General features: G+C 60.8%; 56 protein-coding genes and 1 tRNA gene (1 of these 57 running past the window's edge). 41 read left to right on the plus strand and 16 right to left on the minus strand.

Annotated elements, in window-relative coordinates; genetic code table 11:
• Nucleotides 1-374: 374 nt before the first annotated feature.
• Nucleotides 375-1,487 (minus strand): porin OmpC, encoded by a 1,113-nt coding sequence (ompC, locus tag B2J69_RS10430; protein WP_081139165.1) that lies wholly within the window; start codon nt 1,485-1,487, stop codon nt 375-377.
• Nucleotides 1,488-1,740: 253 nt separating this feature from the next.
• On the opposite strand from ompC, the gene proB reads away from it, so the two are divergent.
• The 10 genes from proB to B2J69_RS10475 all read left to right on the plus strand — a co-directional run bounded on the left by proB (nt 1,741) and on the right by B2J69_RS10475 (nt 9,416).
• Entirely contained in the window at nt 1,741-2,844 is a 1,104-nt protein-coding gene (gene proB, locus B2J69_RS10435; RefSeq protein WP_081139166.1) for a glutamate 5-kinase, read from the plus strand.
• A gap of 11 nt (nt 2,845-2,855) precedes the next feature.
• Nucleotides 2,856-4,109: a glutamate-5-semialdehyde dehydrogenase gene (proA, locus tag B2J69_RS10440; protein WP_081139167.1), complete on the plus strand. Its 1,254-nt coding sequence runs from the start codon at nt 2,856-2,858 to the stop codon at nt 4,107-4,109.
• A gap of 361 nt (nt 4,110-4,470) precedes the next feature.
• The gene (locus B2J69_RS10445) at nt 4,471-5,202 is read left to right on the plus strand and encodes an XRE family transcriptional regulator (RefSeq protein WP_081139168.1); all 732 of its coding nucleotides are present in this window, start codon (nt 4,471-4,473) and stop codon (nt 5,200-5,202) included.
• 423 nt (nt 5,203-5,625) lie between these two features.
• Complete coding sequence (locus tag B2J69_RS10450) at nt 5,626-5,904, plus strand: transcriptional antitermination N peptide (protein ID WP_081139169.1); 279 nt, start codon at nt 5,626-5,628, stop codon at nt 5,902-5,904.
• 203 nt (nt 5,905-6,107) lie between these two features.
• Nucleotides 6,108-6,575: a lysozyme family protein gene (locus B2J69_RS10455; RefSeq protein WP_081139172.1), complete on the plus strand. Its 468-nt coding sequence runs from the start codon at nt 6,108-6,110 to the stop codon at nt 6,573-6,575.
• A complete protein-coding gene (locus B2J69_RS10460; protein ID WP_081139175.1) occupies nt 6,572-6,919 on the plus strand; it encodes a DUF7940 domain-containing protein in 348 nt (115 codons plus the stop codon). Before B2J69_RS10455 ends, B2J69_RS10460 begins: the two co-directional genes overlap by 4 nt.
• The gene (locus B2J69_RS10465) at nt 6,916-7,209 is read left to right on the plus strand and encodes a hypothetical protein (protein WP_081139178.1); all 294 of its coding nucleotides are present in this window, start codon (nt 6,916-6,918) and stop codon (nt 7,207-7,209) included. The genes B2J69_RS10460 and B2J69_RS10465 overlap by 4 nt, the downstream gene beginning before the upstream one ends.
• Before the next feature lie 4 nt (nt 7,210-7,213).
• Nucleotides 7,214-7,372, plus strand: coding sequence for a hypothetical protein (locus B2J69_RS24075; protein ID WP_158083428.1), 159 nt, complete (start codon nt 7,214-7,216; stop codon nt 7,370-7,372).
• Nucleotides 7,373-7,406: 34 nt separating this feature from the next.
• Nucleotides 7,407-9,155, plus strand: a complete 1,749-nt coding sequence (locus B2J69_RS10470; protein WP_081139181.1) for a glycosyl hydrolase family 28-related protein — start codon at nt 7,407-7,409, stop codon at nt 9,153-9,155.
• 188 nt (nt 9,156-9,343) lie between these two features.
• Nucleotides 9,344-9,416 (plus strand) — tRNA-Thr (locus B2J69_RS10475).
• Nucleotides 9,417-9,713: 297 nt separating this feature from the next.
• On the opposite strand, the gene mchS3 is transcribed toward B2J69_RS10475, so the two are convergent.
• Nucleotides 9,714-10,121 carry an MchS3 family protein gene (mchS3, locus tag B2J69_RS10480; protein WP_081139184.1) on the minus strand — a complete coding sequence of 136 codons (408 nt, stop codon included), beginning with the start codon at nt 10,119-10,121 and terminating at the stop codon, nt 9,714-9,716.
• A 262-nt stretch (nt 10,122-10,383) separates the two neighbouring features.
• On the opposite strand from mchS3, the gene B2J69_RS10485 reads away from it, so the two are divergent.
• The 4 genes from B2J69_RS10485 (at nt 10,384) to B2J69_RS10500 (ending at nt 14,796) form a co-directional block, all read left to right on the plus strand.
• Nucleotides 10,384-10,773 carry an acyl-CoA thioesterase gene (locus B2J69_RS10485; RefSeq protein WP_081139187.1) on the plus strand — a complete coding sequence of 130 codons (390 nt, stop codon included), beginning with the start codon at nt 10,384-10,386 and terminating at the stop codon, nt 10,771-10,773.
• Nucleotides 10,774-11,502: 729 nt separating this feature from the next.
• Nucleotides 11,503-12,498, plus strand: coding sequence for a glycosyltransferase family 2 protein (locus tag B2J69_RS10490; RefSeq protein ID WP_081139189.1), 996 nt, complete (start codon nt 11,503-11,505; stop codon nt 12,496-12,498).
• Nucleotides 12,495-13,784 carry an oligosaccharide flippase family protein gene (locus tag B2J69_RS10495; RefSeq protein WP_081139192.1) on the plus strand — a complete coding sequence of 430 codons (1,290 nt, stop codon included), beginning with the start codon at nt 12,495-12,497 and terminating at the stop codon, nt 13,782-13,784. Before B2J69_RS10490 ends, B2J69_RS10495 begins: the two co-directional genes overlap by 4 nt.
• A gap of 16 nt (nt 13,785-13,800) precedes the next feature.
• The gene (locus B2J69_RS10500) at nt 13,801-14,796 is read left to right on the plus strand and encodes a glycosyltransferase family 2 protein (RefSeq protein WP_081139195.1); all 996 of its coding nucleotides are present in this window, start codon (nt 13,801-13,803) and stop codon (nt 14,794-14,796) included.
• Between the two features lie 105 nt (nt 14,797-14,901).
• Here the strand turns inward: B2J69_RS10500 and B2J69_RS10505 are convergent, their stop codons facing one another.
• Nucleotides 14,902-16,470, minus strand: a complete 1,569-nt coding sequence (locus B2J69_RS10505) for a methyl-accepting chemotaxis protein (RefSeq protein WP_081139198.1) — start codon at nt 16,468-16,470, stop codon at nt 14,902-14,904.
• 380 nt (nt 16,471-16,850) lie between these two features.
• The gene (locus B2J69_RS10510) at nt 16,851-17,813 is read right to left on the minus strand and encodes a chemotaxis protein (RefSeq protein WP_081139200.1); all 963 of its coding nucleotides are present in this window, start codon (nt 17,811-17,813) and stop codon (nt 16,851-16,853) included.
• Between the two features lie 178 nt (nt 17,814-17,991).
• Here B2J69_RS10510 and B2J69_RS10515 point away from each other — a divergent pair, with 178 nt between their 5' ends.
• Nucleotides 17,992-18,384 (plus strand): YgiW/YdeI family stress tolerance OB fold protein, encoded by a 393-nt coding sequence (locus tag B2J69_RS10515; protein WP_081139203.1) that lies wholly within the window; start codon nt 17,992-17,994, stop codon nt 18,382-18,384.
• Nucleotides 18,385-18,466: 82 nt separating this feature from the next.
• Here B2J69_RS10515 and dbpA read toward each other — a convergent pair whose 3' ends face one another.
• Nucleotides 18,467-19,849: an ATP-dependent RNA helicase DbpA gene (gene dbpA, locus B2J69_RS10520; protein ID WP_081139416.1), complete on the minus strand. Its 1,383-nt coding sequence runs from the start codon at nt 19,847-19,849 to the stop codon at nt 18,467-18,469.
• A gap of 409 nt (nt 19,850-20,258) precedes the next feature.
• Between dbpA and B2J69_RS10525 the strand changes: the two genes are divergently transcribed.
• The 5 genes from B2J69_RS10525 (at nt 20,259) to yniD (ending at nt 23,371) form a co-directional block, all read left to right on the plus strand.
• Nucleotides 20,259-20,471, plus strand: coding sequence for a hypothetical protein (locus B2J69_RS10525; protein ID WP_081139205.1), 213 nt, complete (start codon nt 20,259-20,261; stop codon nt 20,469-20,471).
• Nucleotides 20,472-20,701: 230 nt separating this feature from the next.
• The gene (lldR, locus tag B2J69_RS10530; protein WP_081139208.1) at nt 20,702-21,469 is read left to right on the plus strand and encodes a transcriptional regulator LldR; all 768 of its coding nucleotides are present in this window, start codon (nt 20,702-20,704) and stop codon (nt 21,467-21,469) included.
• 18 nt (nt 21,470-21,487) lie between these two features.
• A complete protein-coding gene (gene lldD / locus B2J69_RS10535; RefSeq protein WP_081139210.1) occupies nt 21,488-22,675 on the plus strand; it encodes an FMN-dependent L-lactate dehydrogenase LldD in 1,188 nt (395 codons plus the stop codon).
• A 44-nt stretch (nt 22,676-22,719) separates the two neighbouring features.
• Nucleotides 22,720-23,148 carry an OsmC family protein gene (locus B2J69_RS10540; protein WP_081139213.1) on the plus strand — a complete coding sequence of 143 codons (429 nt, stop codon included), beginning with the start codon at nt 22,720-22,722 and terminating at the stop codon, nt 23,146-23,148.
• A gap of 115 nt (nt 23,149-23,263) precedes the next feature.
• Nucleotides 23,264-23,371, plus strand: coding sequence for a small membrane protein YniD (gene yniD, locus B2J69_RS24330; protein WP_094078500.1), 108 nt, complete (start codon nt 23,264-23,266; stop codon nt 23,369-23,371).
• Nucleotides 23,372-23,487: 116 nt separating this feature from the next.
• Here yniD and B2J69_RS10545 read toward each other — a convergent pair whose 3' ends face one another.
• From B2J69_RS10545 to B2J69_RS10550, 3 genes are all read right to left on the minus strand, one after another.
• Nucleotides 23,488-23,724, minus strand: coding sequence for a hypothetical protein (locus B2J69_RS10545; RefSeq protein ID WP_081139216.1), 237 nt, complete (start codon nt 23,722-23,724; stop codon nt 23,488-23,490).
• A gap of 109 nt (nt 23,725-23,833) precedes the next feature.
• Entirely contained in the window at nt 23,834-24,004 is a 171-nt protein-coding gene (locus B2J69_RS24195) for a hypothetical protein (RefSeq protein WP_094078501.1), read from the minus strand.
• Nucleotides 24,005-24,122: 118 nt separating this feature from the next.
• Nucleotides 24,123-24,770 (minus strand): CPBP family intramembrane glutamic endopeptidase, encoded by a 648-nt coding sequence (locus tag B2J69_RS10550; protein ID WP_081139219.1) that lies wholly within the window; start codon nt 24,768-24,770, stop codon nt 24,123-24,125.
• Nucleotides 24,771-24,975: 205 nt separating this feature from the next.
• On the opposite strand from B2J69_RS10550, the gene B2J69_RS10555 reads away from it, so the two are divergent.
• Both B2J69_RS10555 and B2J69_RS10560 read left to right on the plus strand, forming a co-directional pair.
• Entirely contained in the window at nt 24,976-27,579 is a 2,604-nt protein-coding gene (locus B2J69_RS10555; protein ID WP_081139222.1) for a bifunctional diguanylate cyclase/phosphodiesterase, read from the plus strand.
• Between the two features lie 267 nt (nt 27,580-27,846).
• On the plus strand, nt 27,847-28,143 hold the full coding sequence (locus B2J69_RS10560) for an I78 family peptidase inhibitor (RefSeq protein ID WP_081139225.1): 297 nt from the start codon (nt 27,847-27,849) through the stop codon (nt 28,141-28,143).
• Nucleotides 28,144-28,286: 143 nt separating this feature from the next.
• On the opposite strand, the gene B2J69_RS10565 is transcribed toward B2J69_RS10560, so the two are convergent.
• On the minus strand, nt 28,287-28,535 hold the full coding sequence (locus B2J69_RS10565) for a biofilm development regulator YmgB/AriR family protein (protein WP_081139228.1): 249 nt from the start codon (nt 28,533-28,535) through the stop codon (nt 28,287-28,289).
• A gap of 422 nt (nt 28,536-28,957) precedes the next feature.
• Here B2J69_RS10565 and B2J69_RS10570 point away from each other — a divergent pair, with 422 nt between their 5' ends.
• Nucleotides 28,958-30,229: a multidrug efflux MFS transporter gene (locus B2J69_RS10570; protein ID WP_081139417.1), complete on the plus strand. Its 1,272-nt coding sequence runs from the start codon at nt 28,958-28,960 to the stop codon at nt 30,227-30,229.
• Here the strand turns inward: B2J69_RS10570 and B2J69_RS10575 are convergent.
• Nucleotides 30,114-33,239, minus strand: a complete 3,126-nt coding sequence (locus tag B2J69_RS10575) for a beta-galactosidase (protein WP_143806273.1) — start codon at nt 33,237-33,239, stop codon at nt 30,114-30,116. The genes B2J69_RS10570 and B2J69_RS10575 overlap by 116 nt on opposite strands.
• A gap of 625 nt (nt 33,240-33,864) precedes the next feature.
• Here B2J69_RS10575 and iraP point away from each other — a divergent pair.
• The 3 genes from iraP to B2J69_RS10590 all read left to right on the plus strand — a co-directional run bounded on the left by iraP (nt 33,865) and on the right by B2J69_RS10590 (nt 36,274).
• Entirely contained in the window at nt 33,865-34,119 is a 255-nt protein-coding gene (gene iraP, locus B2J69_RS10580) for an anti-adapter protein IraP (protein ID WP_081139231.1), read from the plus strand.
• 104 nt (nt 34,120-34,223) lie between these two features.
• On the plus strand, nt 34,224-34,532 hold the full coding sequence (locus tag B2J69_RS10585) for a PsiF family protein (protein ID WP_081139418.1): 309 nt from the start codon (nt 34,224-34,226) through the stop codon (nt 34,530-34,532).
• A 215-nt stretch (nt 34,533-34,747) separates the two neighbouring features.
• Entirely contained in the window at nt 34,748-36,274 is a 1,527-nt protein-coding gene (locus B2J69_RS10590; protein WP_081139234.1) for an FAD-dependent oxidoreductase, read from the plus strand.
• A gap of 35 nt (nt 36,275-36,309) precedes the next feature.
• On the opposite strand, the gene proC is transcribed toward B2J69_RS10590, so the two are convergent.
• Entirely contained in the window at nt 36,310-37,122 is an 813-nt protein-coding gene (proC, locus tag B2J69_RS10595; protein ID WP_081139237.1) for a pyrroline-5-carboxylate reductase, read from the minus strand.
• A gap of 88 nt (nt 37,123-37,210) precedes the next feature.
• Between proC and B2J69_RS10600 the strand changes: the two genes are divergently transcribed.
• Genes B2J69_RS10600 through B2J69_RS10610 form a run of 3 tightly spaced genes read left to right on the plus strand, consistent with a single transcriptional unit; the run spans nt 37,211 to nt 38,632 of the window.
• Complete coding sequence (locus B2J69_RS10600; RefSeq protein ID WP_081139240.1) at nt 37,211-37,720, plus strand: hypothetical protein; 510 nt, start codon at nt 37,211-37,213, stop codon at nt 37,718-37,720.
• A 9-nt stretch (nt 37,721-37,729) separates the two neighbouring features.
• Entirely contained in the window at nt 37,730-38,173 is a 444-nt protein-coding gene (locus B2J69_RS10605) for a DUF421 domain-containing protein (protein WP_081139243.1), read from the plus strand.
• A gap of 9 nt (nt 38,174-38,182) precedes the next feature.
• Entirely contained in the window at nt 38,183-38,632 is a 450-nt protein-coding gene (locus tag B2J69_RS10610; RefSeq protein WP_081139246.1) for a YaiI/YqxD family protein, read from the plus strand.
• Nucleotides 38,633-38,634: 2 nt separating this feature from the next.
• Here the strand turns inward: B2J69_RS10610 and B2J69_RS10615 are convergent, their stop codons facing one another.
• A complete protein-coding gene (locus B2J69_RS10615; protein ID WP_081139249.1) occupies nt 38,635-39,330 on the minus strand; it encodes a DUF2076 domain-containing protein in 696 nt (231 codons plus the stop codon).
• A 280-nt stretch (nt 39,331-39,610) separates the two neighbouring features.
• On the opposite strand from B2J69_RS10615, the gene aroL reads away from it, so the two are divergent.
• From aroL to ppnP, 7 genes are all read left to right on the plus strand, one after another.
• Complete coding sequence (gene aroL, locus B2J69_RS10620) at nt 39,611-40,135, plus strand: shikimate kinase AroL (protein WP_081139252.1); 525 nt, start codon at nt 39,611-39,613, stop codon at nt 40,133-40,135.
• Between the two features lie 123 nt (nt 40,136-40,258).
• The gene (locus tag B2J69_RS10625) at nt 40,259-40,450 is read left to right on the plus strand and encodes a YaiA family protein (protein ID WP_033752762.1); all 192 of its coding nucleotides are present in this window, start codon (nt 40,259-40,261) and stop codon (nt 40,448-40,450) included.
• A gap of 270 nt (nt 40,451-40,720) precedes the next feature.
• On the plus strand, nt 40,721-41,482 hold the full coding sequence (locus tag B2J69_RS10630) for an IclR family transcriptional regulator (protein WP_081139255.1): 762 nt from the start codon (nt 40,721-40,723) through the stop codon (nt 41,480-41,482).
• Between the two features lie 166 nt (nt 41,483-41,648).
• Nucleotides 41,649-43,205, plus strand: coding sequence for an OPT/YSL family transporter (locus B2J69_RS10635; RefSeq protein ID WP_081139258.1), 1,557 nt, complete (start codon nt 41,649-41,651; stop codon nt 43,203-43,205).
• 12 nt (nt 43,206-43,217) lie between these two features.
• A complete protein-coding gene (locus B2J69_RS10640; RefSeq protein WP_081139261.1) occupies nt 43,218-44,147 on the plus strand; it encodes a DUF1177 domain-containing protein in 930 nt (309 codons plus the stop codon).
• A 2-nt stretch (nt 44,148-44,149) separates the two neighbouring features.
• Nucleotides 44,150-44,827, plus strand: a complete 678-nt coding sequence (locus B2J69_RS10645) for an AroM family protein (protein WP_081139264.1) — start codon at nt 44,150-44,152, stop codon at nt 44,825-44,827.
• 105 nt (nt 44,828-44,932) lie between these two features.
• Nucleotides 44,933-45,223: a pyrimidine/purine nucleoside phosphorylase gene (gene ppnP / locus B2J69_RS10650; protein ID WP_081139266.1), complete on the plus strand. Its 291-nt coding sequence runs from the start codon at nt 44,933-44,935 to the stop codon at nt 45,221-45,223.
• Nucleotides 45,224-45,278: 55 nt separating this feature from the next.
• Here ppnP and rdgC read toward each other — a convergent pair whose 3' ends face one another.
• The gene (rdgC, locus tag B2J69_RS10655) at nt 45,279-46,190 is read right to left on the minus strand and encodes a recombination-associated protein RdgC (protein ID WP_081139269.1); all 912 of its coding nucleotides are present in this window, start codon (nt 46,188-46,190) and stop codon (nt 45,279-45,281) included.
• A 145-nt stretch (nt 46,191-46,335) separates the two neighbouring features.
• Between rdgC and mak the strand changes: the two genes are divergently transcribed.
• On the plus strand, nt 46,336-47,247 hold the full coding sequence (gene mak / locus B2J69_RS10660) for a fructokinase (RefSeq protein WP_081139271.1): 912 nt from the start codon (nt 46,336-46,338) through the stop codon (nt 47,245-47,247).
• 10 nt (nt 47,248-47,257) lie between these two features.
• On the opposite strand, the gene B2J69_RS10665 is transcribed toward mak, so the two are convergent.
• From B2J69_RS10665 to sbcD, 3 genes are read right to left on the minus strand one after another with little or no spacing between them, the layout of a single operon-like run.
• Nucleotides 47,258-47,623: a hypothetical protein gene (locus B2J69_RS10665; protein ID WP_081139272.1), complete on the minus strand. Its 366-nt coding sequence runs from the start codon at nt 47,621-47,623 to the stop codon at nt 47,258-47,260.
• Nucleotides 47,623-51,306, minus strand: coding sequence for an AAA family ATPase (locus tag B2J69_RS10670; RefSeq protein WP_081139273.1), 3,684 nt, complete (start codon nt 51,304-51,306; stop codon nt 47,623-47,625). Before B2J69_RS10670 ends, B2J69_RS10665 begins: the two co-directional genes overlap by 1 nt.
• Nucleotides 51,303-52,502 carry an exonuclease subunit SbcD gene (gene sbcD, locus B2J69_RS10675; RefSeq protein ID WP_081139274.1) on the minus strand — a complete coding sequence of 400 codons (1,200 nt, stop codon included), beginning with the start codon at nt 52,500-52,502 and terminating at the stop codon, nt 51,303-51,305. The genes B2J69_RS10670 and sbcD overlap by 4 nt, the downstream gene beginning before the upstream one ends.
• Before the next feature lie 195 nt (nt 52,503-52,697).
• Between sbcD and phoB the strand changes: the two genes are divergently transcribed.
• The 4 genes from phoB to B2J69_RS10695 all read left to right on the plus strand — a co-directional run.
• Nucleotides 52,698-53,387, plus strand: a complete 690-nt coding sequence (gene phoB, locus B2J69_RS10680) for a phosphate response regulator transcription factor PhoB (protein WP_081139275.1) — start codon at nt 52,698-52,700, stop codon at nt 53,385-53,387.
• Nucleotides 53,388-53,401: 14 nt separating this feature from the next.
• Complete coding sequence (gene phoR / locus B2J69_RS10685; protein WP_081139276.1) at nt 53,402-54,715, plus strand: phosphate regulon sensor histidine kinase PhoR; 1,314 nt, start codon at nt 53,402-53,404, stop codon at nt 54,713-54,715.
• Between the two features lie 18 nt (nt 54,716-54,733).
• On the plus strand, nt 54,734-55,666 hold the full coding sequence (locus B2J69_RS10690; RefSeq protein WP_081139419.1) for a PstS family phosphate ABC transporter substrate-binding protein: 933 nt from the start codon (nt 54,734-54,736) through the stop codon (nt 55,664-55,666).
• A 163-nt stretch (nt 55,667-55,829) separates the two neighbouring features.
• A protein-coding gene (locus B2J69_RS10695) for a cobalamin-independent methionine synthase II family protein (protein WP_081139277.1) crosses the window boundary here: on the plus strand, nt 55,830-56,063 show its start. It continues 870 nt past the right edge of the window; only the first 234 of its 1,104 coding nucleotides appear in the window; the start codon lies at nt 55,830-55,832; its stop codon lies beyond the right edge, outside the window.

A 56,063-nucleotide genomic window follows, 5' to 3' on the forward strand; every position in this document is an offset into this window, starting at 1 on the left:
CGGTCCTCGCGCCGCTGACGCGGTCCCTTCACGCCATTCGCCTGCCTGACGGACCGGTGGGGATGGAACATCCCTGTTCCAGCCCCACCTTTCGCCCGCATCCCTGCGGGCTCTCCTGGCAGCCTCATTCTGTTCAGCGCTGCGAAATGCCCGCCCCGGAGCGGCACCAGCCTGCTGGCCAGCTTCCGTGTGCGCTGCTGGAAAGGGCCTGATGGAGCAGGCAGCAGCGCTTTTACTGCTGCTCCCTTTTGGGAGGGGGCAAAAGCGGCGCTGCATAAAGAAAGGGCCGCTGATGAGGCGGCCCTTGTTTATCAGACACATTGAGGGGAAAGCACTGTCGCCGTCGCGCATCGCGTCGCGGCGGCGTCAGATTTTTAGAACTGGTAGGTCATACCCACGGCAACCACGTCGTCGTTGTTCAGGCTCAGACGGTTATCGTCGTCCAGCTGGTTGATTTTGTAATCCACGAACGCCGACATGTTTTTGTTGAAGTAGTAGGTGGCGCCCACGTCAATGTATTTCACCAGATCCGCGTCGCCGATGCCGTTTTCGATATCTTTGCCTTTGGTCTGCACGTAGCCGAGCGACGGACGCAGGCCGAAATCAAACTGATACTGCGCCACCAGCTCGATGTTCTGCGCTTTATTCGCCGCGCCCGCGGCCGCCAGACCCGTGGCGCGGTCGGTGCCGCTGAACGGCGTCATGTTGCGCGTTTCGGTGTAGATTGCCGCCAGGTAAACGCTGTTGGCGTCATACTTCACGCCCGCGCCCCAGGAGTCCGCGCGGTCGCCCTGACCGTAAACGCGCGCCTGCTGCTGGTTGGTGCGGTCGGAGGAGGTGATCGCCGACATCACGCTGATGCCGGTGTCGCCGATCGTGTAGCCCAGCGATGCGCCGTAGCCGTCGCCGTTCTGGCGGTTGATGTCGGTGCGTGAGTTGCCGCCGTTAGCGTCGTTGCGGCCCTGGTACTGCAGCGCAAAGCGCAGGCCGTCAACCAGACCGAAGAAGTTGTTGTTGCGGTAAGTCGCGACGCCGGTGGTGCGCTGCGTCATAAAGTTGTCGGAACGCGCCGTGCCGTCGCCGCCAAATTCCGGGAACACGTCGGTCCAGGCTTCGACGTCATAGAGCACGCCGTAGTTGCGGCCGTAGTCGATAGAGCCATACGGACCAAATTTCAGACCGGCAAAACCCAGACGGGTTTTGTTGCCGCTGTTGGCGTCGGAGCCTTCAGAGTTGTTGACGTTGTACTGGTATTCCCACTGGCCGTAACCGGTCATCAGGTCGTTGATCTGGGTCTGGCCCTTGAAGCCGATACGCACATAGGATTTGTCTCCATCCTGGCTGTCCGCGTCGCTCAGGTAGTGCATCGCTTTTACTTTGCCGTAGAAGTCCAGCTTGTTGCCGTCTTTGTTATACACTTCCGCCGCGTGAGCAGTAGAAGTCAGCGCCAGAGCAGATACCACCAATGCCAGTGTACTTTTCTTCATTTGCTATCAATCCCAATGAGTAAAATGTGTTATGCCCCTGAGAAGGGCTTATAAGACAGGGGACGTTTTACCGGGAGTTGATGAAGGTTTTATGACATTTTTTCGGGTTTCTTGTGATGTGCGAACTTTTGGTCTAGCGAATTGTCCGGGGAATTTCGTGCTTTTCCCCGGCGGAGAGTTGGCTTCGCTTGCGACTCCTGATAAAACGTCCCTTCGCAGAAATTTTTTCTTTTTTACTGAAACGGCAGGAAATATGAGCGGCAGTCAGACCCTGGTGGTCAAATTGGGTACCAGCGTCCTTACCGGCGGGTCACGTCGGTTAAATCGGGCGCATATGGTGGAGCTGGTTCGTCAGTGCGCGCAGCAGCACGCGGCGGGCCATCGCATCGTGATCGTCACCTCCGGCGCCATGGCGGCCGGACGCGAACACCTGGGCTACCCCGACCTGCCGCCTACCATCGCCTCAAAGCAGCTGCTGGCTGCGGTGGGGCAGAGCCGTTTAATTCAGCTGTGGGAACAGCTCTTTTCCATCTACGGCATTCATATCGGCCAGATGCTGCTGACCCGCGCGGACATGGAAGATCGCGAGCGTTTTCTCAACGCCCGCGACACCCTGCGCGCGCTGCTGGATAACCATATCGTGCCGGTGATCAACGAAAACGACGCGGTGGCCACGGCGGAGATCAAAGTCGGCGACAACGATAACCTGTCGGCGCTGGCGGCGATGCTGGGCGGCGCCGACAAGCTGCTGCTGCTGACCGACCAGCAGGGGCTGTTCACCGCCGATCCGCGCAGCAATCCGCAGGCGGAGCTGATTGGCGACGTGCATGAGATCAACGACGCGCTGCGCGCGCTGGCGGGCGACAGCGTCTCCGGCCTCGGCACCGGCGGCATGTCCACCAAGCTGCAGGCGGCCGACGTCGCCTGTCGCGCCGGCATCGACACCATTATCGCCGCGGGCAGCCGCCCAGACGTGATCGCCGACGTGATCGCCGGTAAGCCGGTCGGCACCCGTTTCCACGCCATGCAGACGCCGCTGGAGAACCGCAAGCGCTGGATCTTCGGCGCGCCGCCGGCGGGAGAAATCACGGTAGACGACGGCGCGCTGGCGGCGATGCTGGAGCGCGGCAGCTCGCTGCTGCCGAAAGGCATTCGCGAGGTAAGCGGCAACTTTTCACGCGGCGAGGTGATCCGCATTCGCAGCCTGCTGGGCCGCGATATCGCCCACGGCGTCTCGCGCTACAACAGCGACGCGCTGCGTATCATCGCCGGCCATCACAGCCAGCAGATCGGGGAGATCCTCGGCTATGAATACGGTCCGGTGGCCGTGCATCGCGACGATATGATCGTCAGTTAAGGAGCGTTCCAGTGCTTGAAGAAATGGGAAAAGCGGCGCGCGCCGCCGCATATAAACTGGCCGACCTGTCGACCGCTGAAAAAAACAAGGTGCTGCTCGCCATCGCCGATCGCCTTGACGCCGAGCGCGAGGCGATTCTGGCGGCTAACGAGCAGGATCTCGCCGATGCGCGCGCCAACGGCATGAGCGCCGCGCTGCTCGACCGTCTGACGCTCAACCCGCAGCGGCTGAGCGCCATCGCCGATGACGTGCGCAAGGTGTGCCAGCTCGCCGATCCGGTCGGCCAGCTGATTGACGGCGGCCAGCTCGACAGCGGCCTGCGCATCGAACGGCGCCGCGTTCCGCTCGGCGTGGTCGGCGTCATTTACGAGGCGCGCCCCAACGTCACGGTCGATGTCGCCAGCCTCTGCCTGAAAACCGGCAACGCGTCGATCCTGCGCGGCGGCAAAGAGACGTGGCGCACTAACGCGGCGACGGTGCGCGTTATCCAGAATGCGCTTCAGGCATATGGGCTGCCGGCGGCGGCGGTTCAGGCGATTGAAAACCCAGACCGCGAGCTGGTGAACCAGCTGCTGAAGCTGGATCGCTATGTCGATATGCTCATCCCGCGCGGTGGGGCGGGCCTGCACAAGCTGTGCCGCGAAAATTCGACCATTCCGGTGATCACCGGCGGCATCGGCGTCTGCCATATCTATCTCGACGAAACCATGGAGATTGCGCCGGCGCTGGAGGTGATCGTCAACGCCAAGAAACAGCGCCCGAGCGCCTGCAACTCGCTGGAAACCCTGCTGATCCATCGCGCCATCGCCGACCGCTTTTTACCGGCGTTCACGGCGCGCATGGCGCAGGAGGGGATCCCGCTGCACGCCGACGACAACCTGCTGGCGCGCCTCCAGGACGGCCCTGCCCACGTCACGCCGGTAGAAGAGGGCGACTACGACGACGAGTGGCTGTCGCTGGATCTTAACGTCAAGCTGGTGGATGACATGGATGCGGCGATCGAGCATATCCGCGCGCACGGCACCCAGCACTCCGACGCCATCCTGACGCGCAGCACGCAAAACGCCAGCCGCTTTGTGAAGCAGGTCGACTCCTCGGCGGTCTATGTTAACGCCAGCACGCGCTTTACCGACGGCGGCCAGTTTGGCCTCGGCGCGGAGGTGGCGGTCAGTACGCAAAAGCTGCACGCGCGCGGCCCGATGGGGCTGGAGGCGCTGACCACCTACAAATGGGTGGCGTGGGGCAACGATACGCTGCGCCCCTGATCGCGTTTTTATTTAACAAAAAGGGTGTCCGCGACGGGCGCCCTTTTTTTTGACGCCGTTTTTTCGATCCAGCTAATTTTGGAGTTTTCAGGCACCCCGCACGGCGCGCCTGGAGGCAACTATTTTTTCTGTAGGGCGGCCGCATGTTTTTTGCGCATTTTTCTACAGAACATTCCTGAAAGCCGCGCTGCGTCAGGCTGTAAAGGGTTTGAGACTGGCTGCGTGCCCTGCGAAGAAGATAATGATAATTAGCGCTGCTTTACAAAAGCAATTGGGTAGCAAACGGACGGTAATATAAAATGAACTGGTAGCAATAATGAAAATAACATTCAGTATCTCCTCTATGGCAGATTATTAACTAATGGTTAAAAAAGAGAGTACGAGACAAGCTTTTACTGCCAGGCTGATTGCCGCGTGCGAAAGCGCGGGAATTGTCGGACATGGACGAAACAAACAGGTTGCCAGAGCGTTACAGCAGTTGGGGTGCAAAATATCGACGCCGGGGGTCTGGAAGTGGTTTAACGCCCAGTCCATTCCCGATGACAATAATTTGCTGGCGCTAAGCCGTCTGCTGGGCGTACGCGTGGAGTGGCTGCAATATGGAATGGAGAAGCCTGCTGCGTCACTGTCGCTCGACAGCCTCAACGCGCAGCGCAATGTCTTTCGTATTGAAAGCCTCGATATTGGGCAAAAGTCGGCGTCCGGGCTGCATACGCGCGACGAGTTTGTCGAAACCATCCACGCCATCGAGTATGGCGTCGATGAGGCGCGCGTGCTGTTCAACGGCCGTCCGGCAGAAAACATTCGCCTGATCGCCATCAACAGCGATTCGATGGTCGAGACCTTCGCGCCGCGCGATCAGCTGTTTGTGGATATCAGCGTGAAAATTTTCGACGGCGACGGCATTTACATTTTTACGCTGGATAATCAGGTCTACCTCAAGCGTCTGCAGCTGCAGCATAAAAAAATTGCTGTTATTTCAGACAATAAGCGCTATGAAACCTGGTATCTCAATCGGGAGGATGTCGACAGCATGCAGGTGGTGGCCAAAGTGATCCTGAGTCAGGCGCGTCACTACCAGATTTTGGGCTGAAGACCGGCTAAAAACCGGTCCGCGCCAGCCTGTAGAAAAAAATAACTCAGCAAAATTCAAAAATTTAACCAATAGTAAATAAAAAATTAACTGTCAGTGTTTGATAAAGCATAAGAACAGGTTAATAATTTGAGCGTGGACCAACGAAGCACCTTACTCATGGACTGAGCCGCTCTTAAACAATCGAGGCGCTGCACAAGCGCGAATCAAACCATCCAAAGTCAGTGAACTTTGGGATGGGGTGGATGCGCACATGCAGCGTCGTCAGATGCCGCCTTTTTCTCCCTACTCGCGCTTAGCCTGGCTGTTATTACAGCCGGGGCACTGCGCTGTGAGCGTAAAACGCGGTATCCGGGACGGTTCGGCTTGCCGAAAACCCGCGCCTGCCACCCCATCGCCAAAGACTCATTCACAGGAGGAGTTATGGCGATAATACACTATGGCAAAAGCGTATTTGTTGGTAACGCCCGCACCCGCAGGCATCGGCGGCGCCAGCCGCTTAGCAGACTGAAGCTCAGCATCGACCAGGCGCTGGGCTGCGAACCCGAAACCCCCCCCTTACGTCGCGCTGAACGCATTGTTCAGCGCCCGGTGACCTCACGCGTCGATCGGGCGATAACGCCGACACATGTAAACCGTTCAGAACCAGCAAGTTTTGACAACTGCTGCCTGCCGCACGTGCATATCTACGCCGTGCGCTGAACCTGCTCCTTTTCTTGCCTGACCCGCTTTACTTCACCTTTTTCTCCCGTTTCGTCTGGACGGGAATTCTCAACGCACTGTTTAGTCCCGCTGCAGGTTTCGCATGGGGTGACGCTGGGGTAATTCCTGGCACTGATCAGTGCGATTTAACTGTCGCTGTCGCATCGGGAAATCTTTCCCATGCCCGGAAAAGAGGAATGCTTATGAGCCAGATTATTGAAATTCTTAATTTTGAAGAGGGATATGTCGAAGCGCCCTATCTCGACACGCAGGGGTTTCCTACCGTGGCGGGCGGCATTCGCATCGGGCCGAAAGGCGCAGCGCTCAGCAACTACGTGTTCCGCGTGCCGCGTCAGGTAGGGGACGTCTGGAAGAAGTGCATCATCGAGGGCAAAGCGCAGCAGATGCAGAGTCGTCCGCTGCTGCAGCAGGCGCTGGCGAAGTGCAACGACGCGCGCAGTGACGTGCTCTACAGCATGGCGTATCAGCTGGGCGTCGACGGCCTGACCCTGTTTAAAAGCATGCTGAGCGCGGTGGCGGCGGAAGATTACGACAGCGCGGCCAATGCCATGCTGAACAGCCTGTGGGCGCGTCAGACGCCGGGTCGCGCCCGTCGTCACGCCGAAGTGATGCGCAGCGGCACCTACGACGTCTATCGGGGGCTGCTATGAAATGGATGATTTTTATTATCGCCGTGCTGTCGGTCATCGTCGTGCTGCTGATCATGCAGCGCTTCACCACGCTCGAGTTTGTGGCGCACGCGCGCCTGCTGTTTAAAACCTGGTCGGTCTGGCTGGCGTCGCTCGGTTCGATGCTCAGCGCCTGGGTGCAATCCTTTCCCTCGGCGTCGCTGGACGCGTGGAACACGCTGCCGGAAGACGTGAAGTCCATTCTTCCCCACAACTACCTCGGCATGATCGGCGCCTTTATGGTGGCGATGGGCGTGATCGCGCAGTTTGTGCGGCAGAAGAATCTGGTGCAGCAGAAGCAACAGTTAGAGGCGAAAAAACCATGAGTCTATTCACCGCATTGCTAAGCGGCGGCTGGCACTGGCTCGCCGTTATCGGCGCGCTGATTGCCGCGCTCGGCGCCAGCTACTTCGGCGGCAAAAAGATCGGCAAGGTGCAGCAGCAGGCCAAAGCCGATACGGAGAGCGCGCAGAAAGAGGCGGCGCAAACCGCCGCCGTCGCGCAGCAGCAACAACAGCATCGTGAGGAGGCAAGCCGTGTTGCAACCGAAAACAGCAATCTTGATGACGCTGCTGCTCGCGACAAGCTGCAGCAGTCGAAATACAACCAGCCCTGAGCCCGTGGCCGTCACCGATTCGGCCTGCGTGCTTTTTTCCCCGATTTACACCCACGGCGACGACGCGCAGCGCATAGACGTGCGCACCGTTCGCGCCATCAATACCCACAACGACATGTGGGACCAGCTCTGCGGCCAGCCGGCCAAACCTGAAAAACATTGATGCATCAAACCGTTAATATCCTGAGGAGGATACCATGATTGAAGTGAACTCTTTTGCCGAACTGCGTACCACCAAACCCGCAGCTGCAGGCCAGGTCGCCAGCCTGAACCGCTACTACGACAAGGACTCTACCTTCCGTGGCGGCGGCGACTTTATCGGCTATCTCGGCACCACCACGCTGGCAGATGACGGCGGCACCATCGCGGTGGGCGACGGCTTCTACTGGAAGCGCACCATCAACGATCCCGCCGAGCTGAACGTGCTGCACTTCGGCGCGAAAGGGGATGGCTACACCGACGACACCGCGGCCTTTATGCGCATGTACAACTGGACCAAAACCTGGAACGCCAACTGCGTCGCGCTGCCGGTGCGTTTCCCCGGCGGTAAGTTCCTGATCAAGCCTATCGATCTGAGCGCCACGGAAGCGACCTTCTTTGGCCTGCTCGGCGACGACTCGCCGCTCGGCTCGCTGCCGCGCACCACCATTATCTCCGATAAAACCGCCACGCCGGTGTTCAAGGTGAAAGCGCGCCGCACGGTGATCAGCGGGATGGCGTGGAACGGCCAGGCCAGCGCCGATACCGTGAAAAATACCGGCACCATCACCGCCGATCTGGTGAGCAATAACCAGCCGTTCTTTGAGAACACCTGTATCGAAGGGGAAACGGTGAATATTCACTGCTTCCGCGCGCAGAACACCGGCGGCACGGTGTTCAAGCTGCTGGATACGCTCGACAGTAAGTTTGACCAGATCTATACCCTCTACACCTATTCGCGCGTGTTTGATGTGGGCTGGTCAAACTCACCGAAAGGCGTCTGGGACCACTCAACGGCTATCGAGCTGTCCAATGCCAACTTCCAGACCGGCTACGGCGACGCCACGCTCTATATGCCGCGCGTGACCCAGGGGATCCTGCGTAACGTCTGGATCGAGCACACGCGTAACCCCGGCGACCTCTCTGACGGCGGCTGGACCATCGACACGCTGAACATTGAGGATTGCGGCAACCCGTTCAACCTCAACAATGCGCGCGTGGTGATGCGTCAGATCGGTCTGCAGTCAGGCGCCAGGATTTCGCAGGATGCCGCCAGCGGCCGCTGGCTCTCAACTTTCGAGTACGGTTATCGCCGCGATGAAAACCACGGCACCTTTATGACCGGCTCGCTGCGGGTAGGGTATTTCAGCGGTTATAAGGTCACCAACAACACCGACACCGAAAACTGGTATCGCCTGGGCCAGTTCTTTTTCCCCAACGCCAACCAGCAGTGGGTGATTGAGATGATCGGCAAGGGCGACGCCACCTCACCATCCGCCACCGCCACCACGCCGGTGAATATGGTGGGGACTGGTAAAACCTGGATTAACCTGCAGCGGCTGGAAACCGTCTGGGCGGACGCCTGCCATATGGGGCAGCCGGCGGTGAAGGATATCCGCTACAGCCGCGTCGGCACCACCTACGCGGTGGTCTGGGTAAAGCTGGCCGCGAACAGTGGGGACACCATGTTCAACCTGCAATGTACCGGCCCGACGCGCTTCGATGCCGGTTCTTGCTCGCTGTTCCAGTCCGACATGTCGGTGGTGACGGACACTACTAAAATGGGGACGCTGAAACCGGCGGCACGCTTTGGCCTGCATAATGGACTGGCGGGTATCGGCGCCAACGAGAAAGGTGTACTTACGCTCGCGACGACCGCAGGTACGCCGACAAATAAAACCACGCCTTCGGGCTTTGTGCTGATCAATATCAATGGTACCGACCGCAAGGTTCCTTATTACGATTGATGAGAAGCACGTTTTGGCGAGGCTGCGGCCTCGCCTTTTTTTGTTTCTGACGCCTGAACGCGCAGGGCGGCGACGCGGCAGGGCGGTTTTGATGGTCAGATGACGAGAAAAGCAGCATCCGCGCGCTGCGGCTCTTGACGGAGGTGCCGCTTTTTTCTAACGTATTGCCCCGTAGTCCCCACCTCTATGCCGGTGTAGCTCAGTTGGTAGAGCAGCGCATTCGTAATGCGAAGGTCGCAGGTTCGACTCCTGTTTCCGGCAATTCCTCGACAAATTCTGGTCATTCACACAGCTCCATCTTTGATGTCTATGGTTACCGTGCGAAATAGAGCCGACTTTTGGTTAGACAGGCTTCTCTGGCGGTTAAAAGTTAACAGTTGTCAGTTGCGTAAAGAGAAATCTTTATTTTAAGAGGGGTTTGTTACATCAATCTAAGGTCAGCTACGTTCGTGGATTCTCGATTGCCCGTCCAGTTCAATCCTCCCATCACATTCTCGATCATTTCTTTATTTAGCGTTCTCATTACACTCTCCGTGCTTGAGTAGAATATACGTTTATCTAGTTACATCCGTTTGATCTAATTGATTTTATAACGTCATTAAACCGTTTTTTGTAGAGGATATCCCCCTGAAGAAAGGTGACATAGTCATTGTTATTTTCATGAGGAAATGAATCAAGTTCTTTTGAATTCAGTGTATAAAGTCCGCAGGCAGCATAAAGTTTAGCTTCATTAGTGGAATTCTCACCTTTGAATATATTAATAAAGGTCTTTTCTGCCTTGCTATCTTTAATTATTTCCCGATATATTTTCTCACCATCACTGATTTTTCCAACAAATCCGTTCATTCCGATGGAAAAGTAATGCGTTTTCTCTAATTTTTCCTGTTGTGACAGGTGGGCAGACGCACAGGTTGCGCAGCTAAATGTCAATAGCAACACAGTAAAGCTCCGTTTTATAAAGCTCATATAAGATTCCATTTTATCCAGTGATGTTAATTAAATTTCAAAATCTTTTAGTGCAAGGCAGGCAAGATATAAATAACTAATAACCTGGTTTTGCCCGATTTTATATGATCTTTATCAATGCTTGCGCATGGCCGACCTCGCGTCTGCCGACCTAAACCAGACCTCTCCACGCGGCAGAAAAGCGATGCATCCACTACCTCCTCAGGTTAGATTAGCAAAATCAGTCTGTTAATCTATTCACTTACCACGACAGGATACGGATATGTTCGCTAAGCATTACGAGGTTGATGAAAACCATATCGATTTCCAGGGCATCGTCGATGGCCTCTACTACCCCTTCTATATGGAGTGGACGCGTCACGCCTATATGCGCGAGGCACTCGGCATCGACATTGAAGAGGAGTTCAAGCAGGGACGGCTCTACATGGTGCTGGAGTACTCGCTGCGCTTCCGTAAAAGCCTGCAAAAGGGCGATCGCCTGGAGGTCACCTGCGCGCTGGAGAAGAACGAAAAGCGCAACCGGGTTAACTTTGTCCAGCAGATTAAGGTTGACGGCGTGGTGTATGCCGAAGCGACCTTCGTGGCCACCTGCCTGAGCAACGGCAGGCCGAGTATGCCGGACGCGGTGATGAACGCCCTGAATTCCCAGTGATATTTTGCGTGGAGGGCTGAGGCCAGCCCTCTATCTCTCTGCGCCGCGCCCGTGCCTGGTTTCTCTCTGCCCTGACGCCTCGCCCAATTCCTAGCCCGACACCCCACATTTACGCGACAGCGATCACATTAACCACGCTACATTTTTCCCGCTTTTTCGCCCTTTATTCGCTATTCTGCCTGTTTAATCTGGCATCAGAATTTAACAACATTCTGCTCTCAAGCTTAAGAGTGCATTACCGACGGCTAATAATTAAAAAGCGTGTCGCGAATAATCGATGATGAAGGCCGCTTAATGCAATAGCTGCATAAAGATGTCCCGCCCCTGAAAGCACAGCGTTTTCCCTCTTTTCTTACCAGGATTAATCTGAATGCGAAAAGCTATTTTTCGTCGATCGGCGAGGGTGCGCAACGTGCGTAATAAAGCGTAGGTCAAGGTTATTTCTCATTGCCGGGATAATTCTTAATGTAAAGCGTAACGCCCGCTTATCCATCCATTCTGATGAGAAAACAGAGCGGTCATACGGAAATTCCGGTTTCACCTTCTCCCCATTGACGGAATAAAAGCGACACGTAATATCTCTTCATTCAATGCTGCTTTTTTCTTGAGTCTCCCGACCGCCTTTCAGGGGAAAAGAAAAAACGCTCAAGCGATCCCGGTACTAAACGTTTATTGCGGCTATGGCTGCTTATTTTCCCACAGCCGCAACAGGATTTTTCCAGAGGATTTATGGTGACGCTGAACAACCCGTTAATTAGCGTAATCGTGCCGGTGTATAACGCCGAAGAGTCGATTATTCGCTGCGTTGAGAGCGTGCTGGCGCAGCGGGTGCCGCGCGTCGAACTGATCCTGATTGACGACGGCTCCACCGACAGTTCGCCGCTGATGCTGGAGAGCTGGCGCGATCATCCGCAGGTGCGCATTATCACCCAGCGCAACAACGGGGTCTCGTCGGCGCGTAACGCCGGCATTGCCGCGTCGCGCGGCAGCTGGCTGCGCTTTGTCGATGCGGACGATTTTCTGCCCGCCGACGCGCTCAGCCTCTGCCTGGCGCCGATCGATGAACACGTCGGGCTGATTGTCGGCGAGTCGCAGCACTTTACGCCGCAGGGCGAGCCGATTGCGCGCGCATTTCCCGCCGAGGCGCAGCGCGTGCTCAGCGCCCGCGACGCGGTGAACGATCTGCTCTATTTTCATCCGCGTCACGGTATCTGCGACAAACTCTTTAACGGCGAATTAATTCGCGCGCATCAGCTGCGCTTTAATGAACAGATCGCCAATTTCGAAGATCTGCTGTTTGTGATGCAGTATCTTAGCCTGCTCGACAGCCAGCGGGTAATTTGCATCAACAGCGTGATTTATCACTACGTCGAGTCGGAAAACTCCGCCACCCGCTCAGCGGTGCGGGAAAAACATTTCTCTTTCGCGCGCTCCTTTAGCGAAATGCAGCGGCTGCTGACGCGCAGCAACGATAAGTTTTTTTATTTCCTGCTGCTGAAGGTCTCTTCCGCCTATTTATATAAAGCGATTGCCTCGGGCGAATTTAATCGCGCCTTTATTAACGATCATATTCGTCGCTACCGTCAGGCATTTAAATCCTATCTCTCGTCAGGCATGATCGTAAACGGCTGGAGTCTCTACTTCACGCTGTTTTTCTGTTCGCCGCGGCTGGTGTCGCAGCTGCGCAAGCTGGCGCAAAACGCGGCGCGCGGAGCTTCATCATGAAAGAGAAACTAAAGAACTCGCTGTGGATGATCGCCGAAAAGATCATTGCGGTATTTGGCCTGATTTTCGTCACCTCTTTCGTGGCGAAATATGTCGGGCCGACCACCTTCGGCATTATTTCCCTCTCGCTGCTGGTGTTTCAGTTTTTGCAGACGGTGGCCTATATGGGCAGCGACGTGATCCTGCTGAAACGGCTGTCGCAGAATAAAGGCTCCGGCATTCAACTGATGCTCTCCGCGTCGGTGCTGATCTTTACCCTCTATCTGCTGCTGGCGTCGGCGGGCATGGCGATTATGCGTGAAGAGATGACCTCACAGGCGCAGATTTTTATTATCGCCGCCGCCGTCGCCTGCCTTTTCTCCGCCATCGATTTGGTCAACGTCTTTAACGAGGCGATGCTGAATGCGAAGCTGAACGTGATTGCTAACGCCGTTGGCCTGATCGTCAGCCTCTCGATCCGCTTTGCTATCTCCTGGTTCGAGCTGGATCCCGCCTGGCTGGCGCTGCCGATCGTGCTGGCGACCTTTATTCCATTCGTGATCAAACTGGCGCTGTTCCGCCGCTATGAAGGAGCGATGCGCGCGCCGAGCCGTAAACAGCTGAAGGCCTATTCGCGCTATATGCTCGCCTCCGGCGGCACGCTGATCTTCTCGGTGATCGCGGTGGCGCTCTACACGCGCCTTAACCAGTTCAGCGTCAGCTACTTCCTCGGCGTCAAAGAGGCGGGCGTCTTCTCGGTGGCACTCACGCTCTCCGGCGCCTGGGTCTTTTTGCCCAACGCGCTGCTGGCGTCCTTCTATCCCGCCTTTTTCTCGGAGCGCGACCCAAAACGCGCCATCGTTAAAATCCAGCAGCTGCACCTGCTGGTGGTGGGGGTGTCGGCAATGGTGATCGCCGCCGTCGCGCTGCTGGCGCCGCCTTTTATTCACTATTTTTACGGCCCGGCCTACCAGGATGCGGTCGCACCTACGGTCTGGCTCTGTCTGGGCGCGATGTTCGGCCTGCTGAGCAGCGTCATGGACCGCTTTATCATCAAATACAACGGTTACGCCTATCTGGTGAAAAAAACCTTTTTCGTGCTGCTGATTTGCCTGGTGTCCTCTGCCGTGCTGGTGCCGCTCTATGGACTAACCGGCGCGGCCTTTAGCGTGATTTTAACCGAGCTACTTTCGTTTACGCTGCTGAATTACTTTTTTGCCGCTCAACCGATGTTCACTATTCATCGCTCTTTTTTCAGTGCTAAAAAAATATGGTTTTTATTAAACGACGCCAAAACCCTCAGATAGTTAAGAGGAATTAAAAATGATTCCAACACCAAAGTTCAGCATTATTATTCCCGCGTGGAATGCGCAGAAGACGCTGAGAAGAACCCTTATCAGCGTGCTGCAGCAAACCTGCGACGCCTGGGAAGTTATCGTGGTCAATGATGGCAGCACCGACAACACCGCCGCGCTGCTGGAGGAGTTTAGCTACCAGCCGAATATTCAGGTTATCCATCAGCCGAATAGCGGCGTCAGCGCGGCGCGTAATCGCGCGCTGCAGCAGGCGCAAGGGGACTTTGTTCTGTTCCTCGACGCCGATGACTGGGTGGACGATCACTTCCTCGCCAGCTTTGCGCAGACGCTGGAAAACAGCCACGGCAGGCCGGTGGATTTAATCGTCGGTAATCTGGTGGACGATCGCATCGGCAGCATCCGTAAATATGGCTATTTTGCGGCGCAGGAGATGCCTTATCTGCTGGGCGAGCTGGAGATGAGCGACAACATCGGCTATCTGCACAACAAGTGCTACAGCCGACGCGTCATTGAGGCGAACGGGCTGCATTTCCTCGAAGGGATCTCCATGAGCGAGGATCTGCTGTTCAACCTGCGCTATTTCAACAGCATCACCAACTGTCAGGTGATTGACAGCGCCGCCTATCACTACGAAAACGTGATGGATTCGCTGTCAAAAAAGCGCGTGCAGTACAACGAACTCAAGGTGCGCAAGCAGTTTCTGACCGGGCTTTACGACACCATCATGCGTAAATATCAGCATCGCGATCTCGACTATTTTCTCAAAGGGGTGTCGAAGCGGGTGCTGGCGCTGGATATGCAGATTGTCACATCGATGTATCACGACTCGTTTACGCACAACGAAATCTCGCGGGAAATTAATGAGATTAAGCGCGGCAAATATTCGAAAGGGATTTTTATCCTGCTGAACCGTAACGAAAAGCTGAAATACATTATTATGAACTTCAACAGCTTTACGGCTTACTACTGTCTTTACGCCCTGTATAAGGCGCGTGCTTTTTGATGGATGTGCTTCATCCGCTACACACCACCGGGTTCAAGGTTTCTGTGGTTTATCTGCGTTAAACCGCTCGGGCGGCCTGCACAAGGCCGCCCGATGCTGACTGACCTACTGCGCCGGACGCAGCGCGCCGGTTTTAAATACGCTCATCGCCTGCGCCATACGCTCTGCCTGATCCTGCAGCGCCTGCGAGGCCGCTGAGGCTTCCTGCACCAGCGCGGCGTTCTGCTGCGTCACCGCTTCCATCTGGGTGATCGCCATATTGATCTCGCTGATGCCGGTGCTCTGTTCGCTGCTGGCGATGGTGATTTCACTCATAATGCCCGCCACGCTCTTCACGCTGTTAACGACTTCACCAATGGTGGAGCCGGCGTGAGAAACCAGCCTGCTGCCTTCCTCTACCTTCGATACGGAATCCTCAATCAGCAGCTTGATCTCTTTCGCCGCCGACGCCGAGCGCTGCGCCAGATTGCGCACTTCGCTCGCCACCACGGCGAAGCCGCGTCCCTGTTCGCCCGCGCGCGCCGCTTCGACGGCGGCGTTAAGCGACAGGATATTGGTCTGGAAGGCGATAGAGTCGATGACGCTGATGATATCGACGATTTTCTTCGACGACAGGGCGATGGCCTCCATCTTCACAATCACCTGTTCCATCACTTCGCCGCCTTCACGCGCCACGGCGGAGGTGTTCGCCACCAGCTGATTTGCTTCGCGCGCGTTGTCGGCGTTGTGCTTCACGGTTGAGGTCATCTGCTCCATCGCCGAGGCGGTCTCTTCCAGCGAGCTGGCCTGCTGTTCGGTGCGCGTGGAGAGATCGAGGTTGCCGCTGGAGATCTGGTTCGAGGCGACGGCAATGGTATCGGAGCCGGTGCGCACTTCGGTGACGATGCTCAGCAGATTATCGTTCATCTGCTGCAGCGCGCGCATCAGCACGCCGGTTTCGTCGCGGCTGTCGATAGTGATTTTCGAGCTGAGATCGCCTGCGGCGACGCGTTCCGCTACCCCGACTGCTTCAGTCAGCGGACGCACGATAGAGCGGGTCAGATAGACGCCCAGCAGAATCGAGGCGAGGATCGCCAGCGCGGCGCACGCCAGGGTGATGGTAATGGCGGTGCTGGCGGCGGCGACGATGCTCTGGCCTTCGCTGCGCAGCTGCGCATCCTGCGAGTTAGCGAACTTTTGCGCGCCCTCCAGGAAGGCGTTCTGCGACGGCGTCATGGTTTTCAGCGCGTAGACGCTGGCGTTTTCGAAGTCGCCCGCTTTGACCAGCGCGATCAGCGCGGTTTTCGCGCTTTCAAACTGCTGGCCCGCCTCAATCAGCCCCTGAATCTTCTTTTTGCCGACGGCGGTAACCTGAATGTCGGCGATGCGGTGCATCGCGGTGTTGGTGCGCTGGGTCGCCTCATCCAGCTGTCCATAGCGTTTGAGGTTTCGGTCGGGATGGGTGGTGTCAATCACCAGACCGCGCAGAAATTTAATTTGATCGTTGACGCCGTCGCGCACGTCGAAGGCGAGGCGCACTTTGACATAACGGTCGTCGACGATGGCAGAAATGCCGCTGTTAATGCTCTGGATTTTGCTGACGGTGGTCACGCCGATGATGATCATCAGCACCACGACAATGCCAAAGGCGATGGCAAGCCGCGCACCGACCTTCATATTTTTTAAACTCCACATCACTCTTCTCCCCGCGTAGACATAAACGTTCCGCTGCAATAGTTAAGTTTTTAACGCCTGTTCCTTAGCTGCCTGTGCCGAACCCTTATGCCGCCAGTCGCGGCGTAAAATGAGAGCTGGCGCACAGGTTATCGGATGTTTCTGTTTTGACTTTAATTTTTTCCTGGCGTCAGCGGCGCTATGCGGCGGCGAAAAAGCGGTGTCAGGCAGAATACATTAGCCAGATAAGAGGTGGTGAGGCGCGAGGTAAACAACCGATTAATCTGGATAAGCGGTTGAAATAACGCCGTTAAGCCGTGAGCGAGCAGGGAAAAGCAGAGAGAGCAAAAGGCGGAAGAGAGAGAGGGAGCGCGCGACAGGCGTCGCGCGTTCAGCGTGGATCAGGGCGCTTTTTCCAGCACGCTGTGGATCACTGACGAAAGCTCGTTGATTTCGAACTTGGCGACGTAGCCGTCGGCGCCGACTTTACGCACGTGATCTTCGTTGGCGCTGCCGGAGAGCGATGAGTGGATCACCACCGGAATGCGCTTCAGCGCCTCTTCGCGCTTGATATTGCGCGTCAGGGTAAAGCCGTCCATCTCCGGCATTTCGAGGTCGGTCAGCACCAGCGCAATCTTGTCGTGGATCGACTCGCCTGCCGCCTGCGCCGCGTCGCTCATCTCTTTGATCTTGATCCAGGCTTCCAGGCCGGTGTTATGCATCAGCGCGGGGATGCCCATGCTTTTCAGGCCCTGCTCCAGCAGCTGACGCGCCACTTTCGAATCTTCCGCCACGATCGCCACCGCGCCGGGCTTCAGCTTGAAGTTGCGCACCGTTTCCGGCGTCGGCTCGACGCCGCGCACCGAGGGGATAACGTCATACAGGATCTGTTCGACGTCGAGCACCATCGCCAGGCTGTTGCTGCCTTTCTCGTCGTCCAGGCAGGCGATGCTGGTAATATTGCGGCCGCCGATGCCCTTTTCAGCGGTATGCACCTGGCTCCAGTCGAGACGCACGATATTGTCCACCGACTCCACGGCGAACGCCTGGGTGTTGCGCGCATACTCGGTGACCAGCAGCAGGTTCAGGCCGGTTTCCGGCGTGCACCCCGCTACGGCCGGCAGATCGATAACCGGAATAAACTGGCCGCGAATATTGGTCATCCCCAGCAGCGGCGAACGCATGCCCGCCGCGCGGGTGATCGGCTGCATCGGCACGATTTCGCGCAGCTTAAACACGTTGATGCCGAACAGCTCCGATTTGCCTTTTGCCTGATCGGTGCCCAGGCGGAACAGCAGCAGCTCAAAGCGGTTCGATAACGCCAGATTCGCTCTTTCATCTATCTCTTTTTGAAAATTATCCATCGTAGGCTCTGCCTTGCTGCCGCCTGTGGCGCGGCAAAAGTGGGTGATAATAAAGTTATCGGCACCACGGGCTAAAAAGTGAGAGAGAGCGGCGTAAAATTGATCGGCCAGGCGATTAGCGATTCTTGTGCCAGGCTTAACAGGTCACAACGGAAAAATTTCATTAAAGGAGCGCACCATGAAAAAAGTCATGACGTTTACGCTGTTAGCGTTGTTGAGCCTGCCGGCGCTGGCTGAAAAGGGCGGTTTTGAAGCGGGCGCCACGCCGCCGCCGCAGAAAAAACAGGACGCCGGCTATAAAGGGTCGGAAGACACCGGACAGACCCATATCAACCAGATCCGCGATTTTCGTCAGGACGGTTACGTGACGCTTGAAGGCTATATTCTGAAGAAAGAGCAGGGCGATAACTATCAGTTCCGCGACAGCACCGGCACCATCACCATTATCGCGCCGACCAAAACCTTTGGCGGCAAAACCTATAAAGCGGACGAGCAGGTGCGCGTCAGCGGCCGCGTGCACGGTAAAGGCGACAAAACGGTGCTGCACGTGACGCAGATTGACGAGCCGTAACCGGCAGCGATCGCAGACGCTTTTCTCTTGCGGCCCGCGCCTCTCCGGCGCGGGCCGTTTTGTCACCTGATCCGCCTGCCGCTTAATCCTTCAGCAGGATCGCGCGTACGCTTTTGCCCTTAATTTTGCCCTGCTTCAGCTTCACCAGCGTCGCTTTGGCTTCGCCTGCCGCGACGGCAACGTACGCATGGCTGGGGGTGATATCGATTTTACCAATCTGGTCGGCGCGCATACCCGCTTCGCCGGTAAGGGCGCCGAGAATATCGCCGGGACGTATCTTCGCTTTGCGTCCGCCGTCGATGCAGAGGGTCATCATCGCCGCCGGCAGCGGCTGCCGTGCCCCTTTTTTCAGGATGCTTGCCGCCAGCCAGTTGAGCGGCTGCTGCAGGAAATCCTCCAGCGCATGGGCGCGCGCCATCTCATCTGGTGCCACCAGGCTGACCGCGCTGCCCTGTTCGCCCGCGCGGCCGGTGCGGCCGATGCGGTGCACGTGCACTTCCGGATCCCACGCCAGCTGGTAGTTGACCACCATCGCCAGCGCTTTGATATCCAGCCCGCGCGCCGCCACGTCGGTTGCCACCAGCACGCGTCCGCTGCCGTTGGCGAAGCGGATCAGCACGCGTTCGCGATCGCGCTGCTCAAGGTCGCCATGCAGCGCCAGCGCGCTGATATCCTGCTGGTTGAGCGCGGCGGCGACATCGTCGCATTCGCGTTTGGTGTTGCAGAACACCACGCAGGAGGCGGGCTGACGCTGCGCCAGCAGCGCCTGCAGCAGCGGCAGCTTTTCCTTCGGGCTCGCCTCGATAAATTCTTGTTCGATAGCCGGCAGCTCGCTGACCTCTTCCGTGGCGACATGCAGCGCGTCGCGCTGAAAGCGCGCGCTGAGCGACGCAATGCTCTCGGGCCAGGTGGCGGAGAAGAGCAGCGTCTGGCGGCTGGCGGGCGTGCGCGCCGCCACCGCTTCCATATCGTCGCGGAAGCCCATCTCCAGCATGCGATCCGCCTCGTCGAGCACCAGCGTGGCAAGCTGATCGAGCTTCAGGGTTTCGCGCTGCAGGTGATCGAGGATGCGGCCGGGCGTGCCGACCACGATATGCGGCGCATGAACCAGCGAGTCGCGCTGCGCGCTGATGGGCTGGCCGCCGCACAGGGTGAGGATTTTAATATTGCGGGTAAAGCGCGCCAGCTGACGCAGCACGTTGCTGACCTGATCCGCCAGCTCGCGCGTCGGGCAGAGCACCAGCGCCTGCGTGACGAAGCGGGTGCTGTCGATATGCTGCAGCAGGCCGATGCCGAACGCCGCCGTTTTGCCGCTGCCGGTTTTAGCCTGCGCCCGCACGTCGCGGCGCGCCAGGATCGCGGGCAGCGTGGCGGCCTGAACAGGGGTCATCTCGGTGTAACCCATATCGTTCAGGTTGGCGATTTGGCTGGCGGGAAGATCGGTAAGGGTGGTAAATGCGGTCACGGGCGGCCTCGGCGGCAAAAAGGTGGTAGAAAAAACGCGCGGCAAGTCTGGCAGAATGCGCGTCGCGCGGCAACCGCGGAAAAGGGTTACCTGAACGAAAGCTTCGCGCCGCAGGCGATTAGGAATAACCCGAAGATGCATGAGAATGGATGTTATCTTTTAATGTTTTCATCCCCGAGCGGACTTTTCGTGCAGTTTACCTACCTGAATAAGGGCCAGCGATAGCTGGATAAATAGCCGTCAGGTAAAGTTAATCTCTTTTAGTATCAGATAATTCCTTTTTTTCTCCTCCAGCAAAACAATTAACCATTAAAAAATCTCACACATGCAGCCGATAAAATAATCACGTTAATTGCTTTATATTTAGCGCGCCATACTTCTATTACAACGACAGTTTGAGGGTTTTCCATTGAGTAATATTGCCCAGGGATCACATGAAGATGTGCTGAAAATCGTTGGCCGCGCAGTCTTAACGCTGCATGTCCACGGTGAAAGCTTATCTGCTGACAAGGTTGTCTCAATGATCGGCTGCTACGCCGAAAACGCAGAACAGAACCAGCAGCCGTTGTTTGCGCTGGCGATGGAGATGATGACGGCGGAAAAGCTGGCGAAGAGCGCGTAATGCTGCTGCCCGGTTTCACCAAGCCTCCTTCTGGAGGCTTTTTTATGGGCGCCGCATGCTGGATTGGTCCTACCAATCAAGGCGCGCTCTTCAGCGTATCTCACAGAAGCGCAAAAATTCCCGCCGTGCGGTTGTCTCTCCATAACAAATCATTAACTCTTTAACCCCATACCGACTTTACTTGCCTGTCTGGTCAGACCAAAACAGGCCAACCGCTTCTGGATGGCGCCATGATCGATCCCACCGCGTCTGCGGCCGAGCACCTGGTGGTGCGGCTGCGACGCTATATAGACCAGCACAAGCTGACGCCCGGCATGAAGCTGCCCGCCGAGCGCCAGCTCGCCGCCGAGCTGGGCGTGTCGCGCTCGTCGCTGCGCGAGGCGCTGCAGCAGCTGGCGAGCAGCGGCCTGCTGATCAGCCGGCGCGGCGGCGGCACCTGGCTGCGTCAGCAGCTGGCGCCCTGGGCGGAACAGCGCATCGTCGCGCCGGTGCGCCAGCTGCTGCAGGACGATCCCGACTACCGCTACGACATCCTCGAAGCGCGGCATGCGATAGAGGCGAGCACCGCCTGGTACGCGGCGCAGCGCGCCACCGAGGCGGACAAAGAGCGGCTGCGGCTCGCCTTTGACGCCACGCTGAAGCTGACGGAGCGTGACGATCCCGACCTCGCCGCGCAGGCTGACGTGCGCTTTCATCTCGCCATCGCCGAGGCGTCGCACAACCTGGTGCTGCTGCAGACCATGCGCGGCTTCTTCGAACTGCTGCAGTCCTCGGTGCTGCAGAGCCGACAGCGCATGTACAGCCAGCCGACCATTTTCGCCCGTCTCACCGAACAGCATCAGCGTCTGCTCGACGCCATTCTCGCCGGCGAGGCGGAAACGGCGCGGCGCACGGTGATGGAGCATCTCGGCTTTGTTCACGCCACCCTGAAAAGCCTGCATGAAGACGAGGCGCGCCAGGCGCGCAGCACGCGTCTGCCAGGCGATGACTCTCTTTAACCGCAAGGAAACCGACCTGTGATTATCTCCTCCGCCTCCGATTATCGCGCCGCCGCGCAGCGTATCCTGCCGCCGTTTCTTTTTCACTACATCGACGGCGGCGCCTACAGCGAGCGTACGCTGCGGCGCAACGTCGAGGATCTCGCCGACGTGGCGCTGCGCCAGCGCGTGTTGAAGAATATGTCCGAGCTGAGCCTGCAAACCCGGCTGTTCGACGAGACGCTGGCGATGCCGGTGGCGCTGGCGCCGGTCGGCCTGTGCGGCATGTACGCGCGACGCGGCGAGGTGCAGGCGGCGCGCGCGGCGGCGCTAAAGGGCATTCCCTTTACCCTCTCGACGGTCTCTGTCTGTCCGATTGAAGAGGTAGCGCCGGCGATTAACCGCCCGATGTGGTTTCAGCTCTACGTGCTGCGCGATCGCGGCTTTATGCGCAACGCGCTGGAGCGCGCCAAAGCCGCCGGCTGCTCGACGCTGGTGTTTACCGTCGATATGCCGACGCCCGGCGCGCGCTACCGCGACGCGCACTCCGGCATGAGCGGTCAGCACGCCGCGCTGCGCCGCTACTGGCAGGCGGCGACGCATCCGCAGTGGGCGTGGGACGTCGGCCTGCACGGTCGCCCGCACGACCTCGGCAATATCTCCACCTATCTCGGTAAACCCACCGGGCTGGAGGATTACATCGGCTGGCTGGCGAAGAATTTCGATCCCGCTATCGCCTGGCGCGATCTGGAGTGGATCCGCGAGTTCTGGGACGGCCCGATGGTGATCAAGGGGATCCTCGACCCTGAGGACGCGCGCGACGCGGTGCGTTTCGGCGCGGACGGCATCGTGGTGTCGAACCACGGCGGCCGCCAGCTGGACGGCGTGCTCTCCTCAGCGCGCGCGCTGCCCGCCATCGCCGATGCGGTGAAAGGGGATATCGCGATCCTCGCCGACAGCGGCATTCGCAACGGGCTGGACGTGGTGCGCATGATCGCGCTCGGGGCTGACAGCGTGCTGCTTGGCCGCGCTTACCTCTACGCGCTGGCGACGCACGGCCAGCGCGGCGTGGAAAATCTGCTCTCGCTGATTGAAAAAGAGATGCGCGTGGCGATGACCCTGACCGGGGCCAACAGCATCAGCGATATCACGCGCAGTTCGCTGGTGGAGGCCGGCGCGTTGTTCAATAGCGCAGCAGACGCGCCGCGTCCGCGTGCCGTTAGCTGAGCCTTGTCTATACTTACTCACTGTCCATCAACAGGAGGAATGCAATGACTATTCACAAGAAAGGATCGGCGCACTGGGAAGGCGATATCAAAGGTAAAGGCAGCGTCAGCACCGAGAGCGGCGTGCTGAGCCAGACCCCTTACGGCTTCAACACCCGCTTCGAAGGCGCAAAGGGCACCAACCCGGAAGAGCTGATCGGCGCGGCGCACGCAGCCTGTTTCTCGATGGCGCTGTCGCTGATGCTGGGCAATGCCGGCCATAAGCCAGAGAGCATCGACACCACGGCCGACGTTTCGCTGGACAAAAAAGGCGAGGGCTTCGCCATCACTAAAGTGGCGCTGACCAGCACCATCAGCCTGCCAGGCATCGACAGCGCTGCCTTTGACGACATTATTCAGAAGGCGAAAGCGGGCTGTCCGGTCTCTCAGGTGCTGAACGCCGAGATCACGCTCGACTATACCCTGAATAATTGATCCAGCAGGTCGCCCTGACGCGGCGACCGCGCTATGCTGGCTGATATCGGTTCGTGCGAACCGCACTGGATGCGCCCTGGGGCGCATCTTTTCTTTCTGCGGAAGGAGGGTAAGCGTGGCGAAATATCTGCCGGCAAAACGACACTGGAAAATGGTGCTGGTGCTGCTCCTTATTTGCGGCGCGTTGATGCTGATCCGCTGGGCAGCGATGATATGGGCCTGAAGGCGTGGATTTGCCGCCACAAGCTGGGCGTATTAGTGATGGTGGTGCTGGCGCTGGAGCTGATCCACTTTCTGCTGACCGCCTCCTGGCTGCCCTGGGTCGCTCACTGAAGCGCCTTACACATACTCACGCTCCTGCTCGCGCCGTTTAGCGCGCACGTCGCTGCGGGCGATGCGGTACGCCTTGCCCGGATCGCCGGCGACAAATTCAAAGGTCGGCGAATAGTAAAACGGCAGCCAGCCGCCGTAGCCGCTCTCCCACTCCCAGCGCACCGGGCAGGGCCAGAGAATGCCGTCATACAACAAATAATAAACCCAGCGTCCAGTCGGACGACGGGGGCGTGGTGTTTTCATGGGGATCACAACGATAATAGTTTAAAACAGCTTATATTTTGAACGCTGATGGCGTCGGCTGCAACGTCTGAACCGCCTCTTTTTCACACAACAGCGTTAACAGGTCTGATTAACGATGGACTTCGCCGCACAGCAACACCACGCCAGGCCGGACTTTATGAATACGATCCGCCATGGTTTCGCAGGCCGCTTTGGTCGGGTAAATCCGCTCCGACACCGGCAGGGCATCACAGGCATCATGGCCGCAGGCGCTCACTAACAACACAAATCCAATCAACATGGCTCGACTCCTTTACACGGTCTCGTTGGCACGGACTGTGATGCTTATGGTCCTTTTTAACGATCCAGTATAGACAAAGGTGTCGGCGCGGCGTTATCAGCCCGAGCGGTAAATCACCTCAGGAGAAAAACCAGGCGGGCAGCAGGGCGATCAGATTGTTGAGCGTATGCAGGAAAATCGGCAGCGCCAGACTATTGCTGCGCAGGCGCGCATAGCAGAGCAGCAGGGAAAAAAGCGTCAGCGCCAGCAGGGTTTCCCAGTGCACATACTGGGTGTGCATCACCGCGAACAGCAGCGACGTCAGCAGCATACAGGCGAAGCGGCTGCGCGGCGCCCACAGCAAAAACGCCTGCAGCAGAAATCCGCGAAACAGCACCTCTTCAAACACCGGCGCCAGCAGCACGGCGGTCAGCAGCAGGATCAGCATCGAATTGCGCCCCTGCTGCGCCTGCTCCACCAGCCAGCCTTCCGGCTGTAAAAACTGCGTCTGCGCCGCCATCAGCACAAACAGCACGAGGATAAACAGCAGCGTCTGGCGAATACGCAGCTCGCCCAGCGGCAAATCGTTGCGACGCTGGCAGTAGAAACGGTAGAGCGGGTAGATCACCGCGAATTCAAACAAACAGAGCACCGGCACCAGAAGACCGTCGTTACGCAGCACGCTGTAGTTGGGAAACAGCGTAATCAGCATCGTCACGAGGTAATAGACCACAAAGCTGCCGACGTAGAACAGCGTCAACGTTACTCTGTCGGGATTGGTGTTCATAGACGGCCCAGCCATTGAAGGAAAGCGCATAGTAGCAACGCGCCCGATCCCTGTCGAGGGAGGCACGCGTACAAACTTAGCGCAGGAAATTCCGCCTTCAGGCTAAAACCGCGCCGCCGCGCGCCGATAACGGCTTAAACCCGTTTCGGTCGTCGGCGCCAGGCCGCCCGAACGCATTTTACCGCTTTGCTGTGAGCGCCCCCTGATGACTTTTGTTCCACCGGAATCGCCGTCGCGTCCGTTTACGCTGGCGGCTGAACATCGCACGCTGCGCACGACGCGCCGCAGCCTGCGTATTTTTTCGCTGCTGCTGGCGGGCGTGCTGCTGCTCTCTGTGCTGATGGTGATCGCCATCGCCCTGAGACAGGATCGCGACGCCACGGCGCACGATCGCCAGCTGCTGAGCCAGGCATGGCAGGCGCGTCAGGATACCATGCTGACGGACGTGCGCGACTACGCCTTCTGGGGCGAGGCGTGGCGCAACCTGCACGTCACGCTGAACACGCGCTGGGCCTGGGAGGAGGAGAATCTGGGACCGGGCCTCTATAAGGAGTATCACTACGAAGGGGTGTTCGTGGTGGATGGCGCCGGCCGCACGCGCTACGCGGTGATCGACGGCAAACGCGCTGACCTGCCGCTGGAGGCCTGGCTCGGCGCGCAGAGCGCCGCGCTGCTGCGCGACGCGCGCCGGCTCGACAACGCGGCGCTGGCGCGCAACGCCGAGATCCAGCGGCAGCCGGCCATCGTGGTGGCGGCGCCCATCTCGATGGGCAAGGTGCCGGGCCTGCCCGACGTGCCGGGGCCGCCGTCGGTGCTGGTGTTCGTTAACCTCTTCACTCCCGCCAAACTCGACGCGCTGGGCAAGATGCTCGACGTGCGTGCGCCGCGCGCCGCGCTGGATACCCGCGACGCCCTGCAGCAGCCGCGCATGACGCTGGGGGTGAGGGAGGGCGCGTCGGTGGTGCTGCGCTGGCAGGCGAAGGATCCCGGTTCGCGCCTGCTGGCGCTGCTGCTGCCGATTCTGGCGGCGATGGCGCTGCTGACCGGCTGGATTACGCGCCGCGTCAGCCGCCATGCGCTGCATAACGCCGTGCTCTCCGATCGTCGCTTCGCAATGCTGACGGTTAGCCAGCAGGAGCTGGCGAACAGCGAAGCGCGCTTCCGCGATCTGGCCGAGGCCGCCTCGGACTGGATCTGGGAAACCGATGAAAAAGGGCGCCTTATCTATCTTTCTTCCCGCTTTCATCGTCTCACCGGCCATCAAATCGCCGACTGGACGGGCGAGCATATCGATCGCCTGCTGACCCATCCCAGCCATTCGCTGGTGGCCTGGCTGATGCGTCAGGAGGAGAGCAGCTCCTCCGCGCCGCTGCGCTGTCAGTTTCTCAGCGCGCAGGGCGAACGGCGCATCGGCCATCTGGTGGCGAAAACCATCTGGCATAACGGCCGCCGCGCCGGCTTTCGCGGCACGGTGTCGGACATCACGCAGGGCATGGAGGCAGAGGCGCGCATCCAGTTTCTGTCGCGTCACGACGCGCTCACCGGGCTCTCCAACCGCATTCAGCTGCAGGAGTTCCTGACGCGTCATCTGGAGCCGCCTCACCTGGCGTCGCCGCTGGCGATCGTCAGCCTCGATCTCGATCAGTTCAAACCGCTTAACGATCACTGGGGCCACGCGGCGGGCGATCAGGTGCTGAATCAGATGGCACAGCGGCTGCAGCGCGGCGTCGGGGCGCACGAGCTGGCGGCGCGGCTGGGCGGCGACGATTTCGTGCTGGTGCTGCAAGAGGGCGACGCCGAGACGGTGGCGCACCGCTGCACCCGACTGCTGCATGAGGTGCAGCAGCCGATTTTCACCGGCCAGCATGCGCACTATCTGACGGCCAGCATCGGCATCGCCTGCGCGCCGCAGGACGCCAGCCATCCCGAGGCGCTGCTGCGCATGTCGGATATCGCTCTGAATGAAGCGCGCGCGGCGGGGCGTAACCGCTGGGTCTGGTACGCCAATAATATGGCCAGCCAGCGCGACCACAAGCGCGATATGGCGCAGCGCATCGAGCAGGCGCTGCGCGACGACGAATTCACGCTGCACTACCAGCCGCGCTATCAGCTGCAAAGCGGCAGGCTGGCGGGCGCGGAGGCGTTGATCCGCTGGCAGCCCGCGGGCGGTCCGCCGATCCCGCCGGATCGGTTTATTCCGCTGGCGGAGGAGAATGGGCTTATCGTGGCGATCAGCGACTGGGTGCTGGCGCGCGCCTGCCGCGACGCCAGCGGCTGGGGCGCGGATCGCTATGTGTCGGTCAATATCTCGCCGGTGGAGTTTCGCACCACCGATCTGGTGGAGCGCGTGGCGCGCGCGCTGGCGAGCAGCGGACTGCCGGCAACCAGGCTGGAGCTGGAGATCACGGAAAACGTTACCTTTGAACATCCGCAGCAGGCGCTGGAGGTAATGCAGGGGCTGCGCGCGCTGGGCGTGCGGCTGACGGTGGATGACTTCGGCACCGGCTATGCGGCGCTCGGCTACCTGAAGACCTTCCCGTTTAACGGGCTGAAGATCGATCGCTCATGGATGAAGGATTTTCCCGAATCGCAGCAGGCGGAGTCGGTGGTGGCGGGCATTATCGCGCTGGCGCACGCCTTTGCACTGACGATCACGGCGGAAGGCATTGAGACAGAAGCGCAGCTCGACCAGCTCAAGCGGCTCTCTTGCGAAGAGGGTCAGGGCTACTTTTTAGGGCGCCCGATGCCGCTGCTGGCCTTCGCTGCGCTTCTGGACAGCACATCTCATACCACACTGATTCGGGCTTAGCGCACTTTGACCGCCACGGCGGTCATCAGAACGGCAAAGCCCACAAAAATTGCCAGTTCCATCGTTTCCTCCTCAGAAAAGTCCTAATAATTTTAGTGGCTGCGCGCGGGGATTTTAGTCAGGACGTGCGATTTATCCTAAAAAATGCGGCCGGGTTCGCCCTTTATCACGGGATGGCCGCGCGGGTGAGGGGCCAAAAGGGGTGAAGCGCGCCGCCGGGCTTTGCTACTCTTGGAGGCAAACTCACCACGTTTATGAGGAGACAACGTGAAACATTACGGGAAAACGCTGCTGGCGCTAGGCGTGCTGGCCTTAACTGCCTGCCAGTCAGCCGGTAAACCTGACGCCGCCGCAGCGGGCGCGGATGCGCAAAACGACACCTGCGGCGCCTCGCAGTATCAGAGCTATGTCGGCAAGCCGCTCAGCGCCGTTAGCAGCCTGCATTTCGACACGCCGGTGCGCGCCATTCCGTGGAACAGCGCGGTGACAATGGACTTTAATCTGCACCGCCTGAACTTCCTCGCGGATAAAAGCGACACTATCACCCAGGTTTACTGCGGCTGAGGCGTCATAAAAAAAGCGACGCATTGTCATGCGGCTGTCATCGCCGACAGCGAGGATAGATTGTGGATAACAGAGATTTCCTCGTCACTCTCAATATGCAATGCTCGTCTTGTTTATTCCCGCTTCGGCGGGAATTTTTTTGCCTATTCCTGCGCGCCCGTTTCCATTAATTGCGCCAGTAGCTGACGATAATTTTCCAGCCGACGCGCATCGCCTTCCACTTCCAGCCGCTGGATCACGCGCGCGATCACCGCTTTATTGGTCGCGGGCTGACCTGCTTCCATTAATTCGCGCAGGATCACCGCCAGCAGATCGGACTCCTGCGGAGCATTCCAGGCGGGGCTGTTGAAATAGTCCACAATCGCACGGCTGGCACTGTTTTGAACTCTCATAACCACCTCTGCTAAAGCGACGGCGTAGCGATCACGAGGCGCGGGCGCAGCGTGAAGACTCAGCGTGATGTTAACTGTGAACCTCGCGACAGGATGCGGCGGAGGCGTTAGCGTGGCCAGGACGGCCCACCGACGTCAGCGAAAACTGGCGTTTTTTTAAACATACAACCGACGCCAGAACTTGTCAGTAACAGGCTGACATATTTTTTCATCGCTGCTGACATTCTGCTGAACTGCCTTCGCTGCGGCGCTGAAAGCGGCTCAGGATCCACTGGCAAAAGGCGTTAACAGCCTATATGCGCCAGCAAAAAGCGCGCGGCGCAGCGGAAAACGGTTTTTTTCATTTCGTGCCATGTTTTGCCGCTCGGCGGCAAAAGGGCGTTGCTACACTGTCGCCTCCCTCTGTTATCGCCAGCTTGCTCATGCCACGCACAATAGAACCCTGGAAAATCAATCTTATCTCGGTCTGGTTCGGCTGTTTTTTTACCGGCCTGGCCATTAGCCAAATCATTCCTTTTCTGCCGCTCTATATCGAACAGCTGGGCATTTCCGGCGGCGACGCGCTCAGCCTCTGGTCTGGATTGACCTTCAGCATCACCTTTGTTATTTCGGCCGCCGTCGCGCCGCTATGGGGCAGCCTCGCCGATCGCAAAGGGCGCAAGCTGATGCTGCTGCGCGCGGCGTTCGGCATGGGGGTGGTGATCCTGCTGCAGGCGTTTGTTACTCAGGCCTGGCAGCTGCTGCTGCTGCGCGCGCTGATGGGCTTAACCTCCGGTTATATTCCCAACGCCATGGCGCTGGTGGCGGCGCAGGTGCCGCGCGACCGCAGCGGCTGGGCGCTGAGCTGCGTCTCCACCGGCCAGATTGGCGGCGTGATCCTCGGCCCGATGCTCGGCGGTCTGCTGGCGGACTGGGTCGGCCTGCGCATGGTGTTTATCGTCACCGCCGCGCTGCTGCTGGTCAGCTTTCTGGTGACGCTGTTTTTGATTAAAGAGACCGGCTACACGCCGGTGAGCAAGAAAGACAAACTGAGCGGGCGCGAGGTGTTCGCCTCGCTCGATAATCCGAAGCTGATGCTCTGTCTGTTCGTCACCACCATGGTGATCCAGATGTGCAACGGCTCGGTTAACCCGATCCTGACGCTGTTTGTGCGCGAGCTGGCGCCGACGGCGGAGAATATCGCCTTTCTCAGCGGGGTGATCGCCGCGCTGCCGGGTATTTCAGCGCTGATCGCCGCGCCGCGTCTCGGCAGGCTGGGCGACCGCATCGGCACCCAGCGCATTCTGCTGGCGACGATGGTGGTGTCGCTGCTGCTGCTGATCGCCATGTCGTTCGTCACCAGCGCCACCCAGCTTGGCGTGCTGCGCTTTCTGCTCGGCTTTGCCGACGGCGCGATGATGCCGGCGGTGCAGACGCTGCTGGTGCGCCACTCGCGCGACAATATCACCGGCCGCATCTTCGGCTATAACCAGTCCTTTATGTATCTCGGCAACGTCGCCGGCCCGCTGCTCGGCGCGGCGGTGTCGGCCGTAACCGGCTACCGCTGGGTCTTCTTCGCCACCGCGCTGGTGGTGCTGATCAACGTGCTGCTGCTGAAGCGGTTTTACCGTCGTCCGCGCACGGTGCTGGAGCCGCAGCCGAAAAGCGCAGCGCATAGCGCCAGCGACGCTGAGTCAACAGAAACTCGGCGCTGACGCTCGGGCTCCAGGAGTCATCGCCGCCGACGCCCATATGCGCCGCGTCCAGATGCAGCCAGCAGCCCGGCTCCGCGCGCAGCAGATGACGGTGCGAGGTCGCGCGCAGCTGTTCGAGGCTGTAGCGGCCCAGCGCAAAGCTAAAGTCGCCGCCGATCCGCCAGTTTTCCACCTCCAGCCGCTGGGTGGCGCCGCGCAGGCCGTTTTCGCTCGGGAACACGTAGGGCGTATAGAGCGCGTCGAGCGGCAGCTGCCAGCGCGAAAACTGCGCCGCCAGCTGGCGGTCAGGGTAGTTCTCGTGCGGACCCAGCCCCAGCCAGGCGACCTGCTGCGGCGCGGCGGTGAGCTGGCAGCGCAGGCCGATGCGCGCGGGCGCGGGCAGACCGGCGGCCTGTTCTACCTCAACCTCCAGCTGCATCTCGCCCTGGGCGTCGATGCGATAGCGCTTGCGGCTGAGAAACGCCAGCCTGTTTTGCGCATACCAGCCGTGCAGCACGTTGACCTGGACCGCGTCAGGCAGCGCCTCAGCGCTTAACTGCTCGACGCGGCTGGTCAGGGCGTCGTAGCCGGCCGCTTTCCAGCGCTCCGACCAGGCGTTGGCATCGACGCGCTCCGCTTCGCTGGTGCCGATATCGTTATCCAGCGGCGCGCGAATAAAGCAGTCCTGCAGCGGCGACAGCAGCATCGCCTGCGCATCTGTCATCCACTGCGTCAGCTCGCCGCTGCGACGGCTAAACAGCCAGCGCTGGCCGCGATGGCGGATGACGATAGTCTCGCTATCCTCTTCCAGCGTCGGCGGCTCGCCGGCGGCTGGCTGCGGCGGCAGCGCCAGCGCGGCGGGCAGCGGCCACTGATGCCAGGCGACGCGCCAGTCGGCAACCGACCAGGTTGTGGCGTCGCGCTGATGCACAGCGACGTTCAGCCAGCAGCTGCCCGTCAGATTCTCCACCGGCGGGATCACAATGCGCTGCGCGCCCTGCGGCGCGATATCCAGCGCAACCTCGCCCTGCGCCACCACCTCGCCCTGCTGCTCGACGCGCCAGCGCAGCACCTCGTTATCGCTGCGGCGGAACAGGAACTCGCTGCTGACGGTGAAGCACCAGGGATCGCCCGCGTCCGGCGCGAACTGAAAGAACTGCTGCGCGCGCTGCGCTTCAAACAGCGCCGGATGCGGCGTGCGGTCGGCAAATACCAGGCCGTTCATGCAGAACTGACGATCGTTGGGCTTATCGCCGAAATCGCCGCCGTAGGCCTGCCAGGGCGCGCCGTTGTCGTCGTAGCGCGTCAGGCTCTGGTCGACCCAGTCCCAGACAAAGCCGCCCTGCAGGCGCGGAAACTGGCGAAACGCCTGCCAGTATTTCGCAAAGCCGCCGAAGCTGTTGCCCATCGCGTGGGCGTATTCGCACAGGATCAGCGGCCGGTTTTCGCCAGGCAGGCCGATCCACTTTTTCAGTGACCATTTCGGCACGGCGGGGAAGGGCTGATCCTCGTCGACGCGCGCATACATCGGGCAGAGAATGTCGGTCGCCGCGCTGTTGGCGCCGCCGCCCTCATACTGCACCGGACGCGTCGCATCGGCGCTTTTCACCCAGCGGTAGAGCGCGTCATGGGTGCTGCCGTGTCCCGACTCGTTGCCCAGCGACCAGATAATAATGGAACAGTGGTTGCGGTCGCGCTGCACCATGCGCGTCACGCGCTCGCTAAAGGCGGCGAACCAGCGCGGGTCGTCCGCCAGGCGGCTCATCGGCTGCATGCCGTGGGTTTCGATATTGGCTTCATCAACCACATAGAGGCCATAGCGGTCGCACAGCCGATACCAGAGCGGATGATTAGGGTAGTGCGAGCAGCGCACCGCGTTGAAGTTATGCTGCTTCATCAGTTCGATGTCGCGCCGCATCGTTGCCTCATCCACCACCTGGCCGCTCTCGGGGTGATGCTCGTGGCGGTTGACGCCGCGTATCAGCAGCGGCTGACCGTTCACACAGAGCAGGCCGTTTTCGATGGCGACGCGGCGGAAACCGACGTCATACGCTTCAACGTCCACCACCTCGCCCTGCGCGTCGAGCAGCGCCAGCGTGGCGCGATAGAGCGCAGGGGTTTCGGCGCTCCAGAGCGCGGGCGCGTCAACCGGCAGGCGCAGTTCGGCGCGTTCCGCATAGTGACCGCGCTCGTCGATGATCGCGCTGCCGAGCGGCTGTTCGAGGGCGCCAATGCGCGCGCCATCGCGCCACAGCGTCAGCCGCAAACGCTGCGTCGGCTGCGGCGCAGCGATGCGCACGCGCGCCACCAGCTCGGCGCTGCGGTACTCGGGGCTGAGCGGCGTCTCCAGCTGCACGTCGGCGAGGTGCGTCGCCGGTTTATGCAGCAGCGACACGTCGCGGAAAATGCCGCTCATGCGCCACATATCCTGATCTTCCAGCCAGGTGCCGTCGCTCCAGCGCAGCACCATCACCGCCAGTCGGTTGGCGCCGCGCGTCAGTGCGGGCGTCAGGTCGAACTCGGCGGGCAGGCGGCTGTCCTGCGAATAGCCGATCCAGCGGCCGTTGCACCAGAGATGGAAGGCGGAGTTGACGCCGTCGAAAATGATCCGCGTCTCGCCAGACGCCAGCCAGCTGTCGTCAACAGTGAATGTGAGCGAGTAACATCCGGTCGGGTTATCGGCGGGAACCGCGGGCGGCGTTGCCGCGATTGGGTACTGAACGTTGGTATAAATGGGGGCGTCATAGCCGTGCAGCTGCCAGTTAGCCGGCACGGGGATGGTGCCGGCGTCGGGCAGGTCCTGCAGCAGCCAGCTGGGCGGAACCGCTTCTGGCTGGCTGAAATAGCTAAAGCCCCACTGGCCGTTCAGGCTGCGCAGCGCCGGGGAAGGCTGCTCGTCGCGCGCCGCCGCCTCGCTGCGCCAGCTGGCGAACGGCGGATGCGCGTCGAGACGATGGTGGCTGGTGACCACCGGATTTTTCCAGTCGCGGCGGGAAAGAATCTCATTCAGTGAAGCCTGCAACAGTGACATAGAAACGCCCTCAAAATGTATTGCGCTCACAATGCGGCTTTTGCCAGCTGCTGTAAAGAGGATCGGCGGCGTCAGCGGTGAATTATGCGCCCCCGATCGGGTAGCAGACGCCGCCGGATGCGATTTTTTTGCCACTTTCGTGCCAGTAAATCGTTAAGCCTGGTATGCAATGGTTAATACCACGCGTAGTCAGAGAATTCTCTCTTGTCGCCTCTTTTGGCCGCTCATACACTCAGCGCGTTTTCCTTCACTCTGAGGTTGTTATGGTACGTATTGTCAAACTTGCCGCAGTCGTGGCACTGGTCACCGCGCTGAGCGGTTGTCTTTTCCCGCCTCCGGGTGGTGGTGGCGGCTGGGGTGGCCCAGGTGGCGGCGGTTGGGGCGGCCACGGTCACGGATTTGCTGACCCGCGTTAATTCCCCCTCACGCTCTTTTATTCAGGGCGAAAAGGTTTACCGTCTCGCTTTATTAACGGCAAAACCTTTCGCCTGTTTTTACTCCCCGCCTTCTCTCCTTTTATTAGCCAAAATCCCGAGAAAAAAGAGCAGGAAAAGCCGCTAAAAACGCTGTTGTTTTATTTTAGCGGGTGATAACTTCGCTCTTTATTTACCCATGGGACAAGGGCATGAAGAACCTTATCGCAGAACTCCTGGTAAAACTGGCGGCAAAAGAAGAAGAGTCAAAAGAACTGGTGGCTCAGGTCGAGGCGCTGGAAATTATCGTTACCGCGATGCTGCGTAAGCTCGAGCCCGAACAACAGCACGCCATCGCCGCCGGTATCGATCACGCCATGCACAACGCGGGCGCCGGTACCAGCAGCGAAGATGCGCTGCTGCTGCGCAACTACCTCGATAAACTCCTGAATCATCCACGCGTCTGATCGCTGCCGCAGTGCGATCGACGCTGCAAATTCGTGCGAAATTTCACCGCTGCCTTTATCGCATGCCAGAATTAACGGGGTTAACTATCAGGGGAGTGCAGATGATGAAAGGGTATATAGCGGCGGTCGTGATGGCCGGTGTGCTGGCCGGCGGCATGAGCGTGGCGCCGGCGGCGGAGAAAACCGCGCAGCAGCAAAAAATGGCGCAGTGCAATCAGCACGCCAGCACGCAAAATCTCAAAGGCGACGCGCGTAAATCCTTTATGAGCGAATGCCTGAAAAAAGAGAGCAAGCTCTCCGGCATGACGCCGCAGCAGATGAAAATGAAAAGCTGCAACGGCGAAGCGGGCGATAAAAAGCTCAGCGGCGACGCGCGTAAAACCTTTATGAGCAGCTGCCTGAAAAAAGCCTGACCCCTGCGTCACACGGCCGCGCGCCGGCTGTGTGACGCTTCCTCTCGCATCATTCACACTTGCTAAAACTTTAAACCGGCTGCTTAACAACGGCTTAGCCGCATTTCTGCTTTTCAGACGCAGGGTTCCGCTTTCCTTTGCCACACTTACTCTTTGTAGGGGTTTGCGCCTGCTCAGCTTGCGCATGTCAATAACGACCAACAAGGAGCCGCGTCATGAACTATCAGCCTGTTATCGCCTTAAACGATCTGCCCGATCGCCAGCCTACCAAAACTAAAATAGCCGACACCGAGATCCTGCTGGTGCGCGACGGGGAAAAGGTGCGCGCGTATCAGGCCAAATGTCCCCATGCGGGCGCGCCGCTGGAGCAGGGCGCCCTGTGCGGCGATAAGCTGGTCTGTCCCTGGCATAAAGCGGTGTTCGCGCTGGAGGATGGCCATATGTGCGAACCGCTGGCGCTGGCCGATCTGAAGCAGTATCCGCTGCGCGTCGAGAATGGCATCGTGCAGGTCAACCCAAAAGCGATGTCATCTGCGACGCCCATCGGCAGCGGCGGCGAGGCGCCAGTCTATGCGGTGCTGGGCGGCGGCGCGGCAGGCAGCGCGGCAATCTGGACGCTGCGTCGCGAAGGCTTTAAAGGCAGAGTGGTGCTGGTGGAGCGCGAGCCGGAAGCGCCCTATGACCGCACCGCGCTGACGAAATTCGTGCCCGCCGGCAAGATGGACATCAAGGATGTGCCGCGCATCCTGAAAGAGGATATCTTGCAGCATGTCGACCGCGTGCAGGGCGAAGTGTCGCGTCTCGATACGCGCGAGCAGCGCATCCACTTCGCCGACGGCGAATCGCTGTTTTACGACAAGCTGCTGATCGCCTCCGGCGGCGCGCCGCAGCGCCCCGAGCTGCCCGGCAGCGATCTGGCGGGCGTGCACCTGCTGCGCTCGCTGAAGCAGGCGGACGACCTGCTGAAAGAGGTCGATCAGAGCCAGCAGCTGGTGATTATTGGCAACAGCTTTATTGGCATGGAGATGGCTTCCGCGCTGCGTAACCGCGACGTCGAAGTGACGGTGGTGGCGCGTCATCCGCTGCCCTTCGCGCGCCAGTTCGGCGAGCAGATAGGCCGCTATTTCCGCGATCTGCACGGCAGCAACGGCGTGCGCTTTGTCGATGGCGATCCGGCGGCGCTGGAAGGAGAGCATCACGTAACCTCGCTGCGTATGCAGGACGGCCAGCGTCTGAAAGCAGATGTGGTGCTGCTGGCGACCGGCATTCAGCCCGCCACCGGATTTATTCACGACCTGTCGCTGCGTGAGGATGGCAGCCTGCTTGCCGACAGCCAGCTGCGCGTCAGGGAGAACGTCTGGATCGCCGGGGATATCGCCAGCTACCTGACGCCGCAGGGGCCGCTGCGCATCGAGCACTATCGCGTGGCGCATCAGCAGGGGCGCATCGCCGCTTTTAACATGCTCGACAAGCGCATGATGTACGACCGCGTGCCCTTCTTCTGGACCACCCATTTCGGCACGCGCTATGAGTATCTCGGCCATGCGGAAACGTGGGATGAGTACCGCTTAATCGGCTCGCTGGAGGAGAAAAAATTTATCGCGCTCTATGGTCAGCAGGGCAAGCTGGCGGCGGTCTTCTCCTGCGGCATGTATACCCTGACGGCGGCGCTGGTGCTGGAGATGCAGCAGCCGATGACGATGGGGCAGGCGCTGGCGCGGGCAGAGAGCGGCCAGGCGTAGCGAGAGCGGGCGGAGCCTGGGCTCCGCCGCGTGCGTTACTTCTTGCTCAGCGCTTCGGACTTCGCCATACACTGCTGCATCGCCTCGATTACCGCGGCGCGGAAGCCTTTCTCTTCCAGCACTTTGACCGCTTCGATGGTGGTGCCGCCGGGCGAACAGACCATATCCTTCAGCTCGCCGGGGTGTTTGCCGGTCTCCAGCACCATCTGCGCCGAGCCTTTCACCGCCTGCGCGGCGAACTGATAGGCCTGCGCGCGCGGCATGCCGCCGAGCACCGCGGCGTCCGCCATCGCTTCGATAAACATAAACACGTAGGCGGGCGCGGAGCCGCTGACGCCGACCACCGAGTGGATCAGATATTCGCTTACCACCGCCGCTTTGCCGAAGCTTTCAAAGATGGTCACCACCTCGTCGATCTCCGGCTGCTCGACCAGCGCGTTCGGCGTGACCGAGGTCATGCCCTCGTTAACCAGCGCCGGCGTATTCGGCATGACGCGCACGATTTTACGGTCGTGGCCCAGCGCCGTCGCCAGCGAGTCGAGCGTTACGCCAGCGGCGATGGACACCACCAGCGCCTCTTTTTTCAGCTGGTTCGCCAGATCTTTCAGCACTTTCAGGATCACGTTGGGTTTGACCGCGCCGAACAGGATATCTACCTCGCGCGCCAGCGCCTCGGCGCTTTCGGCGGCGTGGATGCCGTACTCGCGCGCCAGCGCCTCGTTGGCCTCCGCCTTGCGGTCAAATACCCAGATGTTCGAGGGCGCCACCTGGCCGCTTTTCACCAGTCCGCCGATAATGGCTTTGGCCATATTGCCGCCGCCGACAAACCCAATTTTCTTCTCCAGCATCGCCGTATCCTTTAAGAAAGTTCGAAAATCTTAACGCGTTAGCTTACTTCAGCCAGGATTAATAACAAGTCAGCGAAGAGGAACCTGCATGGCGGACAATGAAAATCAGAGCCGGCACTATCCGGTGAAAGAGAATATGCGATGGCAACGGATTGAGTGGCGCATTCAGCACGCCGGTTTTGCGCTGCTGCTGCTGATCGTCCTCGCCGGCGCGGCGGGGCTATTTTCCAAGGGCTGGCTGAGCAATCAAAGCGTCACCAGCCCGGACAGCCGGCTGAGCGTCGACTACGAGCGCTTTGGCCGGCGCGAAAGTAATATGGATATGACGCTGCGGCTAAAACAGCTGCGCGGCGATTCGTACCAGCTTCAGCTGAGCGGCCCGCAGCTGGATAATATTCAGCTGCAAACGCTGCAGCCGCAGCCGGACGAGGCCTGGAGCACCGGCGACAGCCTGATGCTGCGCTGGCACCGGCGCGCCGATCAGCAGGAGGCGACGGTCTGGATCGGCACCCAGCCGCAGGATTTCGGCCGCTATCGCGTCACCGTCACGCTGGACGACGCCTCAAGCGTGCGCTTTAGCCAGTTTGTTTACCCTTAGGAGATCGACATGGAAACGGTTTTGCGCGCAGCCAGCATGTATCTGCTGTTAATGGTGGTGTTTAAAATCGCCGGACGCCGCACGCTGATGGAGATGACCTCGTTCGACCTGATCCTGCTGCTGATTATCAGCGAGGCGACGCAGCAGGCGCTGCTGGGGGATGATTTCTCCGTGACCGGCGCCGGGCTGACCATCGTCACGCTGATCGTGATCGATATCCTGTTTGGCGTGATGAAAACCCGCTTTCCGCGCATGGAGCGGCTGATCGACGGCTCTTCGCTGATTCTGGTGGAGGAGGGAAAGCTGCTGCGTCAGCGGGCGAAGCGCGCCGGCATCGACGAAGAGGATATTCTGCAAAGTGCGCGCAGCACGCAGGGTCTGGAGCGGCTGGACCAAATAAAGTTTGCCATTCTGGAGAAGACCGGCAAGATCTCCATCATTCCCAAAGAGTAAGGAAAGAACATGGTTATCTGGGTTGATGCCGACGCCTGTCCCAACGTCATTAAAGAAGTGCTCTACCGCGCGGCGGACCGCACCCAAACGCAGGTGACCTTCGTCGCCAACCAGTCGCTGCGCGTGCCGCCGTCGCCCTGGCTGAAAACCCTGCGCGTGCCCGCCGGATTCGACGTGGCGGATAACGAAATCGTGAAGCGGGTAGAGGAGGGGGATCTGGTGATCACCGCCGATATTCCACTGGCAGCGGAAGTGCTGGAGAAAGGCGGCGCGGCGCTTAATCCGCGCGGCGAGCGCTATTCGCCCGCCACCATCCGCGAAAAGCTCACTATGCGCGACTTTATGGACACCATGCGCGCCAGCGGCGTGCAGACAGGCGGTCCGGCGGCCATGAGCCCGCGAGACCGCCAGCAGTTCGCCAACGCGCTCGACAGCTGGCTGACGCAGCGTCGACGCTGAACTCAGACGAAGCTGTCGTCGTCGTCGTTGAAGTCGTTAAAGCTGTCGTTGCCGAGATCGTTGAGGTCGTTGTTGTCCGCGTAGTTGTTGTCCCAGCCGTTGTTCTGGTCAAGGAAACCGCTGCCGCCGCTGTTAAAGGTGTCGAGATTCTCATCCACCTGCGGCAGCGGCGCGTCGGGTTCGTTGATAATGTTGACGATCTCCTCCGGCTGCGAGTGGTGGAACAGGCTGGTAAGCATATCCGCCATCACCACGCCGCCGGCAACGCCGACCGCCGTTTGCAGCGCGCCGCCGAGGAAGCCGGTGCCGCGCGACGGCGCCGCCGGGGCATTGTTGTACTGCGGCTGCTGCTGTTGCGGCGGCTGGGGGGCGTTGCTCCACGCCGACTGCGGCTGCTGAGGCTGTTGACGCGACCCGCCGCCGAACAGGCTCGACAGGAAGCCGCCGCTGCTCTGCTGTGGCTGCTGCTGCTGCTGCGCCACGCGGTTCTCCAGCTCGGTGATGCGATCGTTGAGCTTTTTCATCGCCGCTTCCTGAATCAGAATTGCCTGCGCCATATAGTAGGGCGCGCCGGGCTGCTGCTGCAGATGCTCTTTAATCAGCTGTTCCGCCGCCGCGTCACGCGGGCCGGTCTGGCTCTCGGCCTGTTTCAGACGGCTGAACAGACCCTCAATCAGTTGGTGTTCCTGGCTATACATAATGGCTCTCCTGTTGCGATAAATAAGTATATGGGGGCGGGGCGCGACAAAGTAAAATCCGCCAGGTAAGCAAATGTTGCCGCCGCTTGATTTAACGCGATCTGCACGAAATGCGCAGGGTTAACCGGTTAAAAATAAAGGAATTAGCCACTAAAGTCCGAAAAGGATGCGCATTTCTTGCTTCGCGGGTGGAGGCGCCAGCGGTTTCCAGTTATCATGCGTCGCATTAGTAAGCGATACATCGTCTTATCGAGCCTGCAACGGCGGAGGAACTGCCCAGATGTCTCAACCCATTTACCTGATCGGCGCGCGCGGCTGCGGCAAAACCACCGTGGGCGAGGCCTTATCGCGCGCGCTGGGCTACGCCTTTCGCGACACCGATCACCATCTGCAGCTCAGCACGCAGCGCAGCGTGGCGCAGATTGTGGCGGATGAGGGTTGGGACGGTTTTCGCGCGCGCGAAACCGCGTCGCTGAAAGCTGTGACCGCCCCCGCCACGGTGATCGCCACCGGCGGCGGCATGGTGCTGGCGGAGCATAACCGTCGCTTTATGCGCGAGCATGGGCAGGTGATCTGGCTCAGCGCGCCGTCGCACATTCTGGCGCAGCGGCTGGAGAGCCAGCCCGAAGCGGCGCAGCGTCCTACGCTGACCGGCCGTCCTATCGCCGAAGAGATGGGCGATATTCTGCGCCAGCGCGCGCACCTCTACCGCGACGCCGCCCATCATGAAGTCAACGCCATGCAGAGCCCGGAGCGGGTGGTTGACGACATCCTGCAGCAGCTTTCGCTGGCGCGCGCCAGCTAGCGGCCGCGCTTTTTCCTCAGAATTCTCCCGCTTTCCCGCCTGGGTTGCGCAGCCTGGCTATACTGATCCTCAGACGGGAATCGTCTCGTCGTGTGGAATACGATCAGCCAGGAGGGATTGAATATGCCGACCAGACCACCTTATCCACGTGAAGCGCGCGTCGTCACTGTCGAAAAAGGGCCGCCGGGCAGCACCGTGACATCATGGGAGTTACGCGCCGATCATCCATCGCCTAATACGTTAATTAGCGAGCATACGTCAGAAGCGGAAGCGCAGGATGCAAAAGTCCGTTATGAAGATGTGGAAAAAGAATAGGGCGATCTCTCTGGCAAGGACGCCAGCCAGAATTTAATTCACTCTCTGCTGCGATTTGCTGTTATTAACTGCCTCTCGGCAGCGAAGCTGTTATCCATTCTGCTATTTCTCTTATCTCCCCTATAAAATCATTTCTCTCCGCCGCTGCTCCGGTTATTTGACTACGCCACAGGCTCACTGACAAAAATTGACGCTTGACCCATTTTCCCCCGCGCTTTAGTTTTAACCCATCGACGCAGGAACTCAGTTCCATATAGTGAAACTTTCATTATGACCACACTCGAAAACGCCGCCGCGGTGCTTAAGCTGTTTCAGCAAAAAGGCGTGACGCAGGGCAATCCCGGGCTGACGTTTACCGATGTCGTCGAAGCGCTACGCCTGCCGAAAAGCACCGTGTCGCGTCTGCTGGCCACCATGGAAAGTCAGGGGATGCTGGAGCGCGATGCGGAGAGCCGCTGTTTTCATATCGGACGGGTGCTGCTGTCGGTCGCCGGACATTATCTCTCCGCGCCGCTGGTGGATAGCGCCGCGCCCGCCATGGCGCGGCTGGCGGATCAGACCGGCTGCATCGGCTATATCTCGCGTCTTGACGGTCGCGATCTGGTGGTGATGCGCATGTTTCACGGGCGTCACTTTACCCAGTTGGTGACGCCGCCAGGCAGCCGCATGCTCGCCGCCGCCACCTCAACCGGGCGCGTGCTGCTGGCGCAGCTCAGCGAAGAGGAGGTGCGCCAGCGCTATCAGCCTGACTGGCAGCCGTTACCGCCGAACTCGCCGCAAACGCTCGATGCGCTCTGCGCGCAGCTGGCGGCGATCCGCCAGCAGGGCTGGTCGCTGGCGCGTAACGAAACGCTGCCCGGCATCAGTTCGCTGGCCGTCGCGCTGCATAATAAATTTCACGGCGATACGGTGGCGCTCTGCCTCTCGTTTCTCTCGCGAGAGGAGGCTCCGGGTTATCCGCCCGCGCTGCTCGACGAATTACGCATCACGGCCCGCGACGTGGCCGAAAAATATGGCGCAACGCCAGACTGAATTCTCTTTTTTATCGGCGCAATACTTTCGCCACACCGGGAAAACACCAGGCCTTCGGGCCTGTTTATTCACACTCACGGACGAAATATAAAAACGACGTAAGCGAGCCTTATTCAGGCTCGCGAAGCGTCATTTCATTTCTACCGGCATTCCTGACGGGGACAGTATGGAGAAGGTTAATCCAGTAAAGCAGGCTGGCGTGGCGATTGTATTAATTGCCCTGTCTGTGGCGGGCGCCATTATTGGCGTGCAGCTTATTACCACCATCGGCGTGACGCCGAACACCTCTATTATCGGCGCGCTGTTCGCGATGCTGCTGGCGCGTATTCCGCTGCAGGCGTTTCGCCGCTATCGCTCGATTGAAATTCAGAATCTCGCGCAGACCGCGATCTCTTCCGCTACCTTCGGCGCGGCGAACAGTTTGCTGATGCCGATCGCGGTGCCCTGGGCGCTGGGTCAGCCGCAGCTGGTGCTGCCGATGTTTTGCGGCGTCAGCGCCGCGATGCTGCTGGACGCTTATCTGCTCTACCGCCTGTTCGATACGCGTGTCTTTCCCGCCAGCAACGCCTGGCCGCCGGGCGTGGCCGCCGCCGAGGCGATTAAAGCGGGCGACCGGGGTGGCCGCCAGGCCTGGCTGCTGGCGGCGGGCATCGTCGGCGGCATCGTCGGTTCAATGCTGAAGATCCCGATGTCCGCCTTTGGCACCGCGTTTATCGGCAATATCTGGGCGCTGGGCATGCTGGGCGTCGGCTTTCTGGTGCGCGCCTATGCGCAACCGGTTGCCGGCATCGATATCAACGCGCTCTATCTGCCGCACGGCGTGATGGTCGGCGCGGGTCTGGTGGCGCTGATCCAGGTGGTGATGGTGATCCGCAGCCGCCGCCACGACGAGCAGAAGGTGAGCCGCGGCGGCAACGAGGTGAAGCGCGCCCTCGGCCTCGGCGGCGTAGGCTACCTGATTATTTCAGCGCTGCTGGCGCTGGCGGGCGGGCTGTGGAGCGAAATGAGCCTGCCGATGCTGCTGCTGTTCGTGCTTTACGCCGCGTTCGCCGCTTTCGTCCATGAGCTGATCGTCGGCATCGCCGCGATGCACTCCGGCTGGTTTCCGGCGTTTGCAGTGGCGCTGATCACCCTGATCGTCGGCATCCTGATTGGCTTTCCACCGCTGGCGCTCTGCCTGCTGTGCGGCTTCACCGCCGCCACCGGGCCCGCCTTCGCCGATATGGGATACGATCTGAAAGCGGGCTTTATTCTGCGCGGCAACGGCGCGGATCTGCAGCAGGAGCTGTGGGGTCGTCGCATTCAGCTGATCGCCGCGATGATCGCCTTTCTGGTCTCTATTCCGGTGGTCTGGTTCGCCCATAACCTCTTCTTTGCGGAAAACCTGCTGCCGCCGGTGGCACGCGTCTACGCAAAAACCATTCAGGCGGGCGCGGAGCCGGGCATCGCCGGCAGCCTGCTGATGTGGGCGATCCCAGGCGCCATTATTCAGCTGATCGGCGGGCCGAAACGCCAGCTCGGCGTGCTGCTCGCCACCGGCCTGCTGATCAATAACGCCATGGCCGGCTGGGCGGTGGTGGTCGGCATTGCGCTGCGCATCGTGATTATCCGCGTATGGGGCGAGCGCGGCCGCTCGCCGATGGAGGTGATGGCGGCGGGCTTTATCGCCGGCGACGCGCTCTATAGCTTCTTTCACTCGCTGTTTGCCAGCGGTAAAAAATAAATAAGGGATCCCATGAGTCTGCAGCAGACGTTACAGGTATTTGAGTTATTCGACAGCGCGCTGGTCGACGGTCAGCAGGTAGTGGATCTGTTTGCCGCTTTCCCCGGCATCACCGCCAGCGTGAAGCGCGTCAGCGGACCTAAAGGGCGCACCGACTTCGTGCGCATCGATATTCCGGGCGCGCAGGGCAAAGCGGGCGGCGGCAGCGCGCCGACGCTGGGCATTATCGGCCGTCTTGGCGGCATCGGCGCGCGTCCGACGCGCATCGGCATGGTGTCCGACGCCGACGGCGCCGTCGCGGCGGTGACCAGCGCGCTGAAGCTGGCGGTGATGCAGAGCAAAGGCGACGTGCTGGCGGGCGACGTGATCGTCACCACCCATATCTGCCCGGATGCGCCGACGCGCCCGCACGAGCCGGTGGATTTTATGGATTCGCCTATCGACGACGTCACCATGAACGATAATGAGGTGGTGCAGGAGGTGGACGCCATCCTGTCGATCGATACCACCAAAGGCAACCGCATTATCAACCACAAGGGATTTGCGCTGTCGCCTACGGTAAAAGAGGGCTATATCCTGCGCGTGTCGGAAGATCTGCTGCGCATTATGGAGATGACCACCGGCCGTCCGGCGGTGACCTTCCCGATTACCACCCAGGATATTACCCCTTACGGCAACGGCATTTATCACCTCAACAGCATTCTGCAGCCCTCAACCGCCACCGACGTGCCGGTGGTTGGCGTGGCGATCACCGCCGAGTCGGTGGTGCCGGGCTGCGGCACCGGCGCGAGCCACGAAGTGGATATCGCGGCGGCGGCGAAGTTTGCGGTGGAAGTGGCAAAAGAGTTTGGCCGCGAAACCTGCCGTTTCTACGACGCAGACGAGTATGCGCGTCTGCTGACGCTGTACGGCAGCCTGAGTCACCTGCGTAAACGAGACTAACAATGACGAAATCCCTGGTTACCCTGACCATTGGTCAGTCGCCGCGCAGCGATATTATGCCGTTGCTGACCGCTTACTTGCCCGACGAGCAGACCGATCATGTCGGCCTGCTGGATGGGCTGAGCGAGGCGGAGATCGCCGCGCGTTTTGCCCCTGACGAGCAGGACGGCGTGCTGGTGTCGCGTCTGCGCAACGGCACCCAGGTGCGGCTGGCGACGGCAAAGGTTGAGCAGGGGCTGCAGGCCAAAATCAACGCGCTGGAGGCGGAAGGCTACGACACCATCCTGCTGCTGTGCACCGGCGAGTTTGGCGCGCTGACGGCAAAAAGCGCGCTGCTGCTGGAGCCGGACCGCATTATTCCGCCGCTGGTCTCCGCCATTGTGCATGACCATCAGGTCGGCATCGTGGTGCCGGTCGCGGAGCAGATCCAGCAGCAGGCGAATAAGTGGCGCAATCTTCAGCGTCGCCCCTGTTTCGCCGTCGCCAGCCCCTATATTGCCGATAACGAGGCGCTGACCGACGCGGCGCTCTCGCTGCAGGAGCAGGGCGCGGACGTGGTGGTGCTGGACTGCGTCGGCTATAACCAGATGCATCGCGACTTTTTACAGAAGCTGCTCGGCATTCCGGTGCTGCTCTCCAACGTGCTGGTGGCCAAACTGGCCGCCGAACTGATTGTCTGATACCGGCGCGATCACAAACCAGGAGGCGAAGCTGCAATTCGCGTGACAGATCAGCGAGTTCGGCTCTACACTGCCAGCTACCTTAATGTGCTGTGAGGAAGTAACATGCTCAATGTTAGTGAGTATTTTGACGGAAAAGTGAAATCTATCGGTTTCGACAGTGCCAGCACCGGCCGCGCCAGCGTTGGCGTGATGGCGGAAGGCGAATACACCTTTGGCACGGCGCAGCCGGAAGAGATGACGGTAGTGAGCGGATCGCTGAAGGTGCTGCTGCCGGGCGAAACCGAGTGGCAATGGTTTGAAGCGGGCTCGGTGTTCAACGTGCCGGGCCACAGCGAGTTTCATCTGCAGGTGGGCGAGCCGAGTTCCTATCTCTGCCGTTACCTGAAAGACTAAAAAGAACGGGCCGCTCAGCGGCCCGTTGCGTTTCTGGGGATCCGAGCGCGGTTTGTTAACGCTGCGCTTCGCCGCCCAGTGCTTCCACCAGATTGCTGGTCAGCGCGGCGAGTTCGCCGGTCATCAGAATAAAGTCGGCGTCGAAACGCTGGGCGAAATCTTCACGATCGATATCGTCGTTCTGCTCGCGCAGCGTCTCGCTGAACTTCAGGCGCTTCAGCGAGCCGTCGTCCGCCAGCACGAACTGGATGCGCTCCTGCCAGTCGAGCGCCAGTTTGGTCACCTGTTTGCCCGCTTCGATATGGTTGGCGATCTCGTCGCACACCAGATCCTGCTTTTTACAGCGGATCACGCCGCCATCTTCGAGGATCGCCTTCAGCTCCGCTTCGTCCATCAGGGCGAAACCGGCGGGCAGATCGCCGGAGCGTACCCACTCGGTCAGCGTCAGCTCGATCGGTTTCTCCAGCGTCAGCGGCACCACCGGCAGCGAACCCAGGCTCTTGCGCAGCAGCGCCAGCGTGTCTTCCGCTTTTTTCGCGCTGGCGCAGTCGACCACGATCAGATTGTTGACGGTATCGATCCAGACAAAAGTCTGGCTGAGACGGCTAAAGGCGCGCGGCAGCAGGCTGTGCAGCACCTCATCCTTCAGGGAATCTTTCTCGGTTTTCTTCAGCTTGCGGCTCTGTTCCGCCTCCAGCTTGCCAATCTTCGCCTCCAGCGCCTGCTTGACCACCGGCGACGGCAGGATTTTTTCCTCTTTCCGCGCGCAAATCACGATCTGGCCGTTGTTGACGTGGGTCAGCGCGTCGCTGCGGTTGCCCATCGGCGACACCCAGCCGGTTTTACTCATATCCTGGCTGCCGCAGGGCGAAAAGGTGTAAGCCTCAAGCTGTTTTTCCATGTCGTCTGCGGAGAGCGGGATCTCCCGGTTCAGACGATAAACCATCATATTTTTAAACCACAACATCACAATTCCTTACCGGGCGCGCGATCTGGCGCACAAGTCGAGAGGTCAGCGCGCATGATAGCGAAACATCGCAGCGGTTTCATTGCCTTTCCCTGACGCCGCTCCTAATGTATCTCTCACCCTGCTGAATAATGAGGAATAACCCGTGCGTATAGGTATTGATTTGGGCGGCACCAAAGTCGAAGTGATCGCTCTGTCTGACGAGGGAATCGAGCTGTTTCGCCACCGCGTGGATACGCCGCGCGACGATTATGCTGCCACGGTGCAGGCCATTGCCGATCTGGTGCGGCTCGCCGAGGCGAAAACCGGCCAGACCGGCAGCGTCGGCGTCGGCATTCCCGGCACCATTTCGCCTTACGCGCACCGCGTCAAAAACGCCAACTCCACCTGGCTCAACGGCCAGCCGCTGGATCGCGATCTGGCGCAGGCGCTGCAGCGCGAGGTGCGCATCGCCAACGACGCCAACTGCCTGGCGGTTTCCGAGGCGGTGGACGGCGCGGGCGCGGGCCAGCCGCTGGTGTTCGCGGTGATCATCGGCACCGGATCGGGCGCGGGCGTGGCGATCAACGGCGAGGCGCGTATTGGCGGCAACGGCAACGCCGGCGAGTGGGGCCACAACCCGCTGCCGTGGATGGATGAAGAGGAGCTGCGCTACCGCGAAGAGGTGCCGTGCTACTGTGGGCAGAAGGGCTGCATCGAAACCTTTGTCTCCGGCACCGGCTTCGGCATCGACTACCGGCGGCTGAGCGGGCAGGCGCTGAAAGGCGCGGAGATCGCCCGACTGATCGCGCAGCAGGATCCCATTGCCGAGCAGGCGATGCAGCGCTACGAAACCCGGCTGGCGAAGTCGCTGGCGCAGGTGGTGAACCTGCTGGATCCCGATGCGATCGTGCTCGGCGGCGGCATGAGTAATAACGATCGTCTCTATCAGACCGTGCCCGCGCTGATGAAGCAGTGGGTATTCGGCGGCGAGTGCGAAACGCCGGTGCTGAAAGCGAAACACGGTGATTCGAGCGGGGTGCGCGGCGCGGCCTGGCTCTGGCCGCTGAAACGTTAAGCCTGGCGCGTCACTGCCGCTGGCCGAAGGCGAATTGCCAGCTCTCCGGCACGCCGACCGGCGGCAGCGGCAGGTTGCGCGCGCTGCTCACCTGCTGCCAGGCGCGCAGGCAGAGCGCCTCGTCGCCTTCGGTGCGCAGCACGCTGTAGCCGCCGTCGGCGCGGCGATGCGCGGAGACCAGGCAGCGCTGGTTGGGATAGCGCGGCGCGACCGTGCTGTTGAAGCTGTCGATCAGCTGCTGCTGCACCGCGTGCAGATAGCGGCACTGCGCGGCGTTGTCGTCGCGGCCGCAGGCCAGATCGCGCGGTGGTTGGTGTTGGCTGCTGCATCCTGCCAGCAGTATGCTGGCGAGCAGCAGCGCGATGCCTGTTTTCATTACGCCTCCTGAGCGCGGGGCAGTTCCAGTTTGCTGTAGCCCAGCCCGTTAATTTTGCGCACCCGGATCTGCACCGGAATACGCTCTTTCATCGCCTCGACGTGGCTGATCACGCCGATAGTTTTGCCGCTGGCGTTGAGCGCATCGAGCGCGTCCAGCGCGGTGTCGAGCGTTTCGGCGTCCAGCGTACCGAAGCCCTCGTCGAGAAACAAAGACTCTATACGGGTTTTCACGCTGACTAAATCTGAAAGCGCCAGCGCCAGCGCCAGACTGACCAGAAAACTTTCGCCGCCGGAGAGGGTGCGCGTATCGCGTGCGGCGTCCGCCTGCCAGGTATCGATCACGTCCAGCTCCAGCGCGTCGCTGGCGCGGCGCTGTAACAAATAGCGGCCGTGCAGCCGGTCGAGCTGGCGGTTGGCGAGCGCCACCAGGTGATCCAGCGTCAGCCCCTGCGCGAAGCGGCGGAATTTATCGCCGCTGGCGGAGCCGATCAGATCGTTCAGCTGGCTCCACTGATCCAGCGCCACCTCGTCCTCTTCGATCTGCGTCATCAGGCTTTGCTGCTGCTGGCGCAGGCGCGCGTCGCTCTGCAGCTGCTGCTGGGCTTCCCCCTGCTGGCGCGCGTTGTCGCGCAGCGCCAGACGCAGCTGCTCAAGCTGCGCCGCCAGCGCGGCAGCGCTCTCGGTCGTCTCTTCGGGCTGGCTGCGCTGATGCGTCGCCCGGCGCTGCTCCAGCTGCTGCTGCTGAGCCTGCAGGGCGTGTCGCTGCCGATCGCACTGCTGAAGCCGAGCGCGCAGCGCGCGCGCCTCTTCTTCATCCAGCAGCGCGGCGCGCAGGCTCGCCTCATCGCCGAAGTCGGCGGCGGCCAGCGCAGCGGCTAACTGCTGCTGCGCCGCGTCCAGCCTCTGGCCGAGGGTTTGCCGACGAGCGTCAAGCTCCGCTGCGCGACCGGCCAGCTGGCTGAGTGCGCTGTGGGTTTTCTGCTGCGCCTCCAGCGCGGCGGCCAGCGCGGCCTCCTGCTGCTGGATCTGCGCCTGCATCTGCCGCCGCGCCGCGGTGACGTCGTCTTCGCCAAACAGCGCCAGCCGCCTGTCGCGCTGCTGCGCCAGCGTCGTTTCGCTTTGCGCGCGCTGCTGCAGCAGCGCGTCAAGCCGCTGGCGCTCGCTTTCCACGCGCTGCTGCAGGCTGACGCACTGCGCCTCGGCGCGCGCCAGCTGCGGCTGCAGCTGGGCAAGCTGCTGCTCGCTCTCATTCCACTGCTGCCAGCGCTGCTGCTGCTGCTGCAGCCAGCCGTCGCGCGCCGCCGCGTCGGGCAGGGCGAGGCCGGCGTCGGCCAGCGCCTGACGCAGCGCATCGCTGCGCAGCCGCCAGTCGCTTTCTTCCTGCGCCAGACGCTGCGTCAGCGTTGTGGCGCGCTCCTGCAGGTTAGCGAGCGTTTGCTGGGCCAGCTGCAGCTGCTGCTGATGCCGCTGCAGCGCCTGCTGATGGCGCAGATGTTCATCTTTCGCCTGCTGGAGCAGACGCGCCGCCGCTTCCTGCTGGCGAACGCGCTGCTGCAGCGCCTGCTCTTCGCGGTTCTGCTGCTGCTGCCAGACGGCCAGCGCCGCGCTGTCGTCCGGGTCGAAGGTGAGCACCAGCTCACGCTGTATCGCCTGCCACTGCTGGCTGAGCGCGTCAAGCCGCTGGGTTTCCGCCGCCAGTTCGTCGCGCAGTCGCTGCTGCTCGGCCTGCGCCTGTTTCAGCGCCTCGCCGGTTTTGATGCCCTCTTCGCGCAGCGCCTCGACGCGCTGCTCCTGCTCGGCCAGCCGCTGCTGATTCTCGCTCAGCGTCAGCGCGGCGTAGCGCGCGACCGCCGGATGCTGGCAGGAGCCGCACAGCGGGCAGGGCTGCTCCGGCTCGAGGCGCGCGCGCCAGGCGGAGAGATCGGCGATATGCTGCTCCAGCTCGCAGATCTTTTTAATATCGGCAAGGACGCTTTTTTCTCGCGCCCAGGCGGCGCGCAGTGCCTGCAGCGAGGCGTCATCCTGCTGCAGACGCTTTTCCAGCGCGGCGAGGCGCTGCTGCCGCGCGCCGATATGCTGCTGCAGCGGCGTCCACTGCGAGGCGAGCACCGCCAGCTGCTGGCGCAGCGGGCGGCTGGCCTCGCTCTGTGCCAGGCTGGCCTGCAGCGCCTGCGGCGGATGCTGCTGCTCCAGATCGGCCAGCGCCTGTTGCGCCGTCTGCAGCGCACCTGCCGCCTGCTGCTCCGCCTGGCTCAGCGGCTCGGCCTGCTGCGTCAGTTCGCTCAGCATCGACTGCTGGCGGCTCAGCGCCTGCTGCTGCTGCTGCTGCTCTTCGCGCAGCGCCGCCAGCGCGCTTTCCCGCTGCGCCAGCTGGGCGAAGCGCTCCTGCCACAGCGTCAGCGACGGCCCCCACTGCGGCAGCGTGCCCTGATCGGCGCGCCAGCTCTGCAGCCGCGCCAGCGTGGCCTGCAGCGCGTCGCGCTGGGCGCTGTCGTTGTGCAGCGCGCGCTCGCTTTGCGTCAGCGTCTGCTGCTGCTGTTCAGCCTCGCGCTGCTGCTGCTGCGCCTGGGCGAGCAGCGCGGCAATCTGCTGATCCAGCGGGATAATCTGTTCCGTCAGCAGCGTCTCCTGCTGCTGCTGCTGGCACAGCGCGGCGTCGCGCGCCGCCTGTAGGGTTTCGCGCTGCTGCTGGTCGCGCTGCACCTGCTGTTCGGCGGCCTGCTGCTGCTGCGCCAGCTGCTGCTGGGTCTGCTGCAGCAGCTGCTGCTCCTGCAGCAGGCTGTCGCGCTGAAGCAGCCGGTCGCGCAGCTTCTCCGCCGGTTCGCTGCGCGCCAGCCGCTGGCGATCCGCTTCCGCATCGCGCCACGCCTGCTCCGCCGCCGCCAGCGCCGCCTGCGCCGCCTGTATCTCGCTCTCCAGCTGCTGCGCCTGCGTCAGCCACTGATGCTGCTGATGCAGCCTGCCGCTCTGCTGCGTCAGCGCCTGCTCCGCCTCGGTCAGCCCGGCCAGCTGTTGCTGCAGCGCCTCGCGCGCGTCGGCGTCGAGCAGCGTCAGGGTGCCGGCGCGGCTGCGCAGGTTCTCCAGCGCCAGCCGCGCCGCTTTGTGGCGCTCATAGATGGCGACGGAGATCTGGCCGTAGATTTCGGTGCCGGTCAGCTCCTCCAGCAGTTCGGCCCGTTCGCCCGGCTTTGCGTTGAGAAAAGCGGCGAACTGTCCCTGCGACAGCATCATTGAGCGGGTAAAGCGCTCGAAGTCGAGACCCGACAGCGACTCGATCAGCTTTAATTTGTCGTTAACCTTGTCGGCGAAAATTTTGTCGTCGACGCAGCGCGCCAGCTCGACGCGCGGCGCCTGCAATTTGCCGTCGGCGGCGCCGCGCGCGCGGTTCTGGCTCCAGAAGGCGCGCCAGGCTTCGCCTTTGATCTCGAACTCCACTTCAGCCAGGCATTCGGCGGTGTCGCGCGTCATCAGCCCGTTTTGCGTCTGCGACAGCACGCCGAGGCGCGGCGTCTGGTGATAGAGCGCCAGGCAGATGGCGTCGAGCAGGGTGGTTTTACCTGCGCCGGTAGCGCCGGTAATGGCGAACAGGCCGTTGCTGGCGAACGGCTCGCTGCGGAAGTCGATAAACCATTCACCTTTCAGCGCGTTAAGATTTTTGAAACGCAGCGTGAGAATTTTCATTCGCTCTCCTCCAGCGACGCGAGGGTGGCGCGGAACAGCTCGTTGAGGCGCGCATGCTCCGATTCTTCGATATCCTCCGCCAGCGCGATGCGGCGGGCGAAGACCTCTTCCACCTTCAGCTCGTTCAGGGTTTCGTTTTTCAGCTGCGCCAGGCTGTGCTGGCGCTGTTCGCGGCTGCGGCGCAGCAGCAGCACCTCGACCGGCAGGTCGGCAGTCAGCGCCTCAACGCGGCGCTGCAGATCGCTGAGAAACTCCTGGGTGGTGACCTCAATATCGAGCCAGACCGCTTTCTCGCCCTGATGATCGGCGAAAGGCGCCAGCTGCGCTTCAATCTCCGCCAGCGAGCCTTTCAGCATCTTCATCGGCTGAAACAGGGGAACGGGCAGCGGCGTGACGGACTGCAGACCGGCGCTATCCAGCTCCAGCAAAAAGACGCTTTTCTCGCTGCCGAGTTCGTCGAAGCTGAGCGGGATCGGCGAGCCGCTGTAGCGGATATGATCGCTGTTGGCGACGCGCTGGGCGCGATGAATATGGCCAAGCGCCACGTAGTCGACCTCAGGAAACGCCGAGGCGGGAAAGGCGTCGAGCGTGCCGATATAGATATCGCGCACCGAATCGCTTTTGCTGACGCCGACGGTGGTGAGATGGCCGGTGGCGATCACCGGCAGCGCCAGCGGATGGGCGCGCGCCGCGTCAACGCTGCGCTGATAGTGCGCGGCGATCGCCTCCAGCAGGCTGAGCTGTTTTTCGCGGCCCGACTGGCCGGCGCGGCTGCGCAGAATATCGCGCGGCCGCAGATAGGGAATGGCGCACAGCAGCGCGCCCGGTTCGCCGGCGCGCTCGCGCAGCAGCAGCAGGTTGTGATCCGCCTGCGGCGTGGTGATCACCTGGGTATTGAGGCAGGCGAGCAGGGCGCGCGACTCGTTAAGGGTCGCCACCGAGTCGTGGTTGCCCGCCAGCACCACCAGCTGACAACCGGTCGGCTGCAGCGCCACCACGAAGCGGTTGAACAGCTCGCGCGCGTAGCTCGGCGGCGTGCCGCTATCAAACAGATCGCCCGCGACGATCAGCGCGTCGACCTGATGCGCCTCAATACGCGCCAGCAGCCAGTCGAGAAAGGCCTGGTGCTCGGCCGCCCGGCTTTTGTTATAGAAAAACTGACCGAGGTGCCAGTCCGCGGTGTGAATGATGCGCATAAAACTCCCTGACGAATCGGTTTGCCGGACGATTATACCGGCTATGGGGCAAAAGCGAAAAAAGCCGCGCCGGCGGTGATAAAGCGGTGTTAAAGCGCTGATTGAGCGGCTATGTTTTTCATAAAAGTGTCATAAATCTGACGCATAATGGCGCCGCATATAACGGTGACAGCGGTCACATCAGCAGGAGTTACAATGGCTAAGCGCATTTTGGTTGTGGAAGATGAAGCCCCTATCCGTGAAATGCTGTGTTTCGTTCTGGAGCAGAACGACTACCAGCCCATTGAGGCCGAGGATTATGACAGCGCGATAGGGAAACTGATTGAGCCCTGGCCAGATCTGATCCTGCTGGACTGGATGCTGCCAGGCGGCAGCGGCATTCAGTTTATCAAGCACCTGAAGCGCGAAGCGTTAACGCGCGATATCCCGGTGATGATGCTGACGGCGCGCGGCGAAGAGGAAGATCGCGTGCGCGGGCTGGAAGTGGGCGCGGACGACTATATTACCAAGCCCTTCTCGCCGAAAGAGCTGATGGCGCGCATCAAAGCGGTGATGCGCCGCATTTCGCCGATGGCGGTGGAAGAGGTGATCGAGATGCAGGGCCTGAGCCTGGATCCGTCGTCGCACCGCGTAATGTCGGAGTCGACGCCGCTGGAGATGGGGCCGACCGAATATAAGCTGCTGCACTTCTTTATGACCCATCCCGAGCGGGTTTACAGCCGCGAACAGCTGCTGAACCACGTCTGGGGCACCAATGTTTATGTGGAGGATCGCACCGTTGACGTGCATATCCGCCGCTTACGCAAGGCGCTGGAACTCTCCGGCCACGATCGCATGGTTCAAACCGTTCGCGGAACGGGGTATCGTTTCTCCGCCCGCTACTAAACGGAGTTGCCACCGTGCTGGAACGACTCTCCTGGAAGAGACTGCTCTCCGAGCTGGCGCTGGCCTGCCTGCCGGCGCTGATTATCGGACTGATTTTCGGCTATCTGCCCTGGCTGCTGCTGCTCAGCGTGCTGGCGGTGCTGCTGTGGCACTTCTATAATCTGATGCGTCTGTCGCACTGGCTGTGGGTGGATCGCACCATGACCCCGCCCACCGGTCAGGCGAGCTGGGAGCCGCTGTTTTACGGCCTCTATCAGATGCAGCTGCGCAACCGGCGGCGGCGGCGCGAGCTGGGCAACCTGATCAAACGTTTTCGCAGCGGCGCCGAAACCCTGCCCGACGCGGTGGTGCTGACCACGGAAGAGGGCACCATATTCTGGTGCAACGGGCTGGCGCAGCAGCATCTCGGCCTGCGCTGGCCAGAAGACAACGGCCAGAACATCCTCAATTTGCTGCGCTACCCGGAATTCTCCCGCTATATTCGCCAGCGCGACTTCAATAAGCCCCTCACCCTGATCCTCAATAACCAGCACCATATGGAGTTCCGCGTGATGCCCTACAGCGAAGGGCAGTGGCTGATGGTGGCGCGCGACGTCACGCAGATGCATCAGCTGGAAGGGGCGCGGCGTAACTTCTTCGCCAACGTCAGCCACGAGCTGCGCACGCCGCTAACGGTGCTGCAGGGCTATCTGGAGATGATGAACGACTCGGTGATGAACGAGCGTTCGCGCGGCAAAGCGCTGCAAACCATGCAGGAGCAGACGCGCCGCATGGACAGCCTGGTGCGCCAGCTGCTGACGCTGTCGCGCATCGAGGCCGCGCCGGCGATCGATATGAAAGAGACCGTGGACGTGCCGATGATGCTACTGCTGCTGCAGCGCGAAGCGGAGACGCTAAGCGGCGGCCGTCATAGCATCCATTTTCATACCGACCCGCACCTTAAGGTGCTCGGCGACGACGATCAGCTGCGCAGCGCCCTCTCTAATCTGGTCTATAACGCGGTAAACCACACGCCCGAGGGCACGCGCATCGACATCAGCTGGCTACGCAACCGCCAGGGCGCGCAGTTCAAGGTGTGCGACAACGGGCCAGGCATCCCCGTCGAGCATCTGCCGCGCCTGACCGAACGCTTCTACCGCGTGGATAAGGCGCGCTCGCGCGCCACCGGCGGCAGCGGACTGGGGCTGGCGATCGTCAAGCACGCCCTCAGCCACCATAACGCGCGGCTGGAGATCACCAGCATTCCCGATAAAGAGACCTGTTTTACCTTTACGCTGCCGTCGAGGTTGATCGTCAGCGCGGGATTACAGGAGAATGCTGTCCATTAATCCTTAATGGAATCGGTTATGCGCGCCTTGCTGCTGTTGCTTTCTCTCTTCACGCCCGCCGTGGTTTCGGCGGCGCCGCAGCCCGAAATGCTGGCCGGCAACCTCAGCAGCGTCGGCTCCGACACGCTGGGCACGCTGATGATGCTGTGGAGCGAGGATTTCAGCGCGCGCGCGCCGGGGGTGAATCTGCAGGTGCAGGCCTCCGGCTCCTCGACCGCGCCCACCGCGCTGGCGGCGGGCGCGGCGCAGCTCGGCCCGATGAGCCGCCCGATGCAGGCGGAAGAGCGCCAGCTGTTTCAGGCGCGCTATGGCTATGCGCCGCTTGCCGTGCCGGTGGCGCTCGACGCGCTGGTGGTGGTGGTCAATCAGCGCAATCCGCTGACGCAGATCGCCGCGCGCCAGCTGGATGCGGTTTTCTCCATCACGCGCCTGTGCGGCGCCACGCAGCAGCCGACGCGCTGGGGCGATCTCGGCGTGCGTCAGCCCGACTGGGCGCGCCGTCCGCTGCAGCGCTACGGGCGCAACTCCGCCTCGGGCACCTGGGGCTTCTTTAAGCAGCAGGCGCTGTGCAACGGCGATTTCCGCGCCGACGTGGCGGAGTTTCCCGGCTCGGCCGCCGTGGTGCAGGCGGTTGCCGCCAACCCGCGCAGTATCGGCTACGCCAGCTTCGGCTTTCATCTCAGCGGCGTGAAGATGCTCGCCGTGGCCGACGCGCAGGGCGAGGCGGTGGCGCCGGACGCCGACTCTATCCGCAGCGGCCGCTATCCCTGGGCGCGCCCGCTCTATCTCTACGTTAACAAAGCGCCGGGCAAACCGCTGCCGCCGCTGGTGGACGCCTTTCTGCATCAGGTGCTGTCGCCCCAGGGCCAGCAGCGCGTCAGCGAGGCGGGCTATCTGCCGCTCTCTTCCGCGCAGCGTGCGCAGGCATTGCAGGCTATTGAGGCGAAGTAAGCGCTAACATGAATTTATTTCATCTCCACTGAATTTTCTTCTGTTGCACACAGGGCGCGCCCGTGTCACTCTCAACGCAGACGTTTAGCCATCCAGATGGCTGCACATAACTTAGCGAAATTATCCCGCGACGTCACTAATCGTCAGGGTGCCAGGAGTAGAGATGACCGCACAGACCGCCCCGTTCCGCGCCGATACCGTCGGCAGTTTCCTGCGTCCAGCCGCCATTAAAAACGCGCGCGAGCAGTATGCCGCCGGCCAAATCGACAAAGCCGCGCTGACCCGCATTGAAGACGAAGCGATTCGCGACGTGGTGAGCAAGCAGATCGCCAACGGCCTGCAGGTGGTGACCGACGGCGAGTTCCGCCGCGCCTGGTGGCACTTCGACTTTTTCGGC

The organism is Pantoea latae (assembly GCF_002077695.1).
GTDB classification, from domain to species: Bacteria; Pseudomonadota; Gammaproteobacteria; order Enterobacterales; family Enterobacteriaceae; genus Pantoea; species Pantoea latae.

Bases quoted from the DNA above. Each gene is read 5' to 3' on its own strand.
- ompC (WP_081139165.1), bottom strand. From the start codon at position 1,487: ATGAAGAAAAGTACACTGGCATTGGTGGTATCTGCTCTGGCGCTGACT.
- proB (WP_081139166.1), top strand. From the start codon at position 1,741: ATGAGCGGCAGTCAGACCCTGGTGGTCAAATTGGGTACCAGCGTCCTT.
- B2J69_RS10445 (WP_081139168.1), top strand. From the start codon at position 4,471: ATGGTTAAAAAAGAGAGTACGAGACAAGCTTTTACTGCCAGGCTGATT.
- B2J69_RS10450 (WP_081139169.1), top strand. From the start codon at position 5,626: ATGGCGATAATACACTATGGCAAAAGCGTATTTGTTGGTAACGCCCGC.
- B2J69_RS10455 (WP_081139172.1), top strand. From the start codon at position 6,108: ATGAGCCAGATTATTGAAATTCTTAATTTTGAAGAGGGATATGTCGAA.
- B2J69_RS10460 (WP_081139175.1), top strand. From the start codon at position 6,572: ATGAAATGGATGATTTTTATTATCGCCGTGCTGTCGGTCATCGTCGTG.
- B2J69_RS10465 (WP_081139178.1), top strand. From the start codon at position 6,916: ATGAGTCTATTCACCGCATTGCTAAGCGGCGGCTGGCACTGGCTCGCC.
- B2J69_RS10470 (WP_081139181.1), top strand. From the start codon at position 7,407: ATGATTGAAGTGAACTCTTTTGCCGAACTGCGTACCACCAAACCCGCA.
- mchS3 (WP_081139184.1), bottom strand. From the start codon at position 10,121: ATGAGCTTTATAAAACGGAGCTTTACTGTGTTGCTATTGACATTTAGC.
- B2J69_RS10485 (WP_081139187.1), top strand. From the start codon at position 10,384: ATGTTCGCTAAGCATTACGAGGTTGATGAAAACCATATCGATTTCCAG.
- B2J69_RS10490 (WP_081139189.1), top strand. From the start codon at position 11,503: ATGGTGACGCTGAACAACCCGTTAATTAGCGTAATCGTGCCGGTGTAT.
- B2J69_RS10495 (WP_081139192.1), top strand. From the start codon at position 12,495: ATGAAAGAGAAACTAAAGAACTCGCTGTGGATGATCGCCGAAAAGATC.
- B2J69_RS10500 (WP_081139195.1), top strand. From the start codon at position 13,801: ATGATTCCAACACCAAAGTTCAGCATTATTATTCCCGCGTGGAATGCG.
- B2J69_RS10505 (WP_081139198.1), bottom strand. From the start codon at position 16,470: ATGTGGAGTTTAAAAAATATGAAGGTCGGTGCGCGGCTTGCCATCGCC.
- B2J69_RS10510 (WP_081139200.1), bottom strand. From the start codon at position 17,813: ATGGATAATTTTCAAAAAGAGATAGATGAAAGAGCGAATCTGGCGTTA.
- B2J69_RS10515 (WP_081139203.1), top strand. From the start codon at position 17,992: ATGAAAAAAGTCATGACGTTTACGCTGTTAGCGTTGTTGAGCCTGCCG.
- lldR (WP_081139208.1), top strand. From the start codon at position 20,702: ATGATCGATCCCACCGCGTCTGCGGCCGAGCACCTGGTGGTGCGGCTG.
- B2J69_RS10540 (WP_081139213.1), top strand. From the start codon at position 22,720: ATGACTATTCACAAGAAAGGATCGGCGCACTGGGAAGGCGATATCAAA.
- B2J69_RS10545 (WP_081139216.1), bottom strand. From the start codon at position 23,724: ATGAAAACACCACGCCCCCGTCGTCCGACTGGACGCTGGGTTTATTAT.
- B2J69_RS24195 (WP_094078501.1), bottom strand. From the start codon at position 24,004: ATGTTGATTGGATTTGTGTTGTTAGTGAGCGCCTGCGGCCATGATGCC.
- B2J69_RS10550 (WP_081139219.1), bottom strand. From the start codon at position 24,770: ATGAACACCAATCCCGACAGAGTAACGTTGACGCTGTTCTACGTCGGC.
- B2J69_RS10555 (WP_081139222.1), top strand. From the start codon at position 24,976: ATGACTTTTGTTCCACCGGAATCGCCGTCGCGTCCGTTTACGCTGGCG.
- B2J69_RS10565 (WP_081139228.1), bottom strand. From the start codon at position 28,535: ATGAGAGTTCAAAACAGTGCCAGCCGTGCGATTGTGGACTATTTCAAC.
- B2J69_RS10570 (WP_081139417.1), top strand. From the start codon at position 28,958: ATGCCACGCACAATAGAACCCTGGAAAATCAATCTTATCTCGGTCTGG.
- B2J69_RS10575 (WP_143806273.1), bottom strand. From the start codon at position 33,239: ATGTCACTGTTGCAGGCTTCACTGAATGAGATTCTTTCCCGCCGCGAC.
- iraP (WP_081139231.1), top strand. From the start codon at position 33,865: ATGAAGAACCTTATCGCAGAACTCCTGGTAAAACTGGCGGCAAAAGAA.
- B2J69_RS10585 (WP_081139418.1), top strand. From the start codon at position 34,224: ATGAAAGGGTATATAGCGGCGGTCGTGATGGCCGGTGTGCTGGCCGGC.
- B2J69_RS10590 (WP_081139234.1), top strand. From the start codon at position 34,748: ATGAACTATCAGCCTGTTATCGCCTTAAACGATCTGCCCGATCGCCAG.
- proC (WP_081139237.1), bottom strand. From the start codon at position 37,122: ATGCTGGAGAAGAAAATTGGGTTTGTCGGCGGCGGCAATATGGCCAAA.
- B2J69_RS10600 (WP_081139240.1), top strand. From the start codon at position 37,211: ATGGCGGACAATGAAAATCAGAGCCGGCACTATCCGGTGAAAGAGAAT.
- B2J69_RS10605 (WP_081139243.1), top strand. From the start codon at position 37,730: ATGGAAACGGTTTTGCGCGCAGCCAGCATGTATCTGCTGTTAATGGTG.
- B2J69_RS10610 (WP_081139246.1), top strand. From the start codon at position 38,183: ATGGTTATCTGGGTTGATGCCGACGCCTGTCCCAACGTCATTAAAGAA.
- B2J69_RS10615 (WP_081139249.1), bottom strand. From the start codon at position 39,330: ATGTATAGCCAGGAACACCAACTGATTGAGGGTCTGTTCAGCCGTCTG.
- aroL (WP_081139252.1), top strand. From the start codon at position 39,611: ATGTCTCAACCCATTTACCTGATCGGCGCGCGCGGCTGCGGCAAAACC.
- B2J69_RS10625 (WP_033752762.1), top strand. From the start codon at position 40,259: ATGCCGACCAGACCACCTTATCCACGTGAAGCGCGCGTCGTCACTGTC.
- B2J69_RS10630 (WP_081139255.1), top strand. From the start codon at position 40,721: ATGACCACACTCGAAAACGCCGCCGCGGTGCTTAAGCTGTTTCAGCAA.
- B2J69_RS10635 (WP_081139258.1), top strand. From the start codon at position 41,649: ATGGAGAAGGTTAATCCAGTAAAGCAGGCTGGCGTGGCGATTGTATTA.
- B2J69_RS10640 (WP_081139261.1), top strand. From the start codon at position 43,218: ATGAGTCTGCAGCAGACGTTACAGGTATTTGAGTTATTCGACAGCGCG.
- B2J69_RS10645 (WP_081139264.1), top strand. From the start codon at position 44,150: ATGACGAAATCCCTGGTTACCCTGACCATTGGTCAGTCGCCGCGCAGC.
- ppnP (WP_081139266.1), top strand. From the start codon at position 44,933: ATGCTCAATGTTAGTGAGTATTTTGACGGAAAAGTGAAATCTATCGGT.
- rdgC (WP_081139269.1), bottom strand. From the start codon at position 46,190: ATGTTGTGGTTTAAAAATATGATGGTTTATCGTCTGAACCGGGAGATC.
- B2J69_RS10665 (WP_081139272.1), bottom strand. From the start codon at position 47,623: ATGAAAACAGGCATCGCGCTGCTGCTCGCCAGCATACTGCTGGCAGGA.
- B2J69_RS10670 (WP_081139273.1), bottom strand. From the start codon at position 51,306: ATGAAAATTCTCACGCTGCGTTTCAAAAATCTTAACGCGCTGAAAGGT.
- sbcD (WP_081139274.1), bottom strand. From the start codon at position 52,502: ATGCGCATCATTCACACCGCGGACTGGCACCTCGGTCAGTTTTTCTAT.
- phoB (WP_081139275.1), top strand. From the start codon at position 52,698: ATGGCTAAGCGCATTTTGGTTGTGGAAGATGAAGCCCCTATCCGTGAA.
- B2J69_RS10690 (WP_081139419.1), top strand. From the start codon at position 54,734: ATGCGCGCCTTGCTGCTGTTGCTTTCTCTCTTCACGCCCGCCGTGGTT.